This window comes from Algoriphagus machipongonensis (assembly GCF_000166275.1).
GTDB classification, from domain to species: domain Bacteria; phylum Bacteroidota; class Bacteroidia; order Cytophagales; family Cyclobacteriaceae; genus Algoriphagus; species Algoriphagus machipongonensis.
On sequence record NZ_CM001023.1, the window covers coordinates 2999114 to 3056784 of the forward strand.

General features: G+C 38.0%; 50 protein-coding genes (2 of these 50 running past the window's edge). 33 read left to right on the forward strand and 17 right to left on the reverse strand.

All coding sequences use genetic code 11. The features are described 5' to 3' along the window. On the reverse strand, window positions 1-77 hold the beginning of the coding sequence (gene accC, locus ALPR1_RS12520) for an acetyl-CoA carboxylase biotin carboxylase subunit (protein WP_008201165.1). 1417 nt of this gene lie to the left of the window's left edge; the window shows 77 of its 1494 coding nt (coding positions 1-77); its start codon is at window positions 75-77; the stop codon falls past the left edge of the window. A gap of 192 nt (window positions 78-269) precedes the next feature. Between accC and ALPR1_RS12525 the strand changes: the two genes are divergently transcribed. Beyond that, window positions 270-1520 carry an aminotransferase class I/II-fold pyridoxal phosphate-dependent enzyme gene (locus tag ALPR1_RS12525; RefSeq protein ID WP_040302809.1) on the forward strand — a complete coding sequence of 417 codons (1251 nt, stop codon included), beginning with the start codon at window positions 270-272 and terminating at the stop codon, window positions 1518-1520. A 103-nt stretch (window positions 1521-1623) separates the two neighbouring features. Next, window positions 1624-1800 (forward strand): histone H1, encoded by a 177-nt coding sequence (locus ALPR1_RS12530; RefSeq protein WP_008201167.1) that lies wholly within the window; start codon window positions 1624-1626, stop codon window positions 1798-1800. Between the two features lie 66 nt (window positions 1801-1866). Here ALPR1_RS12530 and ALPR1_RS12535 read toward each other — a convergent pair whose 3' ends face one another. Then, on the reverse strand, window positions 1867-3705 hold the full coding sequence (locus ALPR1_RS12535) for a M1 family metallopeptidase (RefSeq protein WP_008201168.1): 1839 nt from the start codon (window positions 3703-3705) through the stop codon (window positions 1867-1869). Window positions 3706-3883: 178 nt separating this feature from the next. Between ALPR1_RS12535 and ALPR1_RS12540 the strand changes: the two genes are divergently transcribed. Further along, a complete protein-coding gene (locus ALPR1_RS12540; RefSeq protein WP_008201170.1) occupies window positions 3884-7018 on the forward strand; it encodes a WD40/YVTN/BNR-like repeat-containing protein in 3135 nt (1044 codons plus the stop codon). A gap of 110 nt (window positions 7019-7128) precedes the next feature. On the opposite strand, the gene ALPR1_RS12545 is transcribed toward ALPR1_RS12540, so the two are convergent. From ALPR1_RS12545 to ALPR1_RS12570, 6 genes are all read right to left on the reverse strand, one after another. Then, a complete protein-coding gene (locus ALPR1_RS12545; protein WP_008201171.1) occupies window positions 7129-7971 on the reverse strand; it encodes a hypothetical protein in 843 nt (280 codons plus the stop codon). Window positions 7972-8204: 233 nt separating this feature from the next. After that, the gene (rfbB, locus tag ALPR1_RS12550; protein ID WP_008201172.1) at window positions 8205-9260 is read right to left on the reverse strand and encodes a dTDP-glucose 4,6-dehydratase; all 1056 of its coding nucleotides are present in this window, start codon (window positions 9258-9260) and stop codon (window positions 8205-8207) included. Window positions 9261-9270: 10 nt separating this feature from the next. Beyond that, a complete protein-coding gene (locus ALPR1_RS12555) occupies window positions 9271-10323 on the reverse strand; it encodes an NAD-dependent epimerase (protein WP_008201173.1) in 1053 nt (350 codons plus the stop codon). A gap of 39 nt (window positions 10324-10362) precedes the next feature. Then, window positions 10363-11529 carry a glycosyltransferase family 4 protein gene (locus tag ALPR1_RS12560; RefSeq protein WP_008201174.1) on the reverse strand — a complete coding sequence of 389 codons (1167 nt, stop codon included), beginning with the start codon at window positions 11527-11529 and terminating at the stop codon, window positions 10363-10365. Between the two features lie 89 nt (window positions 11530-11618). Beyond that, window positions 11619-11819: a helix-turn-helix transcriptional regulator gene (locus tag ALPR1_RS12565; protein WP_008201175.1), complete on the reverse strand. Its 201-nt coding sequence runs from the start codon at window positions 11817-11819 to the stop codon at window positions 11619-11621. A 105-nt stretch (window positions 11820-11924) separates the two neighbouring features. Further along, the gene (locus ALPR1_RS12570; RefSeq protein ID WP_008201176.1) at window positions 11925-12341 is read right to left on the reverse strand and encodes a hypothetical protein; all 417 of its coding nucleotides are present in this window, start codon (window positions 12339-12341) and stop codon (window positions 11925-11927) included. A 181-nt stretch (window positions 12342-12522) separates the two neighbouring features. Between ALPR1_RS12570 and proC the strand changes: the two genes are divergently transcribed. Next, window positions 12523-13326, forward strand: a complete 804-nt coding sequence (gene proC, locus ALPR1_RS12575; protein ID WP_008201178.1) for a pyrroline-5-carboxylate reductase — start codon at window positions 12523-12525, stop codon at window positions 13324-13326. A gap of 287 nt (window positions 13327-13613) precedes the next feature. Here the strand turns inward: proC and ALPR1_RS12580 are convergent, their stop codons facing one another. Genes ALPR1_RS12580 through alaS form a run of 3 tightly spaced genes read right to left on the reverse strand, consistent with a single transcriptional unit; the run spans window position 13614 to window position 18836 of the window. Then, window positions 13614-14723 carry a TlpA disulfide reductase family protein gene (locus ALPR1_RS12580; protein ID WP_008201179.1) on the reverse strand — a complete coding sequence of 370 codons (1110 nt, stop codon included), beginning with the start codon at window positions 14721-14723 and terminating at the stop codon, window positions 13614-13616. A gap of 3 nt (window positions 14724-14726) precedes the next feature. Beyond that, entirely contained in the window at window positions 14727-16190 is a 1464-nt protein-coding gene (gene gatB, locus ALPR1_RS12585; protein WP_008201182.1) for an Asp-tRNA(Asn)/Glu-tRNA(Gln) amidotransferase subunit GatB, read from the reverse strand. A gap of 21 nt (window positions 16191-16211) precedes the next feature. Continuing rightward, window positions 16212-18836 carry an alanine--tRNA ligase gene (gene alaS / locus ALPR1_RS12590; RefSeq protein WP_008201183.1) on the reverse strand — a complete coding sequence of 875 codons (2625 nt, stop codon included), beginning with the start codon at window positions 18834-18836 and terminating at the stop codon, window positions 16212-16214. A gap of 327 nt (window positions 18837-19163) precedes the next feature. Between alaS and ALPR1_RS12595 the strand changes: the two genes are divergently transcribed. From ALPR1_RS12595 to ALPR1_RS12620, 6 genes are read left to right on the forward strand one after another with little or no spacing between them, the layout of a single operon-like run. Continuing rightward, a complete protein-coding gene (locus tag ALPR1_RS12595; RefSeq protein WP_008201184.1) occupies window positions 19164-20270 on the forward strand; it encodes an alanine racemase in 1107 nt (368 codons plus the stop codon). Window positions 20271-20294: 24 nt separating this feature from the next. Continuing rightward, a complete protein-coding gene (locus ALPR1_RS12600) occupies window positions 20295-20786 on the forward strand; it encodes an SRPBCC family protein (RefSeq protein ID WP_008201185.1) in 492 nt (163 codons plus the stop codon). Window positions 20787-20805: 19 nt separating this feature from the next. Continuing rightward, window positions 20806-21195, forward strand: coding sequence for a SpoIIAA family protein (locus ALPR1_RS12605; RefSeq protein WP_008201186.1), 390 nt, complete (start codon window positions 20806-20808; stop codon window positions 21193-21195). 16 nt (window positions 21196-21211) lie between these two features. Continuing rightward, window positions 21212-21793, forward strand: a complete 582-nt coding sequence (locus ALPR1_RS12610; RefSeq protein WP_008201187.1) for an alpha-ketoglutarate-dependent dioxygenase AlkB — start codon at window positions 21212-21214, stop codon at window positions 21791-21793. A gap of 39 nt (window positions 21794-21832) precedes the next feature. Continuing rightward, on the forward strand, window positions 21833-22483 hold the full coding sequence (locus tag ALPR1_RS12615) for a DUF2306 domain-containing protein (protein WP_237701536.1): 651 nt from the start codon (window positions 21833-21835) through the stop codon (window positions 22481-22483). Between the two features lie 60 nt (window positions 22484-22543). After that, the gene (locus ALPR1_RS12620; RefSeq protein ID WP_008201189.1) at window positions 22544-23497 is read left to right on the forward strand and encodes a magnesium transporter CorA family protein; all 954 of its coding nucleotides are present in this window, start codon (window positions 22544-22546) and stop codon (window positions 23495-23497) included. A 91-nt stretch (window positions 23498-23588) separates the two neighbouring features. On the opposite strand, the gene ALPR1_RS12625 is transcribed toward ALPR1_RS12620, so the two are convergent. Continuing rightward, entirely contained in the window at window positions 23589-24176 is a 588-nt protein-coding gene (locus ALPR1_RS12625) for a T9SS type A sorting domain-containing protein (protein ID WP_008201190.1), read from the reverse strand. A gap of 569 nt (window positions 24177-24745) precedes the next feature. On the opposite strand from ALPR1_RS12625, the gene ALPR1_RS12630 reads away from it, so the two are divergent. From ALPR1_RS12630 to ALPR1_RS12660, 7 genes are all read left to right on the forward strand, one after another. Beyond that, a complete protein-coding gene (locus tag ALPR1_RS12630) occupies window positions 24746-25942 on the forward strand; it encodes an esterase (protein ID WP_008201191.1) in 1197 nt (398 codons plus the stop codon). 64 nt (window positions 25943-26006) lie between these two features. After that, a complete protein-coding gene (locus ALPR1_RS12635; RefSeq protein WP_008201193.1) occupies window positions 26007-26870 on the forward strand; it encodes an alpha/beta hydrolase in 864 nt (287 codons plus the stop codon). Window positions 26871-26902: 32 nt separating this feature from the next. Continuing rightward, on the forward strand, window positions 26903-28063 hold the full coding sequence (locus ALPR1_RS12640) for an esterase (protein ID WP_008201194.1): 1161 nt from the start codon (window positions 26903-26905) through the stop codon (window positions 28061-28063). A gap of 354 nt (window positions 28064-28417) precedes the next feature. Further along, window positions 28418-29299, forward strand: a complete 882-nt coding sequence (locus ALPR1_RS12645) for an MBL fold metallo-hydrolase (RefSeq protein ID WP_008201196.1) — start codon at window positions 28418-28420, stop codon at window positions 29297-29299. A gap of 346 nt (window positions 29300-29645) precedes the next feature. After that, a complete protein-coding gene (locus tag ALPR1_RS12650) occupies window positions 29646-29891 on the forward strand; it encodes a hypothetical protein (protein ID WP_161599231.1) in 246 nt (81 codons plus the stop codon). A 176-nt stretch (window positions 29892-30067) separates the two neighbouring features. Further along, a complete protein-coding gene (locus tag ALPR1_RS12655) occupies window positions 30068-30541 on the forward strand; it encodes a DinB family protein (protein ID WP_008201200.1) in 474 nt (157 codons plus the stop codon). Window positions 30542-30634: 93 nt separating this feature from the next. Further along, window positions 30635-32569, forward strand: coding sequence for an NAD(P)-binding protein (locus ALPR1_RS12660; RefSeq protein ID WP_008201202.1), 1935 nt, complete (start codon window positions 30635-30637; stop codon window positions 32567-32569). 54 nt (window positions 32570-32623) lie between these two features. Here ALPR1_RS12660 and ALPR1_RS12665 read toward each other — a convergent pair whose 3' ends face one another. Beyond that, window positions 32624-34699: a S9 family peptidase gene (locus tag ALPR1_RS12665; RefSeq protein WP_008201203.1), complete on the reverse strand. Its 2076-nt coding sequence runs from the start codon at window positions 34697-34699 to the stop codon at window positions 32624-32626. Window positions 34700-34955: 256 nt separating this feature from the next. Here ALPR1_RS12665 and ALPR1_RS12670 point away from each other — a divergent pair, with 256 nt between their 5' ends. The 6 genes from ALPR1_RS12670 (at window position 34956) to ALPR1_RS12695 (ending at window position 41588) form a co-directional block, all read left to right on the forward strand. Beyond that, entirely contained in the window at window positions 34956-36191 is a 1236-nt protein-coding gene (locus ALPR1_RS12670) for a DUF418 domain-containing protein (protein ID WP_008201205.1), read from the forward strand. Window positions 36192-36375: 184 nt separating this feature from the next. Further along, window positions 36376-36588 (forward strand): hypothetical protein, encoded by a 213-nt coding sequence (locus tag ALPR1_RS12675; RefSeq protein ID WP_008201207.1) that lies wholly within the window; start codon window positions 36376-36378, stop codon window positions 36586-36588. Then, window positions 36585-37982 carry a sodium:solute symporter family protein gene (locus ALPR1_RS12680; protein ID WP_008201210.1) on the forward strand — a complete coding sequence of 466 codons (1398 nt, stop codon included), beginning with the start codon at window positions 36585-36587 and terminating at the stop codon, window positions 37980-37982. The genes ALPR1_RS12675 and ALPR1_RS12680 overlap by 4 nt, the downstream gene beginning before the upstream one ends. 3 nt (window positions 37983-37985) lie before the next feature. Then, entirely contained in the window at window positions 37986-39368 is a 1383-nt protein-coding gene (locus tag ALPR1_RS12685; RefSeq protein ID WP_008201213.1) for a glycoside hydrolase family 88 protein, read from the forward strand. Next, window positions 39365-40810 carry an oxidoreductase gene (locus ALPR1_RS12690; protein ID WP_008201216.1) on the forward strand — a complete coding sequence of 482 codons (1446 nt, stop codon included), beginning with the start codon at window positions 39365-39367 and terminating at the stop codon, window positions 40808-40810. Before ALPR1_RS12685 ends, ALPR1_RS12690 begins: the two co-directional genes overlap by 4 nt. Window positions 40811-40817: 7 nt before the next feature. Next, window positions 40818-41588, forward strand: coding sequence for a 3-ketoacyl-ACP reductase (locus tag ALPR1_RS12695; RefSeq protein WP_008201217.1), 771 nt, complete (start codon window positions 40818-40820; stop codon window positions 41586-41588). A 7-nt stretch (window positions 41589-41595) separates the two neighbouring features. On the opposite strand, the gene ALPR1_RS12700 is transcribed toward ALPR1_RS12695, so the two are convergent. From ALPR1_RS12700 to ALPR1_RS12715, 4 genes are all read right to left on the reverse strand, one after another. After that, window positions 41596-44376, reverse strand: coding sequence for a carboxypeptidase-like regulatory domain-containing protein (locus ALPR1_RS12700; RefSeq protein ID WP_008201220.1), 2781 nt, complete (start codon window positions 44374-44376; stop codon window positions 41596-41598). A 90-nt stretch (window positions 44377-44466) separates the two neighbouring features. Beyond that, a complete protein-coding gene (locus ALPR1_RS12705; protein ID WP_008201221.1) occupies window positions 44467-45855 on the reverse strand; it encodes an arginine decarboxylase in 1389 nt (462 codons plus the stop codon). 127 nt (window positions 45856-45982) lie between these two features. After that, window positions 45983-46417, reverse strand: a complete 435-nt coding sequence (locus tag ALPR1_RS12710; RefSeq protein WP_008201223.1) for a hypothetical protein — start codon at window positions 46415-46417, stop codon at window positions 45983-45985. Between the two features lie 129 nt (window positions 46418-46546). Then, window positions 46547-47698: a methionine aminotransferase gene (locus ALPR1_RS12715; protein WP_008201224.1), complete on the reverse strand. Its 1152-nt coding sequence runs from the start codon at window positions 47696-47698 to the stop codon at window positions 46547-46549. Window positions 47699-47882: 184 nt separating this feature from the next. Here ALPR1_RS12715 and ALPR1_RS12720 point away from each other — a divergent pair, with 184 nt between their 5' ends. The 10 genes from ALPR1_RS12720 to hisB form a co-directional block, all read left to right on the forward strand. Then, complete coding sequence (locus ALPR1_RS12720) at window positions 47883-48833, forward strand: arginase (RefSeq protein WP_008201225.1); 951 nt, start codon at window positions 47883-47885, stop codon at window positions 48831-48833. Between the two features lie 74 nt (window positions 48834-48907). Continuing rightward, window positions 48908-50698 carry an arginine--tRNA ligase gene (gene argS / locus ALPR1_RS12725; RefSeq protein ID WP_008201226.1) on the forward strand — a complete coding sequence of 597 codons (1791 nt, stop codon included), beginning with the start codon at window positions 48908-48910 and terminating at the stop codon, window positions 50696-50698. Between the two features lie 2 nt (window positions 50699-50700). Beyond that, window positions 50701-51294: a glutathione peroxidase gene (locus tag ALPR1_RS12730; protein WP_008201227.1), complete on the forward strand. Its 594-nt coding sequence runs from the start codon at window positions 50701-50703 to the stop codon at window positions 51292-51294. Between the two features lie 12 nt (window positions 51295-51306). Further along, on the forward strand, window positions 51307-52218 hold the full coding sequence (locus tag ALPR1_RS12735) for a 1,4-dihydroxy-2-naphthoate polyprenyltransferase (RefSeq protein ID WP_008201228.1): 912 nt from the start codon (window positions 51307-51309) through the stop codon (window positions 52216-52218). 69 nt (window positions 52219-52287) lie between these two features. Continuing rightward, window positions 52288-53139, forward strand: a complete 852-nt coding sequence (locus tag ALPR1_RS12740) for a universal stress protein (protein ID WP_008201229.1) — start codon at window positions 52288-52290, stop codon at window positions 53137-53139. 55 nt (window positions 53140-53194) lie between these two features. Continuing rightward, window positions 53195-53548 (forward strand): translation initiation factor, encoded by a 354-nt coding sequence (locus ALPR1_RS12745; RefSeq protein ID WP_008201230.1) that lies wholly within the window; start codon window positions 53195-53197, stop codon window positions 53546-53548. A 395-nt stretch (window positions 53549-53943) separates the two neighbouring features. Then, window positions 53944-54804, forward strand: a complete 861-nt coding sequence (gene hisG / locus ALPR1_RS12750; protein ID WP_008201231.1) for an ATP phosphoribosyltransferase — start codon at window positions 53944-53946, stop codon at window positions 54802-54804. A 34-nt stretch (window positions 54805-54838) separates the two neighbouring features. After that, window positions 54839-56134, forward strand: coding sequence for a histidinol dehydrogenase (hisD, locus tag ALPR1_RS12755; RefSeq protein ID WP_008201232.1), 1296 nt, complete (start codon window positions 54839-54841; stop codon window positions 56132-56134). Continuing rightward, complete coding sequence (gene hisC, locus ALPR1_RS12760; protein ID WP_008201233.1) at window positions 56131-57192, forward strand: histidinol-phosphate transaminase; 1062 nt, start codon at window positions 56131-56133, stop codon at window positions 57190-57192. Before hisD ends, hisC begins: the two co-directional genes overlap by 4 nt. A gap of 18 nt (window positions 57193-57210) precedes the next feature. Next, window positions 57211-57671, forward strand: the start of a protein-coding gene (gene hisB / locus ALPR1_RS12765; RefSeq protein ID WP_008201234.1) for a bifunctional histidinol-phosphatase/imidazoleglycerol-phosphate dehydratase HisB. The gene runs 637 nt beyond the window's last position; the window shows 461 of its 1098 coding nt (coding positions 1-461); its start codon is at window positions 57211-57213; its stop codon lies off the right edge, out of view.

A 57671-nucleotide genomic window follows, 5' to 3' on the forward strand; every position in this document is an offset into this window, starting at 1 on the left:
ATTTCACGAGCTGTCCTCATGATTCTCAGGCTAATTTCACCACGGTTTGCAATTAAAAGTTTTTTAATCTTGGCCATACTTTCCAATTTTTCAGATTGATATTTGGGTTCACAGCTAATAAAGGAAAATTATCCGAGTATTGGCAGGAATATGCTTAAACGAAATTCGTTTTTTGTTAAGACGGTATTAAAGTTTTATTTTTGACGGATTTTTGAAGAAAAAATCACAATAGCTTAATCGATAGAGAACACACCTAAAATAAAATCGCTTTGGATCTATTTGCAAAATTAAAAACGAATATGGGCCCTTTGGGCAAACATTCACAGTTTTCGGATGGGTACTATATGTTTCCTAAGCTTGAGGGAGAAATTGCTCCACGCATGAAGTTTCAGGGAAAAGAGGTACTTACTTGGAGTCTGAACAATTATTTAGGTCTTGCCAACCACCCGGAGGTAAGAAAAACTGATGCCGAAGCGGCAGCAAAGTGGGGAGCGGCCTACCCTATGGGAGCGAGAATGATGTCAGGACAAACTAGCCTGCATGAGAAGTTGGAAAGTGAGCTTGCGAAATTTGTAGGAAAAGAGAAGTCATACCTTCTTAACTACGGCTACCAAGGAATCATGTCTGTAATAGACGCTCTTTTGGACAGAAAAGATGTTGTAGTATATGATTCTGAGTGTCACGCTTGTATTATCGATGCTTTGAGAATGCATATGGGTAAAAGATATGTTTTTCCTCATAATGACATTGAAAACTGTGAAAAACAACTAGAAAGAGCTACAAAATTAGCACAAGAAACTGGTGGCGGTATCTTGGTTATTACCGAAGGTGTATTCGGAATGACTGGAGACCAAGGGAAGCTGGATGAAATCTGTGCACTTAAGGAAAAGTTTGAATTTAGATTGTTGGTAGATGATGCTCATGGCTTTGGTACGCTCGGTAAAACTGGTGCTGGAACCCATGAAGAGCAAGGAGTCATCAATGAGGTGGACCTTTATTTCTCCACTTTCGCAAAATCTATGGCATCGATTGGAGCTTTCATTGCTGGTGATGAAAAAGTAATCCATTACTTGAGATTCAACATGAGATCTCAGATTTTCGCAAAATCTCTTCCTATGATTCTTGTTGAAGGTGCTTTAAAAAGACTTGAGCTTCTTCAAACCCAACCTGAATTGAAAGATAATTTATGGAAAGTGGTCAACGCGCTTCGTGACGGTCTACATAGAGAAGGATTTAGCACTGGTCAGTCTAATTCACCAGTGACTCCTGTAGTCTTAAACGGAACTGTCGGAGAAGCTGCTGCTCTTTCTCATGACCTTAGAGAAAACTTTGGAATCTTCTGTTCTGTAGTGATTTACCCTGTTGTACCTAAAGGAATGATTATCCTTAGATTGATTCCTACAGCAGTTCATAGTTTAGAAGATGTAGAGGAAACCATCAATGCTTTTGCTACTGTTAAGGAAAAGTTGTCAGGTGGGATTTACAAAAATTCTGAGCTTGCAATTTCTTTCGGAGAATAAAAAAAATCTCAAAAAAAACGCCCTCCTGATTGAATTAGCAAGTATTTAGGCTATATTGAAACAATATAAACTTATCATCAACCTATAAAAAATCACTTTTACTATGAGCAGATTTAGTGAAGTTAAAGATCTTGTATCTGGCTTAGAGGCAGATTTCGAAAAATTCTACGAAAAAGAAAACCAAGCTGCTGGCACCAGAGTTAGAAAAGGAATGCAAGATTTAAAAAATCTAGCACAGGACATTCGAAAAGAAGTCCAAGACATGAAAAACGCTGGATAAGGCAAGAAATAAAAAAGGGTGATCAAATGATCACCCTTTTTTATTTGATTTTAATTTAAGTGGAGATCAAAACTCCACTTTATTGTTACCCTGCTGGACATCCGCTAATCGCTTACTTGGATCTATCTCCACAGACTTTATTTCACTTTTCTTTCTATTGATTCTAATTGTCTTTGTGATATTAGTCCAAGGCCAATCTTCAGTGATAATCCTTGTAGGTGCATCTGCTTCAGGAGCTTTTTCACCTCTCATAATCGCCAAAGGAAGGTAAATCATTTCTTGAGTCCCATCCTTATAAGTAACAACCACATCCAAAGGCATAGGCATCAAACCTATTCTCTCTAAAACAATATCTGTTTCATCTCCTTGAGGATTTACATCTTTAATCCCGTAATCAATGGTTTTGGTAGTATAAACAAAGTATTCTTTATACCAATCTAACTCTAAACCACTTTCCTTTTCCATTACGCGAATAACATCATTGGCATTGGGATGTCTAAACTTCCAAGTGTTCCAGTAGCGAAGCAATCCTCTATCTCTTGCTTCAGCTCCAATGATATAGCCCATTTGCTCCATAAATACGGCTCCTTTGCTATAAGCTGCAGAACTGTAGGCAGAATTAGTATGATAATGATCTGAGTGTGTACTCATTGGCTCCTCTTTTCCGGATTTCACCAATCGGTAATATCCAGCATATGAACCTCTTAATGGAGCTTCAGCCTCCTTATAAATACTTGACATTGTCAATGCAGATGCATAAGAAGTAAAGCCTTCATCCATCCAAGGGTACAGTGCCTCATTTGTTCCTATTACGCCTTGATACCAGCTATGAGCTAACTCATGAGCCATCACTCCTACCAAACCTCTCAAGCTTCTTCCTCCAGTAACCAAAGTAGACATTGGGTATTCCATTCCTCCGTCTCCTCCCTGGATAACCGAAAATTGCTTGTAAGGATATTGACCAAAATGCTCGGACATAAATTTGATCGCCGCAGGAGTATATTCTTTCAGCTTTTCCCAGTTCTCGGTGGTTTCCTCTGAAGGAATGAACAAGTGGTGAACAGTGATTCCATTATCCATTTCCACTTTTTCATGTCTGTATTTCGGATCCGCAGCCCACATAAAATCGTGAACCTTTGGAGCTTTAAAATGCCAAGTCAGAGTCTCACCCGAAGCCTGTGGAACTTTAACTCCCTCATCTTCATATCCATGACCGATTTCATTGGCATTTTGTAGGTATCCAGTACCTCCTAAAGTATAAGTCTTGTCAATTGTGATTTTCACATCAAAATCTCCCCAAATACCATAAAATTCACGACCAATGTATGGATTAGAATGCCATCCCTGCTCGTCATAGTTAGCCATCTTTGGATACCACTGCGACATAGAATATCTAACTCCTTCTGCGCTGTCTCTTCCAGATCGTCTAATCTGAATTGGAACTTGTCCCATGAAAGACATTTTGAATTCCACTTCAGAGTTTGGTAAAATAGGTTCTGGAAGAGTTACTTCCAAAATCGTCTCTACTTCCTCAAAATCAACTTTTTTGCCATTCATAGTCAATTCGTTGACATGGAGGTAACCTATTTCATTTGGCTTCAACTCATTGATTCTTGAGCCAACTCGACGATCTGGATCAGAAATAGACCTAGATCTTTCATCCATCATACTTCCTGGCTGAAATGCATTGAAATACAAATGGTAGAAAACTTTGTAAAGTGTGTCGGGTGAATTATTAATATACTTCAGTACTTGGGTTCCAGAGTACTGATTGGAAGCTACATTCATTTCTACTTCCATTTTGTAATCAACAGCTTGCTGAAATCTGCCTGTTTGGCCAAATGCGGTGCTGGTCATCACAAAAAGAAAAAGCCCCAAAACAGGCTTATTCAAGATGTTAAGCATAAGATTTTAATTTTTACTGCAAATAAAATCAAATTGCGTACCAGCCCCAAACCACCGGTAAAATATTGGGCTAATGTTTTTCCTAATTCAGATCGGACTAAACCGATACTATAATTATTAATGAATGTTATTAGGCTTTTTGCTTTATTTAATAAGATTATAAACCAAACCTTAAAACATGAGAAACATTTACATTTTAACTATGGCCATCTTGCTGAGCTTTTCTGTAAGCGCACAAGAGGTGGACATGGATTTATTTGAGTCAATGAAAGCCAGAAGTATTGGCCCAGCCGCGATGAGTGGAAGGATTACTTCTATTGACGCTATAGATGACAATCCCTCTGTAATCTATGCGGGCGCTGCATCAGGTGGCTTATGGAAAAGCACTTCTGGGGGCATTACCTGGAAACCGATTTTTGACGGTGAGAAAGTACATTCTATCGGATCAATCTCCATTTATCAGAAAAACCCCAATATCATTTGGGTAGGTACCGGTGAAGGAAACCCAAGAAATTCCCTAAGCCTAGGGGGCGGAGTTTACCGTTCCATGGATGCTGGTGAAACCTGGGAATTGATGGGATTGGAAAAAACAAAAGCCATTCACAGGATTATTGTTCACCCTGATGATCCTAATACTGTTTATGTAGGAGCTATTGGTTCTCCTTGGGGAGAGCAAGAAGAAAGAGGTCTTTATAGAACCACAGATGGTGGTAAAACATGGGATAAAATCCTTTATGTAGACACCAAAACAGGTGTTGGTGAAATGATTATGGATCCAAATAATCCTAATAAGATTTTTGTCAATATGTGGCAACACAGAAGGTATCCATATTTCTTTGAATCAGGCGGGCCTTCTTCTGGTCTCTATGTCACGCTAGATGGAGGAGATAATTGGAAAAAACTTGATGAAACTAATGGATTACCCAAAGGTGATTTAGGTAGAATGGGTTTAGCAATTTCGGCTGCAAATAGCAGCAAGATTTACGCTCTTATAGAATCTTCTAAAAATGGGCTTTATGCTTCTGAAGATGGTGGCGAGAATTTTAAATTGATCAATACAGACGGATCTATTGGAGACAGGCCTTTCTATTATTTTGATATTCATGCTGACCCAAAAAATGAAAACAGGTTATACACGCTTTATTCCAGAGTAGGAATTACAGAAGATGGGGGGAAATCATTTACTCAGTTACTTCCTTACCAAGGAGTACATCCTGACCATCACGCTTGGTACATCAACCCAAACAATCCAAAAATACTTATGGATGGGAATGATGGAGGACTTAACATTTCTCGCGATGGAGGTAAAACTTGGTTTTTTGCAGACAACCTTCCAGTAGGCCAATTTTACCATGTCAACGTGGACAATGAATTACCTTATAACATTTATGGGGGAATGCAGGATAACGGTTCTTGGACAGGTCCAGCTTACGTTTGGAGAAGAGATGGAATAAGAAACAGTTATTGGCAAGAAGTTTCCTTTGGAGACGGCTTTGATGTGGTTCCCCACCCTGCCAACTCAAGATATGGCTACACCATGTCCCAAGCAGGAAACGTTTCAAGATTTGATAAAGAAACGGGGCACAATAAGACAGTTAGACCTACTCATCCTGATAAAGATGTATTCTTACGTTTCAACTGGAATGCAGCCATAGCACAGGACCCACATGATGAAAACACGGTTTACTACGGTTCGCAGTTTGTTCATAAATCAACTGATAGTGGAGAAACTTGGGAAGTTATCTCTCCTGATCTTACTACCAATGACAGCACCAAACAAAGACAACAAGAAACCGGTGGATTGACCTATGATATTACCGGAGCAGAAAATCATACAACTATTCTTGCAATTGCCCCTAGCCCTGTTGATCCTAATGTTATTTGGGTAGGAACAGATGATGGAAATGTGCAGGTTACAAAAGATGGTGGTGCGACCTGGACCAATGTAGTCAGCAAATTAGATGGACTTCCAAAAGCATCCTGGATTCCTCAAATTCAAGCATCCACTTACGATGCAGATGAAGCTTGGATTGTAGCTAATAACTATAGAAACAATGATTTCGAAGCTTATGCATTCCATACTTCTAATGGTGGTGAAAGCTTCACCAGAATTGCTGATGACAGCAAGGTATCTGGGTATACGCTATCGATAAAGCAGGATCCAGTGGAACCCAATCTTGTTTTCTTGGGAACAGAATTAGGATTATATGTAAGTTTCGATAAAGCTAAAACATGGAATAAGTGGGAGCATGGATACCCTGAGGCAGTTTCTACTTATGATATGACCATTCAGGAAAGGGAAGCCGATTTGGTAATAGGTACTTTTGGTAGAGCTTTCTACGTTTTGGATGATATTAGACCATTAAGAATATTTGCCGCAGAAAACGGGGAATCACCTGAAGCCAAAATTACTGCTGTTCCTTCTCCAGATGCATATCAGGCAGAAATTCAACAGCCTTTAGGAGAAAGATTCCCCGCAGATGGAATCTTCGCAGGTGAGAACAGAGAAAATGGGGGTAGACTCAGCTTCATTATCAATGACGATAAAGAAGAAAAATTAGATACAGTGACCGTCTCTATTTTCAATGAATCAGGTGAGCAAATAAGAACATTAAAAACAGTTCCTAAAAAAGGTGTTAATCGCATTGTTTGGAATCTAGACAGAAAGGCCTCAGTAGAAAATCCTGGTAGATTTAGAGGCCGAGGCGGTAACAGATCTGGTTTTTATGAGCCTTCGGGTGGAGACGCTCTACCTGGTAAATACAAAGTTGTTTTCGCTTACGGTGAAGAAAAATCAGAATCAAGTATAATTGTTTATTCTGACCCTAGAATCAATGTAAGCATGGCAGATTTGAAAGCAAAAGATGATTTCCTTAAAAAAATGGAAGTCCTTTCTAGTGAAGTCTCAGAATCGTCTAACAGATTAAATGAAGCCCAAAAGGTGATTGACAAAGTATTGACTTTGACAAAAGACGTAGATACTGAGGAAGCCAAGGAGCTTGCTAAAGCAGCCAAAGACATCAAGAAAAAATTGGATACTACAAGAGAAGCATATAGTGGCCCAACCCGAGAGGGACAGGGAATCATTAGAAACCTCTACCCAACTACGATGACGATGGTATCAGCTCCAGGACGCTATGTAAGGTCTTCTTACGCTGCTCCAGGAGAAACAGAGGAAAGACTGTACCAACAAGGTGTGGAAGCTGCGGCTGAAGCTAAAACCATTGTAGACGAGTTTATGAATGGCGACTGGAAAGCATTCGAGGAAAAAGTAAAAAGCACCGAAATTGACTTGTTCGAAAACATAAAATGATCTGGTTAAAAGTGCATTAATTAGAAAGCCAACCTTGGAAGGTTGGCTTTCTTTTTTACGAACATCCTATAACAGAATGAATCAAATTTAGAATTACTCACATCCTTGGTTTAGTTAGGAACTCGATAAGTCATATTTGCAGAAATTTCTCCCGAGGCCTCAGCTACTTCTCCAGCTGTCCCAATCAAAATAATCCCTCTAAAACCCCAGTCGCTATTCTTTTTCCCCAAGGCTTCATCTAGCATATATTCTAATAATGCCAGAACATCAAAATAAACTTTCACGCCTACACCTACGCCATCATCCCCTTCCAAATCAAAAGAAAACATCGCTCCTTTTAAAGCTTTGGGACCATGTGTCCAAATTCCTAAAAACACACCAACTTCTGCACCTTCTTCTGCACCAAAAGAAATACCAGTTTGAGAGGAGATTCTGACATCATCATCACCAGAAAATTTATAGCCTAAACTTACAATTTGGCTTTCTCCAATGATGCCACTGACTTCCTCAGTTATCCCAACACTTACCGAATCAAATTCATCAATCACATCTTTGATCAATTTACCAATTGGTTTTAAATAGGTGTCTTTGAGATATTTGTAATCATCCGAACTTTGGCTTTCTGCTTCATCAATCAAAGTATGTAAGGAAGACTTAATTTTATCAAGATCATTTCCCAACGTTGTTAAATCGCTTTTCACAGTAGATGCAATGGCCTCAATTTTCAGGGCATCCTTATTACTATCGAAATAAGACTTTGCCTTGGAAAACAAATCTGCTTCAGATTTTTCTGCTTCAGCAAGAATCTTTTTAACTTCTTCTTCAAAGGATTCCCAATCTTTTTCTAGATCCTTAAGGACTGATTTCATGTCCTTTTTTAATTCATCCTCGACACTTTCAAAATCTTTCTTTACAGTGTCAGCTACATTTTTTAAATCATCTAAAAAACTCATAATAAAAATTGTTTAGGTTAATAAAAATTTATCAACCTAAGTTAAAACAATATTTCAACTATTTGATTTTCAGTTCTTTAAACTAATTTTTAATTAAAACATTAGAATAAAAATTGACTTAAAAATGAAACTATACCTAGATAAAAAATAATTAAAACTACCTAATTACTAATTAATAGAAATAAAAAAAAGTCTGATAATTTATACCAGACTTCACATATTCTTAAGGCTAGTTACCTGCTTCCATATAAATCAGAGTAATAATCCTGATAAGCTCCAGAAGTTACATGATCTAACCATTCTTGATTATTCAAATACCAATCAATGGTAAGCTCAATCCCTTCTTCAAATTGAAGACTTGGCTCCCAGCCTAACTCATCTTTAATTTTACTGGCATCGATAGCATATCTCATATCATGCCCTGCTCGATCTGTCACAAAGGTGATCAACTTCTCAGAAGTACCTTTTTCTCTCCCCAGCTTTTCATCCATCTTTTGGCACAATAACCGCACGATATCAATGTTCTTCCATTCATTAAAGCCTCCAATATTATAAGTGTCTCCTGCTTTTCCTGAATGAAAGACCGTATCAATTGCTCTGGCATGATCTTTCACAAATAACCAATCCCTAATATTTTCTCCTTTCCCATATACAGGAAGTGCTTTATTGTTTTTGATATTGTGAATACATAATGGAATCAATTTCTCAGGAAAGTGATTGGGACCGTAATTATTCGAGCAATTTGAGATCACAGTTCGCATTTTATATGTATTGGCATAAGCCCTTACAAAATGATCCGAGGAAGCTTTTGATGCTGAGTATGGAGACTGAGGATCATAAGATGTAGACTCCAAAAAGAAACCTCCATCTTCTAGAGAGCCATAAACCTCATCAGTAGAGACATGATAAAATAAATGCTTATCTAGTTCTTTACCCCAGGCTTTTTTAGCTGAGTTTAGCAAATTTACGGTTCCAAAAACATTCGTTTTTACAAAAGCTAAAGGATCCGAAATAGATCGATCTACATGTGATTCCGCTGCCAAATGTATCACATCTGTGATTCCATAATTAGAAAAAATCTCATCTAGAGTTTCGGCATCTTGAATGTCTGCCTTTAAGAAATGATAATTGCTAGCTCCTTCAATCTCTTTAAGATTCTCCAGATTACCGGCATAGGTAAGCGCATCCAGATTAAAAATCTGATAATCTGGATATTTTTCCACAAAAAGTTTCACCACATGGCTACCGATAAACCCGGCTCCACCTGTGATCAATATTGATTTTTTCATGTCTAACGGATTACTTTTTATAGTATTCTTGATACCATTCTGTAAAGGCTCGTACACCATCTTCTACGGAAGTTTCTGGCTTATAACCTGTATCTCTAATCAAATCGGATACTTCAGCATGGGAAGCTGGAACGTCTCCTGGTTGTAGAGGCAGTAGATTCATTTTCGCTTTTTTACCCAAACCCTTTTCTATTGCATGGATGTAATCCATCAATAATACTGGGGCAGAATTTCCAATATTATATACTTTATATGGAGCTACTCCACTTCCTGGATCAGGATTTTGTGGGTCAAAATCAGCATTTGGTTGTGCAGGTCTATCTGCTACGCGGATCACACCTTCTACAATATCATCTATATAAGTAAAGTCCCTTTTCATGTTTCCATAATTAAAAACCTGAATGGGCTCATCTTTCATAATTGCCTCAGTAAATAAAAACAAGGCCATATCAGGCCTACCCCAAGGACCATAAGCAGTGAAAAATCTGAGTCCTGTTGTGGGGATTTCAAACAAATGGCTATAGGTATGAGCCATTAATTCATTCGATTTCTTTGAAGCAGCATACAAGCTGATGGGATGATCAACCGAATCAGAAGTGGAAAATGGCATTTTCTCATTTGATCCATAAACCGAACTTGAGGATGCATAAACTAAATGTTTGACAGGATAGAAACGACAAGCCTCTAAAATGTTCAAGAAAGCAATAATATTACTCTGAATATATGCTTCTGGATGAGTAAGGGAATGTCTTACTCCCGCTTGAGCCGCTAGATGAATTACTACGTCAAACTTCTCGGTTTTAAACAACTCCAGTAATTCATCCTTTTCTGTCAAATCCTCCTTTACAAAGCGGTAGGAAGGATAAGATTGGGATTGAACCAATTTATTTAAACCTATATCTTCCCTGGCGATTCCCATAGTAGCCAGCCTAGCATATTTTAAGTCTATGTCGTAATAATCATTGATTACATCAAGTCCTACTACTTCATCTCCCCTTTCCAACAAAGATTTTGCAACGTGAAAACCAATAAATCCAGCTGTTCCGGTAACCAGAAATTTCATATGATATGGTATAAAATGTAATGAAGTCCTAAATATAAATTATTCTGCTGGACTGACCTCCTTTAAAAGCGTTTGGTATCTTTCAAAAATTTGCTGATGAACGAAAGTTCTATTGTAGTTTTTGGTGACTTCCTCAAATAGTGCCAAAGCCATTTGCGCCATCTTATCCCGTTTAACATAAGCAAACTCCATGGCTTCCTTTAAAACTGCAGCGTCTTTTACAGGGAAAATCAATCCTGTTTTTTGTTGAGTTATCAAATCCACATTCCCAATAATATCCGAACAAATGACAGGCAATTGCATGGCTCCTGCTTCTAATAACACATTAGGAAAACCTTCTCTATGCGATGGGTGTACTAGAACATCTGCCAAAGCCATGTAATGAGCCACATGATCTGACCAATCAATTTGAACAATCCTAGGGTGATCATTGATTGTCTGTATCGTCTCTGGTGAAAGAGGGTTTAATTCCTGCTCAAAGCTACCTAGCAAAACAAGCTTTGACTTGTTGACTATTTTAGAGTTTGTAAATGCGGATACTAATTCATCAATTCCTTTGTCTTTGACCAATCTACCCACAGACAAAATCACAAAATCGTCTTCTCCAGGTAAAATCCTCATAGTCGCAGCCACAAGGTGATTCTCCTTAAGAGAGTTCCTATTAAACTTGGATAAATCTACCCCATTTGAGGAACCGTTACCGATGATGTGTAATTTATCCTCGGAACTTAGGTTCTCCTCTATCACAAACTTTTTAAGACCATTGGAATTCGGCCAAACTTCTGTTGCATATTGGTAGGTATATCTTTCCACTTTTTCTAAAAGACCTTTTTTCCCTCCTTCAGCGGCCATGTAAGGAATTCCTGCAAGCGTATGAATTCTAACCTTTACTCCGGCAAGTTTTGCCGCAATCATCCCTAAAATTCCTGCTTTTGGGGTATGTGTATGTACAATATCAGGTTCCTCTTTTTTGAATAGCTGATACAATTGCCAAAGACACTTAAGGTCTTGAATCGGAGTAATTTGCCTTGTAAAATGGATAGCTTCATGCTTTACGCCTTCTGCTTTAATTATTTGGGGGATTTCTCTCCCCTCTGCACTCACCATCATGACTTCCATACCCTTTTCTTTCATAAACTTCATTTGCCCAGCCAGCAATAGTTTAAGTGAAATAGGGACTGTGGTGATTCTTATTATTTTAGGCATGAAAAAGATTTGGATTGGCGCAAAGGTAAGATTTTAAAGCTTTTTATGCCCCAAAAACTGCAAATGGTATTCCAAAGAATCTGAATTTCTCAATCCTTTTCCTCCAATTCAAAAATTTCCTCTAAACTGACATTAAAAACTCTGGAAATTTTTAGTGCCAACACCGTGGACGGCACATACTTCCCCGCCTCGATACTATTGATCGTTTGCCTTGACACATTGACCTTTTCAGCTAAATCTTGTTGCGTTAGGTTATTTTTGGCACGTTCTACTTTAATCGTGTTTTTCATGCGATATAAAGTGAATTTCTATACTCTTGAAAATTGACCCATTGAAACCTTTGGATCATACTGTCAACATGGGATAGCATTTTAAACATCATCGTTTCTTTTATATCAATCTTTTGAGGACATATATTTCTGGTATTGGAATGCAGCATAGATGTATGCATTTAATAAAAATAAGACCAAATAGGCGGTGAACATCTCACTTGTGATTCGATCAAAGCGGATATAGTTTATAATCATAATTGCTCCTAATCCCCAGATTACCCAATAGGTTCCTGTTTGGAATGCCTGAAGTCTAAAACTTTTGATCATTTCATCCTCTTCCTTTTCTTTCGAGAGGTTCAAAATCCCAAATCCAATAGCCCAAAAGCCATAAATTATTTGAGACGAATCATCAGGTGAAATACCCACTTTGAGAAACGCCATTCCTATTACTAAAAGAACAGGAAGTGGAAATATAAAGTACGCCACTTTCTTCCAGCCTGACGGCAACAATGGTACATGTAAAATTGATTTCTTTTCCATAAGTAAAGTTATTTTTACCAAATGTAAAACAAACTTTACTTTTTATCAAATTTGTTTTCCAATTTATGTTTCAGATAGAGTTAGGAATGGGGATTTTTTGATTGAAAATTCTATGTTTCAGTAAAAAACAAGGCTTTTATTTACCTTTAAGCATTCTTTACACTCATTTATTTGTAACTACATGCTATCCACTCAAAAAATTGCAATTATAGGCTGTGGTAATCTAGGCTCCTCTATCGCCAATGGGCTTTTAGAAAAAGAGAGCTTTGATGCTAAAAACTTGACGCTAACTAAAAGGAATACAATCAGTTTATCTGATTTCGAGGCAAGGGGCGCTCATGTTCATAGCGATAATGTCATGGCCGCAAAATATGCTGACATCATACTTTTAGGAGTAAAACCATATAATGTAGCTCCCCTATTGAAGGAAATCAAACCAGTTCTGGATCCAAAGAAACAGGTGATCATCTCACTTGCCACTGGGATAAGTTTGGCTGAAATGTATGAGGTATTGGATTCCAAAACTGTGACATTTAGAGCGATGCCAAACATAGCAGCAGACATTCAGGAATCGATTACCTGCGTTTGTCAGCAAGGAGCAAGCTTAAAGCAAATCGAAATCATCAAGCAACTCTTCGATTCAATTGGGATTACTATTGATATTGATGAAAAGCTCATGGAAGCAGCAACAGTACTCGGAGCTTGTGGAATTGCCTATGTACTCAGGTTTATGCGAGCCATGATTCAAGGAGGTATTCAGATTGGTTTCGATTCTAAGACGGCTAGTAGAATTGTTAACCAAACTGTCAAAGGTGCCGCAGAGTTGATGATTCAGCAAAACACGCATCCAGAAGAGGCCATCGATAAAGTGACAACTCCAAAAGGATGTACGATCGTAGGACTAAATGAAATGGAACATCAAGGATTTAGTTCTGCTATGGTTAGAGGTGTGATTGCCAGTTTTGAAAAAATTGAAAAAAAATAAGGTGTTTTCTGAAGGAAATTAAATTATCAAGGAATAGTTAAGTATTATCCATTTAAAGTCATATTTGTTCAAAAAAGAATAATTTATTTTTTGTTTTTCTTTTGAATGTTTTTACTAGTTTTGTCTTGGGTGATAAACAACTTTTGCTATTCCTTTTTAAATGACACGATTTTTCAAGGAAGGACTGTTTGGTAATTTTTCCCTCCTTCCTTTATTTCCTAACATTAAATGAAAAAGCCTTTTGACATGCATGTCAAAAGGCTTTTTCTTTATGGTCTTATCTGTCTTTACTCGAAAATCTCTTTCAACTTACTTTCTAGACTTGGTCCTCTCAAATCTTTACCAATGATTTTTCCTTCTGGATCTATTAAATAGGTTGCTGGGATCGCGTTGATCTGATAGGTTGTAGCAGCTTCAGAATTAAAATACTTTAAATCTGATACTTGCGTCCAAGTCAGTTGATCTTCAAAAATCGCATCAATCCAGGCTTCTCTCGTTCTGTCAAGAGAAACACCAAATACTTCAAAACCTTGGTCTTTGTACTCATTGTATAACCGAACCACATTAGGGTTTTCTTCACGACAAGGCTTACACCATCCCGCCCAGAAATCAATCATCACGTACTTTCCTCTGAAGTCTGATAGTTTAACAGTTTGTCCTTCCGGGTTTGGCAACTCTATCTCAGGTGCTACTTGCCCCATGGACAATGGTCTCATCTCATCTAGCTGCTGCTTTAATTGGATGATCATTTTTGTTTCAGGGTATTTTTGGTCTAACTCAGCTACCAGACTATCAATAAACTGAAACTCATTTTTTGAGTTCAAAAGTCCCACTGCAGCCAGGGAAGCAAAACTATCCCCCATACTATTAATGGCCTCTTTTACTTTCTTTGCTTGATTATCTTCTAAAAGCAATGCGTCTGATTGGATTTTCTTGATTTGATCAGAATCATTATTACTCATTGCCTCATAATACGCCTCATTAAGCGCATTGACATCTTCTTGATAGCTGGTAATCAACACATCAATTTTCTGCATTTCCTGGCTATCCTTGGAACCTTCCAAAACCAAACTTTCTGGATCAGAAAAATCATAGTTGATATTTACGTCATCGTTTAACAACGCCAGTCTTACAGAACGTTGCCCAAATAAATTCAACTCATAAAAGGTCGGTACATCGATCTCCAAAGAATAATCAAAATTACCATTTGCATCCAACTGAACTGTATCCACAACCACGGGTCTGCTTTCAGTAAATTTCGACAAAACCACATGCCCTTCTGGGGCATTTTCTATTTTCCCGGAAACACTGACTTTTCCATCATTTTCAGATTCTCCACTACAAGAAAGTAATGCGAGGAATGTGAAAAGAACTAGACTATTTAATGTATATCTCATGTTTTATTTAGCTTCTAATAATTCTGTCAATAGCTTGGAGGCAACTTTGGGATCAGCTTTTCCTTGGGATTTTTTCATCACCTGCCCCATAAACATCCCAATAAGGCCTTTCTTACCCGACCTATATTCCGCTACCTTTCCTTTATTCTCTTCTAAAACTGCTTCTATGATCGGTTTGATAGATGATTCATTGCTTTCCTGAATCAAATTCAATCGCTGTGCAATTTCTAATGGGCTCTCCTTCGATGATTTAATCATTTCCGGATACACTTTTTGAGAAGCAATCGTATAGCTAACTTTTCCTTCATCAATAAGTTTGATTAACTCAGCTAAAGATTCCGAGCGAACAGGAAAATCCTTGATGGATAGATTCAGTTCATTGAGACTGGACTTAATTGGCCCCATCACCCAATTGGAAGCCGCTTTGAAGTTCTGAGTTTTACCGCATAGCTCTGAAAACCAAATCGCGGTTTCTTTTGATTCAGTAAGGAAGCTCGCATCGTAGTCGGGCAAGCCATACTCCTCCACAAATTTCTTATGAAAATCTCTTGGCAGCATGGGCATGGAATCAGTGATTGAATTCAACCATTCATCCGAAATAACCACAGGACTCAAATCAGGCTCTGGAAAATAACGATAATCGTTTAAATCTTCCTTTGTACGCATACTTGCCGTAAGCCCAGTGCCTGCATCAAAAGTTCTGGTTTCGGAAATGATTTCTTTCCCTTCTTCCAATAAGCCTATGATACGGTTATGCTCATGCTCAATCGCCCGAAACACATTTCGGAAAGAGTTCATGTTTTTCACCTCAACTTTTTTGCCTAGTTCCTTGGCACCTTTCAGCATCACAGAAATATTGGCATCACAGCGAAGAGATCCTTCTTCCATATTGGCATCGCAAATGTCGAGGTACTTCACGAGTTTTTTTACTTCAACAAGAAAAGCATAAGCCTCTTCGGGACTATGCATGTCTGGTTCAGTAACAATCTCGATTAATGGAGTTCCCGCACGATTGAAGTCTACCAAAGTGTCGCTTTCTCCAGCGAGGTGGATTGACTTACCGGCATCCTCTTCTAAATGTACCCGGTTAAGGATTACTTCCTTTTTGGTTCCATCAGCTAACTGGATTGGAACTGTTCCTCCTACGCAAATAGGACCTTTATCCTGAGTTAATTGAAAGCCCTTTGGAAGGTCTGGGTAAAAGTAATTTTTTCGGGCAAAAACATTATGTCTCGTGATTTCAGAATTACAAGCCAATCCCATCTTCATAGCAAACTCAATCACCTTTTTATTCACCTTTGGTAAGGTGCCGGGATGACCTAGTGTAATCACCGAGATTTGGGTATTTGGCGCTCCTCCGTACTCTGTTGAGTCAGATGCATAAATCTTGCTTTCTGTCATCAACTGAGCATGCACCTCTAGCCCAATAACCAACTGATATTTATTCTTTATTTCCTCGCTAATCATTACAGCGTAAATTCTATTTACTTAAAGGTACAACTCTCTTGCTTTGCTTACTACATTTTCTAGTCCAGCAAGGTTTTTACCACCAGCAGTGGCAAAAAACGGTTGTCCACCTCCCCCACCTTGAATTTCTTTCGCTAGATCACGAACGATCTGACCAGCATTCAGGTTTTTACTTTTCACCAATTCCTCGTCAATAATCACAGCAATCTGTGGCTTACCATCAATATTAGCGGCAAGGATGATAAATGGGTTTTCTACCTCATTCTTCAACTCATAACCAAGCTTTTTCAAGGAATCAGCATTGGGTAAATCCACCTTGGCGATTAAAGTATTTATGCCTTCACCAGCAACAAATTCCTTTAACAACTCTCCTTTTACAGCTCCAGCTTTTTCTTGATAAAGAAGTTCAATCTCTTTTTTCAAGTCGTTTTTCTCTTGAATCAAAGCTTCAATAGACTTCTTAAGGTCTTTTGGATGCTTCAACAACTCTTGAATCTCTTTCACCAAATTTTCTTGACCTCTCAGGTAATCCTCTGCAGCCTTGGCAGTGATCGCTTCGATTCTCCTTACTCCTGAAGCACTTGACCCCTCAGAAGTGATTTTGAAAAGTCCAATTTGACTGGTATAAGGAACGTGTGTACCTCCACATAATTCTACAGAGAAATCTGGGTCGAATGTGATGACGCGTACAAAGTCTCCGTATTTCTCACCAAAAAGAGCCGTGGCCCCCATGCTTTTCGCTTCTTCAATAGGCACATTTCTTTTCTCCACTAGAGGAATATTTTCGCGGATTTTCGTATTTACGATTTCCTCCACTTTTGTAATCTCCTCCTCAGTTAACTTCCCAAAATGTGAAAAATCAAAACGAAGTAAATCTGGAGACACCAAAGATCCTCTTTGCTGAATATGATCTCCTAAGACTTCCTTCAATGCTGACTGAAGTAAATGAGTTGCCGTATGATTATTCATACTCAAAGCTCGTCCTTTGCGATCAACCTCTGCCGAAAACTTTACCTCAGGATTTGATGGTAATTTATCAACCAGATGGATGATCAGGTCATTCTCCTTTTTGGTATCAATAACCCTGATTTTTTCATTGTCAGAAATCAACCAACCTTTATCTCCTACCTGACCTCCACTTTCTGCATAGAATGGTGTTTTGTCTAAAACTACTTGGTATTTCTCTCCCTTTTTCTCTTTGACTACACGGTACTTAATAATGTTAGAGAATGACTCGAGAAAATCATATCCAATAAACTCTACTCCCTCATCTTCATGAACCAAAACCCAATCTCCAGTTTCTGATTCTGAAGCAGCTCTAGAGCGAGTCTTCTGTTTTTCCATTTCTGCCAAAAATCCTTTCTCATCAAGTGAAAGGCCATTTTCTCTGGCAATTAAGGAAGTTAGATCCAATGGGAAACCAAACGTATCATAAAGCTCAAATGCCGTCTTACCAGGTATTACAGTATCGTTTTTCTCTTGAAGCTCAGCTTTAATCTGGTCAAGGATTTTTAAACCGTTTTCTAAAGTTCTAAGGAAAGAAGCCTCTTCCTCATAGATTACCTTAGAAATAAACTCTTGCTGCTGCCTTACTTCTGGAAAAACATCTCCAAAATGCTCTGCTATCAAGCTGGTTAATTCATATAAAAATGGCTCTTGGAAGCCAAAGAAAGTATAGCCGTATCGAACAGCTCTTCGAAGAATTCTCCTAATTACATAGCCTGCCTTATTATTTGATGGCAACTGACCATCTGCGATGGTAAAAGATATAGCGCGAATATGATCTACAATTACACGAAAAGCGATATCTGTTTGCTCATCATTGCCATATACTTTCCCAGACTTCTTAGCAATTGCGTTTAAGAAAGGGGCAAATAAATCAGTATCGTAATTAGAGGATTTCTGCTGAATAGCGCGGACTAATCGTTCAAAGCCCATTCCGGTATCCACATGCTTGGCTGGCAATTCTTTCAAACTTCCATCAGACAATCTATTGTACTGCATAAAAACCAAGTTCCAAATTTCGATCACTTGCTCGTGGTCGTTATTCACAAGGTCTTTTCCGGGAATTTCTGCTAGCTCGGCTTCAGGTCTTAAGTCAATATGAATTTCAGAACAAGGTCCACAAGGCCCAGTGTCTCCCATTTCCCAAAAGTTATCCTTTTTAGACCCCATGATAATTCGGTCTTCTGGAACTATCTTTTTCCAAAAATTATAGGCTTCCGTATCCAAAGAAAGACCATCTCCCTGATCGCCTTCAAATACCGAGACATACAACCTTTCTTTTGGAAGTTTGAAAACAACTGTCAGTAGTTCCCAGGCCCATTCGATGGCTTCTTTTTTGAAGTAATCTCCAAAAGACCAGTTACCCAACATCTCAAACATGGTATGGTGGTAAGTATCAACTCCCACTTCTTCTAAGTCATTATGCTTTCCACTGACTCTAAGACATTTTTGTGAATTGGCAACTCTAGCGAATTTGGGGGTTTCATTTCCCAAAAAGGCGTCTTTAAATTGGTTCATTCCCGCATTTGTAAACATCAAAGTCGGGTCATTCTTTACCACGATCGGTGACGAGGGGACGTATTGGTGTTGCTTGGATTGGAAAAACTCAATAAAGGTGCTCCGTATTTTCTTTGCTTCCATGAATGGTTATGAGGCAATTAGTATCTTGATTTTAGCAAAACTCTGCCAAATTATTGGGTGACAAAATTAATAGATTTGACGGTGTTACCTGCATAGGATCAAAATTTCTTGCTTTCTAATCGCCAGTCTTTAAAAGCTAACCCATATTCTTTTTCGATTTCCTGAGATTTTTCAGAAATCAAAGCATTCTTCATTAACTTTTTAAGTACCATTTCAACTAATATATTTTCAATTCTCGCTCTTCAGACTTACTTTCATAAATCTTTTATTCAAAAAAATCATAAACAGTTTTTAAATAAAACAACCCGAAATTTCCCCAATTCTTCTATGAGCTATTTAGATAAAATCACTTCACCTACCTTACTCCTTGATGAAAAAATATGTCGAGCTAATATTAAAAAGATGGCAGACAAAGCCGCTCGTCATCAAATGAAATTAGTTCCGCACTTTAAAACTGCACAATCAAGAGAAATTGGTTCTTGGGCTAAGGATTATGGTGTGAAAGAAATCACAGTTTCTTCCATTAAAATGGCTGAGTACTTAAGCAGGGATTCTTGGGAGAACATTCACATTGCTTTTCCTTTCAATCCACTGGAAACAGGAAAACTGGATGAAATCGCAGAAAATCAACCAATCTCCGTTCAAATCATTAACACCCAGACTGCCCAAATACTTTCCGATCAATTAAAAAACCCGGTAGGCTTTTTCATAGAAATCGATGCTGGCTATGGAAGAACAGGCGTGGAAGTAACAGACTTTGGATTGATCGAAGCCATCTTATTAATTGCAAAAAAATCAGATAAGCTCAATTTCAAAGGGTTCTATTTACATCCTGGACATACCTATTATATGTCAGATATTCCTGCCATCTATGAGGAGTCAAGGAATGCTTTGAGCATGTTAAAACATAAATACAGCACTGAGTACCCTGAATTAGTAACCCGTGTTGGTGACACTCCGGGCTGTGCAGTGATGGAAGATTTTGGGGATATCGATGAAATGGGACCGGGTAATTTCGTGTTTTATGATTTAATGCAAGCCGAACTAGGTGGTTGCTATAAAACGGATATTGCTGTTTGCCTTGCTGTCCCCGTAGTTGATATCAAAAAGGAAAGAAATGAAATTTTGGTGCACGGCGGAGGAGTTCATCTAGCCAAAGACGTCCTTATTGACGAGGATGGAAACAAGAATTTTGGAGAAGTCGTATTCCTGAATGAAGAAGGCTGGGTAATTCCAGAGGAAAGATCTCATTTAAAAAGTATTTCTCAAGAACATGGATTAGTCAAAGCTTCTGATGAATTATTGGCAAAGGTAAAGGTTGGCGATCTATTGGGTATCCTACCCGTTCACTCATGCATGACTGCAGATGCAATGAGAGAATATATGACCTTGGACGGTAATTTTGTGGACCATGCTGAGGGGATTAGCCAATAATTTTATTTAAAAAACAATAGTACTATGTACAAACAGCTCCTGATAACCCGTTATTTCCCGCAATCAATCAACACTGTTTATGAGGCATTTACTTCTGCCGAGAGCTTACAAAAATGGTGGGGGCCTGCTGGTTTTGAAATGGAAACCAAAAAATTTGAATTTCATCCTTCAGGAATTTTTCATTTTGTCCTAAGAAGCGATGCTTTTGATATGTGGGCAAAATGGATCTTTCAAACTATTGATGAACCTCATAAACTAAGTGTCATCAATAGCTTCTCAAATGAATCAGGAGAGACTGTCAAGGCTCCCGAAATCCCATTTGGCGAGGAATGGCCACTGGAAATGATTTTAGATTTAGAGTTTTTTGAAGAAGACGGTAAAACTAGAATAGATTTGGTCTCTTTTCCTCATAATGCTTCGGATGCCTCAAAAGCCGTTTTTTCAAAAAGTATTGATCAAATGGAAGAAGGTTTCAAAGGAACTTTTGACCAGTTAGAGGTGTACTTAAATAAGTAATCACTTAACTGCTAAAGCCATGGTAGAGCAATTGAAAACTTATCCAAAAGGTGTGTTAGCCATTGAAATTATTGATGGATTCACAGAAACTGATGAAAAAATCCTTCAAAAATTATTTGAAAGTAAAAAAGAACAAGGGTTTGATCCAATCAACATATTGATCAAACTTGATGAGCTTAAAATTTCCAAATCCTCTATCAAAACCTTCTTTGAGGACATTATTTATACTTTGAGAAATTATAAGCTTATGGGACACATTGCCATTGTAGCTCATTCCAAAATTCTCAAAGCATTGGTTCCAATTGATAATTTATTCTTTGAAAGAGCATCGAAAGGAAGAGAAGAACGCTATTTCGATATTTCTAAACTCGATGATGCCTTTGAATTTGTGACGAAAAATGCGAATTAATAATTTTTAACTTAAAATGGATTTAGGCTTGTCCTGTGAGGCATCATACTCCCCTGAATTTATTACTCAAGGAGAAGCTAATTCTCTTTTTGACCATCTGACAGAAACACTTGACTTCACTAACCACACCTTTAAATTAGGTACAGGAGAAGTCGTTTCAGTAAATTTTGGAAAGCATATGTTTATGGACCAGAGTTTATTTGATGAAGACAAACTTCCTGCTCAGGTATGGGGAAAAACCTCTGTTTGGTCTGATCAAGTTCGGCTGATAAAAGAAAAAGTAGAATTATTTACCGGACATCAATTTCAAGTATGTGTATGTATTTACTATCCAGATGGTACCTCAGGTGTGGGTTTTCACTCTGATTTTGTCGCATTTGGAGACACCAATTATATCCCTTCTTTAAGTCTTGGTGAAGAACGAGAGTTTGTGCTTAGAAATAAACTGAATGGCAAAGAAACAAGTATAGAATTAGCAAATGGAAGCTTAGTAACGATGGGAAATAAATGTCAAGAATTGTATGAGCATGCCCTTCCCGAGAATCCAAAATATAAAAATGCTAGAATCAATCTGACTTTTAGAAAATACGGTAATTGAAAAGATAGAAAGGAAGATTTAAATTCAATTTAGATATCTTTGGATTTAATCCTAACGCTTCATTTGTCAATGCCATTCTTACAAAAATCCTCTTGGCTACTCTTTGCTTTCTTAAGCATTGCTATAGGTATTTACCCAATTCTCTATTTTGTTTTCGGCAGACAGTTTGGTGTTTTAAATGCCCATGACCCAGAACAATTAACCAACCTTTTCTGGAATATTGCTTTTTACACACACATTACTTTGGGAGGACTGGCATTAGCCGTTGGATGGGTTCAATTCAATCAAAAATTAAGAGATCGAAATAGAAAACTCCATAAGCGGATTGGGATGATTTATGTCACCGCTGTGTTCTTTTCAGGTTTAGCTGGCGTGTATGTGGCGATATATACTTTAGGAGGAATCATCGCAAGTATGGGCTTTGCTTTATTGGGCATAACTTGGCTGATAACGACTTTAATGGGCTGGAAAACAGCCAAAGCCAAGGATTTTGTAAGCCATGAAAACTGGATGATTTATAGTTATGCTGCCTGTTTTGCTGCTGTAACCTTAAGGATTTATTTACCTTTTTTAGAAAATATTATGGGAGGATTTATTCCAGCGTATCAAATTGTCGCTTGGTTATGTTGGGTACCCAATATGGCAGTGGCTTTTTGGCTCGTGAGGAAAAACCAGCCTTCATCCCAATAGAAAACTTACGATAGCAAAAGTATTGAAGCGAAAGAAGCATTTTTTTAATACTTTAATACCATGATCGAAATACTACTTAAAAACAAACAGTCTTTTAAAGCCAAAAGCGTCGATGAATTGACTGTTTCTGAGTTGGACTTTCAGGTCATGCAGTTTCTAGATTATAGTCCTAGTGAATTGAATTGGCTTGAGGAAAATTATCAATTAGATTTCACGATCCTGAAACATTATGAGGACATTGAAATCAGTTCCCATTTTCTGGAAAATGAAAATCAGGCGGCATTTCACTTCTCCATTCCCTATTTCACCAATGACAAAAAAATGATAGAGGAGCCTCTATTTATCATTATTTCAGGAGCTGGGCTTTTCCTCTTCTCAAGCTCCAACCTTGACCGCTATATAAACGAGACCTACCCAAGTAAAATCAACTCTTTAAGAAGACTCTCGAATCTGAAAGGCATTTTCAAATTTCAGTTTGAATTCATCTCCGATCATTTCGCTGATATCACCGAGTATTTGAGCAGAAAAATAAAAGCTCTTGCCAACGAAATCTTAATTGAAAAGGAGTTTACGAGTAATGTGATGGATGTGATTACTCAATATAATTTCAACAACCTTTTGATCAAGGAGGCAATGATTGAAACCAGAAGAGTCTTAAGGCTTTACTTGAAAAGTGACTGGGAGGAAAAAGAGGAACTAAAAGAGGATATTAAAAATGAATTAAACGATTTAGCTGCTATTTCTGATTACATCCAATTCAATTTTGATAGGCTAGACGACTTAAAGGAAAATGTTTCCAACAAGATTGATTTAGAACAAAATCATATTTTCAAAATGCTTACGGTGGTTACCGTTTGTATCTCCTTACCTACTTTCATAGCAGGTGTTTACGGGATGAATTTTGTCAACATGCCTGAGTTGAAAACCGAATTTGGATACCCTATAGTCTTGATCGCGATGATTTGCTCAGCCATTTTACCATTTCTTTATTTCAAAAAGAAAAAATGGTTGTAATCCCTTTTTCGTTTAAATATCCATGTAAGTTTTTAGACACAAAAAAAGCCCCAATCCGAAGTTCAGGGCCCTACAATAAGTTGGTTTAGGTTTAGAAGAACAAAGTCTTCACTCTTCCTTTAACGTCTGTTACTTCCATATAGATATCATCAGTATCTACACCTTTGAAGGTAAAGTTTTTAGTAAACCCTTCTTCTTGATTAATCTGCTCTTCGTAGATCATTTTTCCAGATTCAGAATTAAATACTTTTACTTCAACTCCAGGCTCAAGTAAACCGACTACAGCCAATCTAACTGATTGATTATCCAAAACGCTGCCATAAGCCATCAAAGGAAGATCATCTGATGCAATTGGTGCTTTTTCAGTTTCCACTGTATAAGTTACTTCCTCATCATCAGAAACAATTTTCACTAAATACTCTCCAGTAGGAAGGTTTTCCAAGTCATAAGGAACCATCAAATTTTCATTTTTGACAATTACTTTTCTGCTGCTAAGACTTTTTCCGTCTTTAGAAAGAATAGAAATTTTTGCAGATCCCAACCCCTCTTTTAGAGTTACGTTGACTTTTTGATATTTAGAATTAACTGTAGAAAGTTCTTTTAAATCTTCGCTTGCGTTTGCTGCGATTGCGCTAAAAGATAAGGCGCCTGCTAATGCTAATGTGAATAAGGATTTCATAATATTCGTTGGTTTAATGTTGTGCTTATCCTTATTGCGAAGCTCGTACCAGAATCAGAATTCCATAGAATTGAATCAAAACAAAAATTCGATATCGTTAACTTTTTGATAATTTTTTAAAATTAAATTCTGAAAAAATGACGATTAATTAATCAAACCTGTATAAAAAATGGGCATATCCTTGTTCGAGTGTAATGAAACCGAACAGTTTAAGCTGGTTTTATCTATTCCTAAGGTTACATAAACTTGCTTTTGTTAAGGAAAATTAATTTCAATAAAATCTTAATTCCCGGAATGCATTGGCCTTTGCCAAAAATTAACTGTTCGCTTCTGTACAGTTTTCGTTCGATAGCATCCAAATAACAGAAATTTAGACCCTATATATTTTCTAGCTTCCATGTATTCTTGACAATACAATTCTGAAAATCGGAAAAAATAGAATTGATGACTCTTGGGAACTAACCCCAAAAAATAAAATTTAATTCATTCATACTTTTTTAAAAATTAATAGATAAATTCGTAATTGTCATTTTGACACAATAGAAACTTATTCCCAAAAAACTTATCGAATGAAACTTAAACTTATACCTGCTATGCTTATCCTAATGCTTTTTGGATTTCATGCATCGGCACAAGAGGCATTATTTAATGCTCAACAAATAATATCACCAGAAATACACGAGAATAGCACTGTCACTTTCAGAATGTATGCACCAAACGCAAGTTCTGTAGAAGTCACAGGAGATTTCCTTCCAACTGAAAAAATAGAAACTCCAATGGGAGAAATGGATGGACCCGGAAAAGCGAAACTAAGCAAGGATGATAAAGGAATCTGGTCTCTAACTACAGAAAGTTTGAGCCCGGAACTTTATAGCTATTCATTTATTATAGATGGACTAAGAGCTACCGATCCCAATAATCCATTTTTAATTAGAGATGTTGCTTCTGTCACCAATGTCTTTTTAGTCGGTGAAGGCCAAGCAGCTCTTTATCGAGTAAATGATATACCTCATGGTACTGTTGCCAGAAGATGGTATGATTCTCCAGGCTTGGACATGGACCGTAGAATTACGATCTACACTCCTCCAGGATATGAAAAATCAAATGAAAAATTCCCTGTTCTTTATTTATTACATGGTGCTGGAGGAGACGAAGAAGCTTGGATAGCTTTGGGAAGAACGGCTCAGATCATGGATAATATGATTGCACAAGGAAAAGTAAAACCAATGATTGTGGTCATGCCAAATGGCAATGTAATCCAAGACGCTGCTCCAGGTGAAGGAAATGATGGCATGTACAAACCTCAATTTATGGTTCCAAAGACGATGGATGGAACCTATGAAGCAAACTTTATGGATATCATAAAATTTGTAGAGAGCAACTATCAGGTGAAAGCAGATAAAGCTCACAGAGCGATCGCAGGATTATCAATGGGTGGATTTCATACGCTACATATTTCGAGATATTATCCTAATACTTTTGATTACATGGGTCTATTTTCAGCAGCGATTATGCCGAGAGAAGACGCAACAGGAAAAGTCTACTCCGATTTTGATGAAACCCTACAAAACCAAATGGACAACGGATACAAACTGTATTGGATTGCCATCGGTAAAACTGACTTTCTCTATGATGCTAACAAAGAGTTCAGAGCGAAACTTGATGGAATGGGTATGCCCTATGAATATGTCGAATCAGAAGGTGGACATATTTGGAGAAACTGGAGAGTCTATTTGACACAGTTTGCACCACTACTATTCAAATAATACAAATGGCCTATGGAACAATTATTCCATAGGCCATTTTTTTTAACCCCCTTTTTCCCAATTCATGAAAAAGTTAAGCGCAGTCTTTCTAGTAAGTATTTTAGCTTTTCAATTATATGCACAAGCTCAAAGCGCCGGGAAAATTGAATTTTCTTCAATGCCTAGTGAGATATTAGGTGTAGACCGTGAGTTTGCCGTATATCTACCCAAAAGCTACCAAAACAATCCTGATAAAAAATATCCAGTTCTATACCTTCTTCATGGAGGAGGTGATACCCATACAGCATGGCCGGAAAAAGGAGGCTTGGAAGCTGCCGCAAATCAGATCATTGATTCAAAGGAATCTGCTGAAATGATCATTGTTTGTCCAGAAGCAGGAAAAATCCATATGAATTATTTCAATGATTCAGAATGGCGATATGAAGACTATTTCTTTGAAGAGCTGATTCCGTATATTGAATCTAATTACAGAGCTATCCCAGACAAAAATCACCGTGCAGTTGCAGGTCTTTCCATGGGAGGCGGAGGAACTTTAGTATATGCTCAGCATCATCCAGAAATGTTTGCCGCAGCCTTTGCTATGAGTGGCTATTTATATAGAATGAATTTGTCATTCTTAGACCCTAATGACCCAGAGACCGAAAAACGACAGCAAATTGTTGAAAGAAACAATGCCGTAAAACTTCTACAAGGAGCTTCGGAGGAAAAAGTAAAGCAGTTGAAAACGGTAGATTGGTTTATAGACTGTGGTGATGATGACTTTACCTTCACTCCTAATATGGAATTTATCGCCGCATTAAAAGAGCAGGGTATCCCCTATCAACTGAGAGTAAGAGATGGAGGACATACCTGGGAATACTGGCATTCCTCACTTTACATAGCACTCCCACATATAAGCGATGTTTTCAGAGAATTGACACAAAAATAAAATCTCATATAAAAATCAATAAATCCAAAATCATGAAACTCAAACACCTAAAATCTATGATACTCGCCTACCTTCTGGTAGGAGGATCTTATGTTTCTAATGCGCAAGAAATATCTGCAATGCAAGCGCCCAAAGTGGTCTCACCAGAAGTTGGTAAAGACAATTCGGTTACTTTTCGTGTCTTTTCTCCAGATGCTAATAAAGTTGAAGTCAACGGTAGCTGGATGGGCTTTGGAGACAGATTACCTTTGGCAAAAGGCGAAAACGGGATTTGGTCAGTGAGTGTCGATCCTTTGGAGTCTTCCATGTATCATTATAACTTCTTCATCGACGGTGTTTCGGCTATTGATCCTACCAACCCAGAGGCGTTGAGAGATGGAACACGCTATGCGAGCTTACTAATCGTTCCGGGTGATGGAGCTAAGGTATTCCAACTCAATGAAACACCTCACGGAGATGTTTCTAAGGTTTGGTATCAATCTCCTTCCTTGGAAAGTTATAGAAGGATGTACGTTTATACGCCTCCAGGATATGAAACTAGTACTCAAGATTATCCAGTGCTCTATCTATTACATGGCGCAGGAGGAGATGAAGATGCTTGGACTGCTTTAGGTCGAGCCAATTATATCTTAGATAACCTGATCGCGGAAGGAAAAGCAAAACCAATGCTGATTGTTATGACCAACGGAAATGCTTGGCAAACAAGTACCCTGAGAAATAAGCCAGGAATCGGCGCAATCACACGTGAAACCTATGGTCAATTTCAAGGTAAATTTGAAAAAAGCCTCGTTGAAGATGTTGTCCCATATATAGAGAAAAACTATCGCGTAATCAAAAGTAAGGACGGTCGTGCTCTTGCAGGTTTATCTATGGGCGGGGCTCATACGATTACAGCGAGTATAGAGTATCCTGGCACTTTTGGATATATCGGAGTATTCAGTAGTGGCATATTTGATGCAAATGCAGATATGGCTGAGATGGAAATGAAATTTGCTGCTTTAAAATCAAGTAATGTTCAAAAATACTGGGTTGGCTGTGGAGTGGATGATTTTGTCATGGAATCCAACAAACGCCTACTTTCAGTATTAGAGAAAGTAGATTTTGAGCATGAATACTATGAAAGTGAAGGTGGCCATACATGGGCAAATTGGAGAGATTACTTGAGCATTTTTGCTCCTATGCTTTTCAAATAGGCTTTTTCGATAATATTATTCTCAATAACTTAAATTATCAATCAGTAAGAAGTCGAAGTCCAAAGTTTAAAAACTTCTGGATTTCGACTTTTTTTATTGTGAATCCAATCAGGTTTTGAATTAAAAACTCCTCCTTTTTCATAAGTAATGATAGACACTGCACCAGATTTCATTAAGATCTATAAAAAATAAACCGGCTAGTCATAACAAGTTTGATTTGAATGTGTTGACCTTGAAATGAATGCCTAAAACTGTATTAGATTTCATTTTGTATTTTAATAGAAACAATGCGATTAAATTTATAAAGTCACGATGCTTAAGGCATCCTGAAAATCTAAAAGAAACCCAACTCATATGAAAAAATTAACCTTTCTTACTTTGGCTTTTCTCCTCTGCCATCAACTTTCTTTTGCCCAGTCAGGAATGGAAAATGTGACTATCACTTCTGAACAATTAGCACCCAATATTTATGTACTTTTTGGTTCAGGCGGAAATATAGGTTTGGCAGTAGGCGAAGAATATGCTTACATGATTGATGATCAATTCGGTCAGCTTTCAGAAAAAATATTAACTACTGTTAGAGAAATTACTGATAAACCCCTCAAATATGTTGTCAATACACATTGGCACGGTGATCATGTCGGCGGCAATGAAAACATGGCCAATGCGGGAGCCACTATCGTAGCGAATGATGCGGTAAGAAGAAGAATGAGCCAACCCAAGCCTGGAGAAGCAACCCCTACTACAGCATACAAAGCTCTACCTGAAATTACTTTTTCAGATGAAATGACTATTCATTTAGACCCCAACAACACCATGATGATCTTTCATATGGAAAATGCACATACAGATGGAGATTCTTTCATTTATTTTCCTGAAAGTAATGTGATCCACTTAGCTGATAATTTTCCGAATGGTGGATATCCTTTTATAGACATCAACTCAAATGGTGATATAGAAGGTTTGATTACCAACCTCAATAGAGCTTTATTTTTAGTAAACGATCAAACCAAAATTATTCCTGGTCATGGAAAAATAGCGGACAGGGAAACACTAAAAGCTTATAGAGATATGGTAGACACCGTACGGGAGCGTGTTAAAAGCGCCAAATCCCAAGGTAAAAGTCTAGATGAAATTCAGAAAATGGGACTATCTAAGGAATGGGATGAGGATTTTGGTAAAGGTTTTATCAATCCAGAAAGATTTATCGAATCTGTATTTAAAACAGTAGATTAATCCCATTTTTAAAATTAAAAAGCGAGGTTTAAAGCCTCGCTTTTTTTGCCATTTCCTCACGATCCAGAAAGGACCCTCAATTTCTAAGTGGGATTTTAGATTTTCCTTCAGGTGTTAAATCACTTTAATCATTTGATATCTTGGTATTTAAAAAGAGCTAAAAATGGCTTTAATTTAAATTAACCTTGTAAAATCAATAACTAATGTTAACTTATATCGTATAAAAAGTGAATCTCTTTAAAATACTACTATGAAACTATTTTATATCACTGGTGTAATTTTTACTCTCCCTATCTTCAGCGGCTTTTCACAAGAGTTCAATAAAAAATTTCATTTGGGAAAACCAATGAATGAGTATAATATAAAGAATATCAACCCTTTTCAGGATCAAAGTCCTTACGCACAATTTAAATCATTTCAGGAGCTAAATAAAGGCGTCATTCCTCTGGATCGGGAAATCAAATTTTTTAAAGCCCCTGTTCTTAAACCTAGAGAAATGCCCATAGCAAGACTAGAATCTAATGATCCTATGCCAATAAAACATTTTGATTCTGCTATGGAATATACCTTACTGATTAAACCTTCAAAATAAGGCAGGTACTAATTTCCTTTTTTGATCATCCGTAAAGTAGATCCTACTTTACTTGAATGATTTCATTTCATTTATAATTAAGGCTAAACCATTTTTTCAATTCTTGGTTATTTCCCTGATGAATATCAGACAAATTCATTCTGATTTTGTATTTTAATGTCAAACCAGAATAACCTATGGAAGAAGCCAACCGAATTAAAAGCCTCTTTGCCAAACAATTCGATGGTAAGCCTTGGTTAGGAGTCAATTTCACCGAAAAATTGCAGGAAGTGACACCCGAAATGGCTGCTTATAAAATCACTCCGGATACAAATTCCATTTGGGAGATACTAAACCATATCATTGGCTGGAGAGAAGTGGTTCTACAAGGATTCCCACAGAATGGATATATCACCCCAAGTCATAATTACCTGCACCCCGTAGAAAATACAAGTTATTTAGAATGGGAACATACGCTGGTTAGACTTAAAGATTCTCAGCAAGATTGGACAGAGTTTTTTGAAACATTGGATGAATCGATTTTTGATCAGCCTTTTGGTGATAAACCCTATACCTATTACGAATTGATGTTGGGAATTTTACACCATGACATTTATCACTTAGGTCAGATATCATTATTAATCAAGCTAATACCAAAAAGGCTTAAATAATTTTATTTTCACTTAGCTTAAAAACCTTCCTCCCATCATTTATTAAATTTTTCAAAAAAACAGTTCCTTACTTTTGTTTTTAAACCGGATAGTATGGCGAAGAATAAAATTAGCGAGAAACAACTAGGCTTAAATACCAAAATCAGCAGACGAGACTTTGTAAACTCCACTTTGATGGGAGTTGGAGGATCTTTGTTGAGTGCCGCAGCACCAATTTCTTTGCTACCCGGATGTGGACCAAAAGCAGCACCAGCAATAGAAAAAGATGCATGGACTGGATTTGGTGCCGTAGGTGATTATGCCAATTCTTCTGGTAACACAAAAGCTGTCATGGAAGCAGCACATAAAATCCGAGATGGCTTTTACCAAGAAAAACAGTTGGAAACAAATTCATCAGAAGAGCTTTTTGATGTCATCATTGTGGGTGGTGGAATGAGTGGATTGGGAGCAGCTCATCATTTCAAAAAGAACGCTGACTCCTCTCAAAAATGCCTTTTGTTAGAGAACCATCCCATTTACGGAGGTGAAGCCAAAAGAAACGAATTTCTAGTAAATGGGCAATTGCTGATGGGACCTCAGGGTTCCAATGACTTTGGAGTCCCTGCCAAAGGATCAGGAAATTTGACTGACCAACTTTTTGAGGAATTGAAAATCCCAAGAACGTTTGAATTCCAAGATTGGTCATCAGACCTTACTCCTCTGAATTTCGGTTTGGATAACTATGCCCATATGACCGGAGTAGCTGAATCCAAAGTGGATATCGGTTACTTTTTCAAAAATGGGGAGGGTATCGAAAAGCCCACTTGGTTCAATAACATTTGGCGAGATGACTTAGCAAATGCTCCCTATTCTGAAAACCTGAAACAAGAATTACTTAAATGGCGGTATTTCACTCCTGAAAATAAAGGATTGGAGTTTAGCAAGATGCTAGACAGCATGACTTATAAAGAATACCTAGAAAATGAATTGAAGTTTTCTTCCAGAGTCACCGAGTACATTGATCCTGTGATCGGATTGATTAATGGCGCAGGATCTGATGCGATTTCTGCTTTTGCAGCCTCTCAAATTGGCATGCCTGCTACAGGAAGGTCAAGAGGAAAGGATGCCTCACTCCCACTTTCATTTCCTGGTGGCAACACTACCTTTTCAAGATTCATGGTCAAAGATCTCATTCCAGGTTCGATTGGAGGCAAACATACTTTTGAAGATATCACCAATCAAAAAGTAAACTTCTCCTCTCTTGATCAAGAAGGAAACCCAATAAAGTTAAGGATGAACGCGACTGTGATTTCGGTTCAGCATGAAGGAGATCCAGAAACTGCAGAAAGGGTAAAAGTGATCTATGAAAAAGGAGGTAAACTCTTTGAAGTGAAAGCAAAATCAGTCATCATGGCTTCCGGTGGTTGGGTAAATAAACATATCATCAAAGATTTAACACCAGAAATCCAACAAGCATATTCGGAATTCACCTATGCACCAGCCCTTATTGCCAATGTCGCCTTAACCAACTGGCGATTTATGTACAAGTTGGGAATTACGGCTGCACAATGGTTTGGGGATGGCTTTGGCTTTTCTTGTAATATCCGTAAGACCATGAATATCGGTTCTTATGCCCCACCTTTACACCCAGACAAACCAGCTGTTTTAACATTTTATTTTGGAGCCCATACTCCCGGTTTACCTCTAGCTCAGCAAAATATTCAAGCGAGAATGAAAGTGTTTGGTACTTCCTTCTTTGACTATGAAAAGCAATTGAGAACTCAACTATTAGAACAATTTGGAGCCTCTGGGTTTGACCCAGAAAAAGACATTGCAGGAATTACTTTGAACAGGTGGGGACATGCCAGAATTACCCAAGGGCCTGGATTCTATTTTGGTAAAGACGGAAAAGAATCTCCCAGAGAGGCTGTTCAGAAAGGTTATGGGAGAATTATTTTTGGACATTCTGAATTGAATGGGCATCAAAACTGGATTGGTGGAGTAACCCAAGGTTACGAAGCCTCAGAAAAAGCATTGGCTTTGACATAAAAAAAGCACCTGCAGAAATATCCACAGGTGCTTTTAAGCTCAATTATAATTTTTTTATCTAACCTTCTCCTTGTAATCAGTCACCAGGTGTTCGATGAAAAACTCCATCATTCTATCCCTGTTCAAAGCCGTATGACCTCCATCAGGAGCTATTTGAACTTCAATACTCTTTCCAGCATTTTGGAAAGCTTTGATTAGCTGAAGTGTATTGGATGGGTGTACATTATTATCTGCTGTCCCATAAAAAAGCAATAATTCACCTTCAAGCTGATCAGCCATTTCCATTAAGCTAAATCTATTGTAGCCTTCCAAATTGGTCTCCAAAGTACCCATGAAACGCTCTGTATAGATATTATCATAATTTCTCCAATCTGTCACAGAAGAGTTTGCTACAGCTGCATGAATCAACTCTGGAAATCTCAATAGCATGGTAGCAGCGGTTGTTCCTCCATAAGAAGTCCCATAAACGCCTACTCTATCTTTGTCAAAGTAAGGTCTGTCATGTAAAGCTTTAATTCCTTCAGCAAAGTCATCCATTTCAACCAATCCAAGATTTCCATACAATTGGTCAAGTAGTTTTTTACCTCGACCACGTACGTTTCTACCGTCGATGTTTAACACCAAGAAACCATATTCCGTCAATGGATCTGGATAAGCGAAATTTTCTCTAAATGCATTTGTTGCTGGCCCTCCGTAATTACTTAAAATCACTGGATATTTCTTAGATGGATCAAAATCTGAAGGGAAATGAATCATTCCATGCAATTCAGTTACCCCATCTGCAGAGGTAAATGTGTATACTTCAACCTTTTTTAAGCCTAACTCCTCAAACTTACTCATATCACTTTCAGCAAGTTCAGCTACAACTTTACCCTTCGAATTCACCAAATTGGTAAAAGGAGCAACATCATGTTTTTGAGCAACATCCACAAAATATTTTCCATCAGGAGAAATAGCAACCGAATGGTTGAAGGCTGGATCTGTCAATTGAGTATCCTTAGTTCCATCTATTTCCACACGGTGTAATTGCATGAGCATGTGATTTTCACCGGATCTAGCCATGTAATACAATAATCCTTCTTCTTCGTCTACTCGGACGATATTTGAGACCTCAAAAGGATGAGAAGTAATAGCATTTACCAAGGTCCCATCAAAATTGTATAGGTAATAATTATTAAATCCTGATCTTTCAGATGCCCAGATAAAATGCTCTCCATCTTCCAACACTTCCATTTCTGGAGAGTTTACCACAAAACTAGGAAGCCATTCTTCATGAATAATTGTTCTACTTTTACCTGTCTCTGGGTTAGCAGCTCTTAGTTCCAAGGTATTCTGTAATCTATTGGTACTGTGATACAATAACTCCTTGCCATCAGGAGTCCAAGAAACCCCATAAATATAGGTTCCTAAATCTCCATCGTTAAAGGCCTTGCCATCGCGAATATCCAACTCGGTAATTTCTTTGGTTTCTAAATCATAAACCATCAAATCAACAGGAAGATTAGGTTCTCCCACTTTTGGGTAAGCTTCCACTTCCAAAGAGTCATAAAGTGAGAGTTGATCCAAAAGCACATAATACTTTTTGACATCCTTCTCTACAAATCTGTAAAACGCCACTTTTTTGCTATCTGGAGACCACCACATTGCTGTGATTTGTCCAAGTTCCTCTCCATAAACCCAAGTTGCAATACCATATTTTACTTGGTTTTCTTCATTCCCGTCGGTTGTAATTGGCACCACATTACTTCCATCAGGATTGCTGATATACATATTGCGGTCTTGAGTGAAGGCTTTTAGTTTACCATCTGGGGACTCAGCAGAAGCAAATTGTCTACCTCTCGCTGGGCGGTTATATCTTCTTCTTTCTGGTCTAGATGCCTCACCTATCTCTTCTGTGGTTTTCTTTTTGACATCATACCTATAAATTTTGCCACTTTGAACGTACTCAAAACTATCTCCATCTTCGCTCCAATTGGCAGAAATTGCTCCGGATTTCACAGAGGAATAGATCTGTGGAGCCATATTTCTATACTGTTCATAACCAGGCATCGCTTTCAGCTTATCCTGTGCTTGTGTCATCGTAAAAGTAGCTAATGAGGCAGCTACCATAAGAATGAACTTATACTTCATAATAATTTGGGTTAAATAATATCCAGCTGCGATAATACTATTTTTTAGCTTAAAAATGGAGGTTTTATTGACCTGTGGAGCTATGGGTAAGTTTAAATCAGATTTAGCTTATCCTGTGGTCTGTGAGCTTTGAACCGATCCTTGACCCCAAATGACTCCAATTGTATTCAAGGTTTTAATTGAGGGTATTCATATTTTTTTATACCATTTTAAGTTCCTAATCTTGGCACACTAAAACACCTCACTTTGTCTTAGAATGCCCCAGCCAATTTCCCAAAGCAATAGAATTGAGTTACTAGATATTTTTCGTGGTTTTGCAGTTTTCGGAATCTTTGTAGTCAATATAGAAATCATGAATTGTGCCTTCCCTAATCAGGAAGTGTTTAGCCAGCAATGGGAATCAGGTTGGAGCACATTTATATTTCGGGTGATGCAGCTGTTCTTTTATAGCAAGTTCTTTCCCGTTTTTTCCTTTTTGTTTGGACTTGGCATCAGTATGCAGGCTATCAAAATGAAGGAAAGTGGCACTGCTTCCATCACATTTTTTATAAGAAGAATGTTCTTTCTTTTTCTCCTTGGCCTAGTTCATATCATTTTCCTCTGGAACGGAGATGTGATTCATCTTTATGCGATTCTTGGACTATTTATTCTAATCATTTTACCCTTATCGAAACGCATGCTATTAGTTCTAGTAGCATTAGTTTTACTTTTCCCATTTTACGATCAGATTGCAAGTTTCCTTTTCGAAAAAATTCAATTTTCTCCCGAATACTTTTTAGCTAATTACTCTTCCAATGAGATTACAGAAATCCTAAGAAATGGTCCCTATCTCAAGTCTATTGAATTTAGGATTGATGAATACTTTGCAAATATCCCACTGTTATTCTTTTACCTGGCACCGATAGCTTTTGCTATGTTTTTGCTAGGCGTTTTTTTTGGAAAGAACCAATATCATAAGGATTTAAAGTCCCTTGTTAAATTGATTAAGAAACCAGTGATTATCACAATGGTTATCAGTAATTTATACAGAGTTATTTTTATCTTTCTTTTACCAGATTGGGGGATCTATAGAAACGAATTTCTTAGACCTGTATTTTTTAAGTTGATGTATTTATCAGACCTAGCTTTTGGTCTGTTTTACTTATGGTTAATTGCTTATATATGGCATTATACGCCATGGAAAAAATGGCTTGAACCTTTGAAATATCCAGGGAGGATGGCATTAACTAATTACATTTTCCAAAGTGTTTTTGGCTTGATTATTTTTTCCTCACTTGGCTTCGGATTATATGAAAAGCTTAGCCCAATGGCCAGTTTTATCATTGCAATTATTGTCTTTTTGATTCAAGTGATTTATAGTAAAATTTGGCTTTCCTATTTTATTTATGGCCCTTTGGAATGGGCATGGAGATGTTTTACCTATTTAAAAATCTTTCCAATTAGGTTAACCAAACAGCAACTCTCTAAGGATCAGAAACACGAATCAAAATGATTTCCTAATCAGGAATCATAAATTTACTATTGGCAGCAAACGATTTCGTTAATTCTTGCGGTGATTCACTCAATTGCCCTATTGATCAGGCTAGCTATTAAAAGTATAATTGCTATTTTAAGCCAAATTTGGTCATTGATTTTGGCCATTGTTCTTTTTACCAAATAACTTCAAACCCATTAACATGAAATTCAAACTTTGGAACCTATTGGTTCTGTTGGTCGTCATTTTGACCGCAGTAACTTATTTATTTCTATTCCAAGAAAACCAAGAAGACCCCAAAATTGGAGCAGTACCCTACATTTTTTGGACAGGATTTATCGTCACAGTGGTCATTGTATTTGCCACATTCTTAGGTTCAAAGTTTTTTCCATTTGAAGACCCCAAAAAATCATGATAGGATGGCTATTATTCTTCTTTGGGATCTTTCTGGCAATGCTGGGATACGCATCTTATCGATCTTATAGAAAAGACAGAACTTCAGACGACTTTATCTTTGCAGGCTCCAATATTGGGACCATTTTAGGTTTTCTAACCTTCTCTGCAGCACTTTTCAGTGCATTTACCTTTATGGGAATGCCGGATTTCTTCCGAACTCATGGAGTTGGAGCCTGGATCTTCCTTGCCCTTTCCGATGCCTTAATGGTATTCTTCCTGATTTGGTTTGGTTATGCACTACGAAAAAGAGCGAGTATTCAGGGGTACAAAGGTGTGGCAGGCTTAGTGAAAGTTTGCTATGGAAATTCATTCGCTGGCTATTTGGTATTTACCAGTGCCTTTCTTTTTCTTATTCCTTACGTAGCAATTCAGATTCGGGGAATTTCCATCTTCTTAGATGCCGCTTTCCCGGGGATGCTCCCCTATTGGTCATGGTCAGCTTTGCTGGTTTTTATCATGCTGATCTATTCTGAGATCGGTGGATTGAAAGCCATTGTTTATAGTGATGCTATTCAAGGCGTGATTATGCTCGCAGTCATTTGGATCATCGGTTTAACCTGCCTAAAAATGGCAGGAGGATTGGAAGATGGTATCGCAAAAGTGGCAGAAGCTAATCAGGATTTACTTTCACTGCCGGGTCCAAAAGGACTTTTTAGTAGTCCATTCTTAATTGCATCTGCGATTGCTATTATTTTAATTCCGGTATCGCAACCTCAATTTACCACTCGATTGGTAGTCATGAAAAGCTTAAAGTCAGTCCATAGAATGGCTTATGCCGTTGGGATCTTCGCTATTCTAGTGATTTTACCCACTGCTTTTATTGGCCTATATGGAGCGATCCAATACCCTGATGCAAGCACTGCTGATTTCTTGAGTCAGGCCTTACTCAATGATCAGGCAGTACCTGTGGCTGCTTTAGCAGTGGTTGGGTTATTTGCAGCCTGTTTATCTACTACTAACGCTCAAATCTTTGCTCTAGGAACAGAGTTGAGAAGTCTTCTTGGTGGAAGTGATAAATCAAACATGCGGGTTACCAAAATCTCAATAATGGTATTTTCAATGATCGTTTTGGTTTTCTCTACTTACATGAGTGATCAATTGGTTTTGTTGGCGCGAGTTAGTTTTGCAGGAACTTCGATGATTGCCCCTGTAGTACTTGGAGCAGTTATTTTCTCAAAACCACCAAAAAGCCTAATCCCATTATCTGCCATCGCATTGGTCACATTCATCTTATCTATCGTGGGGGTCATCCCTGATAAGATCAGTGGTCTTCCACTGGATTTCATCATGTATATCATACTTTTTGTTTGTACAGCAGTCATCATGCTTACACACCCAAAATCAAATAAATAATTTATGAAGCTTGATTCTAACATCACTATTGAAGAGCTAAAAACCCCATTAGAACGTTTCTGGGCTCTTTCGGGAGAAAAAATAGAAGAAATTGAAAAATCCTTTGATCCGGCAAATGGAGCTCCGGTATTCACTGAAAAAGGAAAGTACGTCACCCGAGGTTGGACAGAGTGGACACAAGGCTTCCAATATGGTTCTGCTTTACTACAATTTGATACCACTGGAGATGAAAAATTTCTAAAAATAGGTAGAGAAAACACCTTAAATAAAATGGCTCCACATCTGACTCACACGGGTGTTCACGATCATGGATTCAATAATGTAAGCACTTATGGCAACTTACTCAGGCTGATGAAAGAGGGTAAGATTGAAAACAATGAGTGGGAAAAGAATTTCTATGAATTGGCTTTAAAAGCGAGTGGAGCTGTTCAAGCCATGCGCTGGACCAACATTCAGGGCGGAGGCTATATTTACTCTTTCAACGGTCCTCATTCCTTATTCGTAGACACCATTCGTTCCTGTCGAGCCCTAGTTGTTTCACATGCTTTAGGACATGTTTTACAGGGAGAAAATGACAAGCGAATTTCCTTAATTCAGCGTGCTATACAACATATTTTAAGCACAGTCAGGTATTCTATTTATTATGGAAAAGGTAGAGACACTTATGATATTTCCGGTAGAACAGCCCATGAAATCATCTTCAACACGAATGATGGAAATTATCGGTGCCCAAATTCACAACAAGGGTATACAGGTTTTAGCACTTGGACTCGAGGACTTGCTTGGGCCATATGTGGCTTAGGGGAAACTCTGGAAATATTGGATCAAATTGATGAAAGCGATTATGCGATTTTGGTTTCCAAAAAAGCATTGATCGAAGAGCTAATTACTGCAGCAAAAGCAACGGCAGAGTTTTATATTGCCAATACCCCTACCGATGGAATCCCTTACTGGGATACAGGTGCACCCGGTTTGGTGAATATGGGAGATTATCTAAATCGGGAATCAGACCCTTTTAATGCTTTTGAACCTGTAGATAGCTCTGCAGCCTGTATTGCAGCGCAAGGCCTTTTGAGAATCAGTAATTTCCTAAAGGATAAAGAACCAGAAAATGCTGAGAAATATAATAAAGCAGGGATACTAGTTGCAAAGTCGCTATTCTCTGAACCCTATATTTCTACCGATAAAACACATCAGGGATTGATTCTTCATAGTATTTACCATCAACCTAATGGGTGGGACTACCGACCGGAATCAACGAAAGCTCCCTACGGAGAATCTTCCATGTGGGGAGATTACCATGCCAGAGAACTGGCACTATTACTTCAAAGATCCTTGAACAAGGAATCTTATTATAGCTTTTTCAATTGTATCAAAACCCTATGAGCAGCGGAAAATATAAACCAGAATATCCGAGAGTAGCTAAATTAAAAACTGCGGAAGACCTGAGGGCATATTTAAAAGAAGAAAATATCCCCATGGATTTTGATGAGTCTCTTGATTCAGGAAAAGATTCAGCTTTTGCCAAGTCTTACAAGACTCGAGTAGGAAACGAAATTGGAAATTCATTCTGTATCCTTCCCATGGAAGGTTGGGACGGAACAACCGATGGAAAACCTTCCGATTTAACCAAAAGGAGATGGAAGAACTTTGCCATCAGTGGAGCCAAATTACTATGGGGTTGTGAAGCTGTAGCTGTTCGACATGAAGGTAGAGCAAATCCTAACCAATTGCTGATGAATGAGGCCAACCTATCGGAATTTGAAGGGCTTTATCAGATGGTGGAAAAAGAACACCGTGAAGCTTTTGGCAATACCAACGATTTATTAACAGGCCTTCAGTTGACGCATTCGGGTAGGTTTTGTAAACCCAACAGCAAGACAAAAATGGAGCCTAAGATCCTTTATTCTCACCCTGTGTTGAATAAGAAATTTGGACTGGCAGAAGACTACCCTATCATGAGCGATTCAGAGATATCTGAACTGATTGATGATTATGTGATTGCTTCAGTACGAGCTCAAAAGGCGGGATTCAAGTTTGTAGACATCAAGCATTGCCACGGATATTTAGGACATGAATTCCTAAGTGCCTACGATAGAGAAGGTAAATTCGGGAAATCCATTGAAAACAGAACTCGGTTTCTTAGAGAAATAGTGGCCGGAATTCGTTCTGAAGCCCCTGGCTTAGAGATAGGTGTCAGGATGAGTATTTTTGATTGGTCTCCATTTCAAGAAGGGCCAGATGGAAAAGGCATCCCATCCATGGAGGGGAATTATAAATATGCCTTTGGAGGTGATTCTTCTGGAACTCATGAAAATATGGAAGAGTCCTTTGAGTTTCTTGAGGAGCTTAAAAGTTTGGATATAGAATTACTGTGTACCACTGCAGGAAGCCCCTATTATAACCCTCACATTCAACGACCCGCTCTATTCCCACCATCTGATGGTTATAACCCTCCAGAAGAACCACTTCATGGGGTAGCAAGGCAAATTCAGGCAACAGCAAAGATTAAAAAAGCTTTCCCCGAGTTTTATGTGGTTGGATCCGCCTACTCCTACCTTCAGGAGTGGCTACCAAATGTAGGCCAACATGTCCTGAAAAGTGGTATGGCTGACTCGATCGGATTGGGAAGGATGGTATTGAGTTATCCAGATCTACCTGCAGATGTTTTGGCTGGCAATGGAATGAAAAGACCAAAGATTTGTAGAACGTTTTCAGATTGCACCACCGCACCTAGAAATGGAATCATATCGGGATGCTATCCCTTAGATCCTTTTTACAAGAAAATGGAAGAACACGATCAATTAAAAGCAGCTAAAAACAAATAATAAATACATGAAACCAGTAGCATTAATCACAGGAGGATCGAGAGGAATCGGCTTTGGCATAGCCAAAAAACTGGCAGAAATAGGTTATAATTTAGGAATCAATGGAGTTCGGCCTGAAGAGAATGCCAAAGATCATATAGATGAATTGAAAGCTATCGGAGCAGAGGTTATCTACCTTCAGGGAAATATTGCTGAGAAAACTGACCGAGATTCAATCATTCAAGGTTTGAAAGATCAATTTGGAAAAATAGATGTATTGGTCAACAATGCCGGAGTGGCTCCAAGAGTTCGATGTGATGTGTTGGAAGTGACAGAAGATGATTACGATCACCTGATGGACATCAACGAAAAAGGGACATTTTTCATTACCCAAGCCATCGCCCAATGGATGTTGGATTTAAAGGCAGCGAATCCCGCGGCTCAGATTTCCATTATCAATATTACCTCAGTTTCGGCAGAATTAGCTTCTCCAAAAAGAGCAGCCTATTGCATGTCAAAGGCCAGTTTGTCTATGCTATCAAAAACAATGGCGGTAAGATTGGCTCCACATGGAATTCCAGTATATGAAATCCGCCCTGGCTTCATCGATACAGATATGATAGAAAAAGTCCGGGAAACTTATTTGAATTTAGTTCAAGAAGGAGCTACTCTAGAGCCTCGAATAGGCAAGCCAGAGGATATTGGGAAAGTGGTAGCCAGCTTAGTCAGTGGTGAGCTCCCCTACAGTACGGGGCAAGTGATCAATGTTGATGGAGGTTTAACCATTGGAAGAATGTAAAAGGGATTTAGTCCCTTTTTTCATTTAAATCAATTCGGAAAAGCTTGGTAAACGGATAACCCTGATCAGTCATTCCTTCGATCAACAAATCGTATTCTTGAATTCCATCAACTGGCGCAAAAGAGAAAGTAAACAATCCTTTATCGGTTTTTGCTTTTGGATTCCAGAAGACTGTAGGCTTTTGAGCCGAACCCTGTGATTCTAAAACTTTTTGGAAGTCCAATTCTTTAGAAAACCCGCGAACCTTAAACTGCTGAAAACCAGTTGAATTAAACTGACTTTCCGACTGATCATCAAATCTCCCACCTTTTTTGGTATTAAACATGATTACTCCAGCAAATCCTGCCAAACCAAAAATATGGGTATTAGTGGTGTAAATTGAAATTGATTCGACTTCGTTAGTCATATATCTATTTACAACCTCCTGAGCACTTTCTCCTGCCAAATAGAAATACCGTTGTCCATCAATGATCAACAATGGCTCCCCAACATTGAGACCATAATTGTAATTGCCAAGCTTTCCATTCCCAAATTGCATCCCTATTACAGACCACAAAGGTTGGCCAGCCCAATTGTCTAAATCTTCAGAAGTCACTTTCCTATCAGGCTCCCCATACCCGTAATTATTGTCCTCCAAACGCACTAAAACTTTATCCTCTTTTACAAATTCCTCCAATTCAATATAAGATCCTGAAAAATCATAGCGAGTCAATTGACCAGTGGATTTTTTAGTTTGGTACTCATATTTCGGGAATGAACCCCTAAATGTCGGAACCGAATTGTCAATTAAACTAACCGCTCCATATGGTCTGTTTTTTTCATCCATCGCAGCAATCGAAATTGTTACAGAATCTGTAAAATTTAAACCTGTGGCTCGGAAATATCCTGAAGAATCGGTCTCCACAATTCCATAATCTTCCAAATCTCCCTGCACAATCGTAATAGGATTGATATAAGGAAACCGCTTTTTAGTACGTTCAAAACTGCCCTGAATCGTAATGCCATATTCGATTGGAAATTCTTCTATTAATTCAAAATCTGATTTTGCTTTGTCATCCAACCATTCCAATCCTGACTCTAAGGATTTCCTTTGGCTAAAAAACCCTACCAACGTGGGGTCGGTAATTGAAATCGTAAAATCAGTTTCAACATATTCGTCTGTTTGATCCAAGAAACTTAATTCGATTTCTACCACTTTCCTCCCTGAATCCAATTTTTGATTATGACTTAAATTGATGGTCAAATCATCAAAAAACTCTTGCTCATTTAATTCTTGACTGACCAAAACCTGATCCTTTTCCAAAATCGGCAAAGGAACCAAGGTCATATCCCGATCAGGAAAATTTCGCATCCAATTTGTGTAAGACCGGATGATATAATCAGCTGGCTTCAAAGTATCTGATAAAACAAAGCCACCGGAAACTGCTCCTTCAGAAATGTAATAGGACTCTCTCTGGACAATTTCATACGAAGGGTTTAAAACCTCCATATAGAGCACTCTACTCAAAGAATCCTGCATCAACGTATTGTGATAAAGCATTTTAGCATGAAACCAAATAGGTTCTCCAGGGTAGTAATAAGATTTATTGGTGGTAATCCATGGCTTTTCTCGAAGGTTGTTGAATTTGGCTAATTCAGATTCTACACTATCCACTTCCGCTAAATTGGACTCGAAATTTTCTGCAGGCTTAAAATCATAGGGCAAAAACCTTCCTAGCCTCTGTCTTCCCATGTAGCCCGAAAGTTCCACTTGGGTGGGGTCAATAACGATTCCATTTCTGTCTACATCAAAGTAGCCTCTGGGTGCTGTGATCCAACTGATAGGATGGTAATAATCCGAATAGTATTCGTTTCTCCAGGATTTCTTCTGATAATGAATCTCGTAGTCGTCAGGAAATATCACTCTGAAATTTCCGTTTCGTAGAGGAATCCTCCGAATGGAATCCTGGGAGACAAAATCTACTGACTTCCCTAGTTCTTCCTGTAATACATTTGTCCTCAGTTCATTAAAAAAATGCTGATTTTTCCTATAGATAATAAAGCCTTCTTTCTCCACCTCTCTCACCAAAAGGGATCTGAAAAAGTGTCTTGAAGAACCCAAATAAGAACTTTCCTTTAAATCATCCTTTGACTTTTGAATCAGGGAATCCTTAGAGTTGATTTCTTTAAAATAAGCCAGTCCATAATAAAGTGACTTGCCTTTATAAAATCTATAATCCTGTAAATAATACTCGATTTCAAACCCCAAAGCTTTATTTTCAACAATCAGAGGTTGATCGGCTGTGGCATGTATGTAATTTGGGCTCCTTTTGACTTTCACTAGCTCGAAATCCAAAACCCAAGGATTCTGGATTTCCATTTCCTTGAAAATCGGATCATCCGGAACAGCCAAAAACACCCGTTTGAATCGTTCCAAATGTCTTTCCCATTTCTTGTCTCGTTTGCTCCGGGTTTCTACCTCTGTCAAAACATTTTCCAAAGGTTCCAATTCAAAATTAGCTTCAATCAAGTTTTTCCCTCTGGTTTCCAACTTTTGAGTGCTGGTACGAAAACCAACGAATGAGGCCACTAACTCTAAGGAAGACGGTAAATCTGATAGGATCAGGAACTCCCCTTTTTCATTGGTAGTGGAACCTATCGTCGTATTATTGATAAATACATTGGTGAACTGAAGTGGCTCTTTGGTTTTGGAATTGATAACCTTCCCACGAATCGTTTGACCAAAAGTCTGTAATTCTATCAGAAACAAAAAAATTAAAACAACAACCTGTAAAGGCTTAAAAATCATGGGTATTTTGGGTTTAAACTAAAACCAATATACCAAATCAGAATTAATTATTTCGTAAAAAAAACCGCCCTTTTGGGGCGGTTTTAAGTATTAATATCCTAATGTCTTCAACATACTTTCTTCTGTCTGATCTTCCCTGAATAATCGATGTACAACTTTTCCATCCTCATCTCGGTCGATCAGCACATGTTTAGGTGCTGGAATCAGGCAATGCTGAATTCCTCCATAGCCTCCCAACGATTCCTGATAGGCTCCCGTGTGGAAAAATCCAAGATATTGCTTCTTTCCGTTATCCGGCTTTGGAAGGTAAATATTGAATTGATGCGCTTCTGAATTATAGTAATCCATGCTATCACAAGTCAAGCCTCCCAGGTTGATATTATGGTAAGTTTCATCCCAATTATTAATAGCTAGCATGATGTATTTCTGATTCAAACCCCAACTATCCGGCAATTGGGTAATGAATGAGCCATCAATCATATACCAAAGCTCTTTATCATTCTGAAGCTTTTCATCCAAGACTGAATACAATACTGCACCACTCTCTCCTACTGTAAAGGATCCAAATTCTGTAAAGATATTCGGCTCGGTGGTATTGTTTTTGGCACACATCCATTTAATATTCTTGACAATCTGATCTGCCATATATTGGTAGTCATAATCAAAGAAGACATTGGTCTTGATTGGCCAGCCTCCCCCGATATCCATGGTATCAAGCGTAGGAGCAACTTTCTTCAGATCCACATATTTTTGAATGAATCGAGTCAATTCTGACCAATAATATGCTGTATCCTTGATTCCAGAGTTGATGAAGAAATGAAGCATTTTCAAGCTTACCAAAGGATGGTCCTTGATTTTTTCTTCGTAAAGCTTGATGATATCATTGTATCTCACACCTAATCTGGAAGTATAAAAACCAAATTTAGGTTCTTCATCTGCGGCGATTCTAATCCCCACTTGAAATGGTACTTTGACATGCTCAAGATAATAATCGATTTCGCTTAGATTATCGAGAATAGGCACACAGTTTACAAAACCATCATTGAGCAATTCAGCGATATACTGCTTGTACAAGTCTCGCTTGAAACCATTACAGATGATAAAAGTATTCTTAGTGATTTTTCCTTTTGCGTATAAGCTTCTCACCAAAGGAATATCAAAGGTGGAAGAAGTTTCGATATGGATATCGTTCTTCAAAGCCTCATCTAGGACAAAGCTAAAATGGGAGGATTTAGTGCAATAGCAATAGGTATATTTTCCTTGATAATCGTGGGCTTGGATTGCATTATTGAAATAGGTCTTCGCCTTTTGAATATTTTCTGAAATCTTTGGCAGATAAGTGAGCTTAAGTGGGGTACCATATTCCTCTATGATCTCCATCATATTCACACCATTAAAAAATAATTCATTGTTTTCAACGTGAAATTCTTTGGTAGGAAAATCAAAAGTTTGTTGAATAAGATCAATGTATCTGTTCATTTTAAACTTGGTTATGTGTGGTATTATGGATACAAAAATTGTTCTTTCTCTGATGATATCAAATGAAAAAAGGACAAATCCAAGTGGAAATGCCCTAATCACCTTATAAAGAAAACTTTTAGCTCAGTTAATCAACTAATAATGAGCGATGTAAAAGGCTCTGTTCTGATCTAAATCTCAATTGATTTTCTATCACCTCTTTAAGTACCCCTTTAAATTTCACTTCTTTTTGCAACAAAAGAACCACTTGGGTAAAAAACCGGTCTACTTCCTCTTGATCAACAACTTGGTAGGTGAAGAAAATTGATTTTTCTTGAATTGAATATCTTAATTCCAAAGAGTTAGGTTTGCCCAAACCTATCAAGCCTCTAAATAATGGGAATAGTTTTTCGCCTCCACTTTCCAATTGAAACATGCCTTGCATTATCTCACCAGAATTATTACAAAAGAATTTCACCAAATCATTCTGGCTAATTACTTCTTGAAAAATCTTAGAATAGTTCTTTTCAGTAGAAACTACTTCATTATTCAAAGATGAAAACTGATAAGATAAAGCGCTCATTTTTTCTGAGTTTATGTATATGATGCTTCAAATTTAAAATCAATATCTCACTTTTCCTATATTCCCTATTCTTTTTATAGGGTATTAATCAGAAAAAAGTTTTAACTGATTGTTTTTCAGTATTTTAATTTAAAATAAATTTGAAGAATTAAGCTTATCTAAGGCTTCCAGTAATTCAGAATCAGACTTAGCAAAACAAAAACGTAAAATCTTATGATCTTCTTTTTGATTAAAAAACACTGAAATCGGAATACATGCCACCCCTACTTCTTTACACATCTTAACAGACAGTTCATAATCTGAAATTGATGAAAGATGTTTATATGAGACCAGTTGGAAAAAACTTCCCTGAGATGGAGTAAACTTAAAATCAGTTTCTGAAAGTCCAGAACAAAACAAGTCCCTTTTCTTTTGGTAAAACCCTGGCAGGTCTAGATACTTTCTTTCATCTTTCAAGTATTCAGCCAAAGCAAATTGTAAAGGTGTAGCAGTGCTGAAAGTTACGAACTGATGAACTTTCCTGAACTCAATAGAAAGTGGCTTTGGAGCGAGGCAATATCCAATCTTCCAACCCGTAACATGAAAGGTCTTCCCAAATGAGCCGCAAATAAATGTTCGTTCTTTTAAAACTGGGTGGCACATCAAAGAAAGGTGCTTTCTTCCATCAAAAATAATGTGTTCATAGACTTCATCACTGATGATGAAAATATTCTTATCCCGAACTAAGCCTGCTAGGGTATCTAAATCTTGCTTTGTCCAAACATAACCACTTGGATTATGGGGATTATTGACCATTATCACCCGAGTTTTTTCAGTTATGGCATCCTTCACTCGATCCCAATCCACTGAAAATTCAGGTATATTGAGGGGAACAAATACAGCAACCCCTCCTGAAAGCTTAACAGCCGGGGCATAGGAATCATAGGCTGGCTCTAGCAAAATCACCTCATCACCAGGTTGAACCACTGCCGAGACTGCTGAAAAAAGCGCATCTGTTGCTCCAGAAACTATGGTTACTTCAGATTCAGAGTTATAGTCTACCTGATATAAACTCTTGGTTTTCTCGCTTAAAATTTCTCTCAATTCAGGAATCCCTGTCATGGGAGCGTATTGATTCTTTCCTTCCTTCATAAAGCGCGTAACCAAATCCACCAAGTAAGGGTCACAATCAAACCCTGGAAATCCCTGCGAGAGGTTAATAGCCTTTGATTCATTGGCCAATTGAGACATGACGGTGAATATGGTTGTTCCTACATCAGGAAGTTTCGAAGGCAGGTTCATAAAAGAGTTTTAATTTTTTTAGGAGATACAATATCGGAAATCTTAATCTTTCTAATTGAGGCCCCATAAAATGAAATGCATATCATTTTAAATAAAAGCATCCTGTTTAATCAAGACGATTTTCAAGCAAAATTGCTAGTTTTGCAGACCTCAAAAGACCCAATATAACTAAAACAAAACTTGCATGAGAGATATAAGATTAGTGGAAGTCAGGTCTGAAATTGCTGCTGGCACTCGTGGTGCGAGCCTAGGCATTGATGCACTCAAAGTGGCAAGCTTGGATAAGAAGTCAGATTTCTTCACTCAATTTGACCCGATCAATGTTCCTGATGCAAATAATTACCTCTGGAAAGGAAACAAGTTTCCACATGCTAAATACATCGATGGTGTCTACCAGGTTTTGAAAAATGTCTATAGCACTATTGAGTCTCTAAGGATGGAGAAAAAGTTTCCAATTGTCCTTGCAGGTGATCATAGTACCGCTGCAGGAACAATAATGGGTATTAAAGCCGCAGATCCAAAAAAGAGATTAGGGGTAATTTGGATTGATGCACATGCGGATTTACACACGCCTTTTACCACTCCTTCGGGGAATATGCATGGGATGCCGCTAGCCATGTGTGGAAGAACTGATAATATCGATTGTCAGGTAAATTCCCCAGATGAGGATACATTGATTTATTGGGAAAAAATCAAAAACATTGGAGGAGAATTCCCAAAAATTGACCTACAAGACATCGTATTTATTACGGTAAGGGATACGGAAGAACCTGAAAATCACTTGATGAAAGAATATGGCATCAGAAATTTCAGCACGAAAGAGGTGAGAGAAAAAGGAGTCAAGGCGATCGCTACCCAAGCTTTGGAGCAATTGAAAGATTGTGATCAGGTTTACATCTCTTTTGATGTAGATAGTTTGGATAGCTCGATTTCAGTTGGCACCGGAACACCTGTTGCCGATGGATTAACAGTAGAGGAAGCAATTCAGCTTAATGCCGAATTAATCAAGGATAAGCGTGTTTGCTGCTGGGAAATCGTAGAAGTAAATCCAACTTTGGATTCTGAAAACCTCATGGCAGAAAATGCTTTTGAAGTATTGGAAGTAACTACAAAATCTCTGGTTGATAACTTTTAACCCGAATAACGCCCCAACTATTAATTAAAACCAAAGCAATAGAATTTGCCATTCAACCTGCTTTTTATATCAATATGAATATACAAGAATCAATTATTTCAGGGATACAACTGGCTTTCCAGAACATCTACAATCACGAGGTGCCTCTAGCAAATTTAAGTCTGGCTCCTACCAGGAAAGAATTTGAAGGGACTTATACCTTTGTTGTTTTCCCATATTTGAAAGTTACTCAGTCAACTCCAGAAAATACTGCAAATCAAATCGGGGAATATCTAAAAGCAAATGTCCCCGAAGTTGCTGGGTTCAATGTGGTGAAAGGTTTCCTTAATTTAGAGTTAAATGAGCTTATTTGGCTGGATGTTTTTCAAGGCTTATATGCTGACGAAAGTCTGGGGCAATTACCTAGTAACGGGCAGAAGGTTATGGTGGAGTATTCTTCACCCAATACCAACAAGCCACTACACTTAGGGCATTTAAGAAATAATTTTCTTGGTTATTCTGTTGCAGAAATTCTGAAAGCCAATGGATATGAGGTAATTAAAGCTAACCTGGTCAATGATCGTGGAATTCACATCTGTAAATCTATGGTGGCTTACCAGAAATTTGGAAATGGAGAAACTCCTGAATCTTCCGGATTAAAAGGTGATCACCTGGCAGGTAAATACTATGTAATCTTTGACAAAGAATACAAAAAAGAAATTGTTGCCTTAAAGGAAAAAGGATATTCAGAGGAAGAGGCAAAGAAAAATGCTCCCCTACTCCTTGAAGCCCAGGAAATGCTTCGTAAATGGGAAGCAAAAGATGAAGAAGTAATCAGTCTCTGGAAGCAAATGAATGCTTGGGTATACGCTGGGTTTGATAAAACTTATCAGACGATGGGAGTTGATTTTGATAAGTACTACTATGAATCAGACACTTATTTACTTGGTAAAGACATTGTAGAGGAAGGGCTAAAAAATGAGGTGTTTTTCAAAAAAGAAAATGGCTCAGTTTGGGTAGACCTCTCAGGAGAAGGCTTGGATGAAAAGCTGGTTCTACGCTCAGATGGAACTTCGGTTTATATCACCCAAGATATGGGGACAGCCGATTTGAAATATGATGATTTCAAAATTGACAAATCCGTTTATGTAGTGGGTAATGAACAAGATTATCACTTTGATGTCTTGTTTAAGATCATGCAAAAACTGGGACGCCCTTATGGTAATGGACTTTATCACCTTTCTTACGGAATGGTCGATTTGCCTTCTGGAAAAATGAAGTCCCGTGAAGGTACAGTGGTAGATGCCGATGATCTCATGCAAGAAATGGTTGATACGGCTGCTAAGCACACTGAGGAACTCGGTAAAATTGATGGCTTTAATAAAGAACAAGCTGCGGAGCTTTACGAAATCTTAGGGTTGGGCGCACTAAAATATTTCCTTTTGAAGGTCGATCCTAAAAAACGTATGTTGTTTAACCCACAAGAGTCTATTGAATTTCAAGGAAACACGGGACCTTTTATCCAATATTCTCATGCTCGAATCAAATCCATTCTACGAAAAGCAGATCAAATTGGGGTAGAATATCAAAAACCTGATCTTTCTGGAATCACCAAATTGGAGGAGTCAGAATCTAGTCTTATTTTCATGTTAGGAGATTTTAAGAAAAAAATCAAACTGGCAGGTGATGATTTAGCACCTTCCATTATTGCTCAATACCTATTTGATTTAGCAAAAGAATATAATCGGTTTTATGCTGATCTCCCTATATTCCATGAAAGCGATAATGCGATCCAGGCATTACGCGTGGCTTTATCCGCTTTAACCGCTAAAACAATCAATAAAGGGATGAGTTTACTAGGAATACAGGTACCCGAAAGAATGTAATTATGAAAAATCTAATTTTTGCCCTTTGTATCACCATGCTTTTTTCATGTCAGAGAACTGGCCAGAATCAGCAAATTGTCCAAGCCGGACTCATCACGCTTCCCTCTTTTGAAAAAGCTCCCTCCTTTTATGATTTTAAATTAAAGGACCTGGATGGAAATGAAGTAGACTTTAGCGAGTATAAAGGAAAAAAGATTTTGGTTGTCAATGTAGCTTCCAAATGTGGTTACACTCCTCAATATGAAGCACTTCAGGAATTGAATGAGAAATATGGCGAGAAAGTCCAGGTTTTAGGTTTTCCTGCAAATAATTTTGGAGGTCAAGAGCCTGGTTCCAATGAGGAAATCAAGTCATTTTGTTCTGAAAACTATGGAGTTACATTCCCAGTTTTTGAAAAAATCTCTGTTAAAGGCTTTGACAAGCACCCATTGTATAGATGGTTGACTGACAAAGATCAAAATGGCTGGAACAATCAGGAGCCTACTTGGAATTTCTGCAAATACTTAATTAATGAAAAAGGTGAACTAGTGAAGTTTTACCCTTCCGATGTCACCCCAATGAGTGAGGAAATCTTAACGGCAATTGGCGCTTCCTAAGAATTCAAAAAAGTGAAAAAAGAAATTGAAACAAAAAAAGAAGCCTGGCTGCATGCGGTCAGGCTTCGTACTTTACCCCTGGCATTAGCCAGTATTTTTGCAGGATCTTTTCTTGCCATTTCTACGGAAGTTTTTAGATGGGAAATCATGGTTAGCGCAGCCTTAACCACCATCTTCCTGCAAATTCTCTCTAACCTAGCCAATGACTATGGAGATACCGTCAATGGCGCAGATCACCATGAAAGACAAGGGCCTATTAGGGCTGTACAATCAGGCCTGATCAGCTTGAAAGAAATGAAATACGGCATGTATATTTTCGGAGGTCTTTCATTGATATCAGGTTTAATTCTTTTGTTTTTAGCTGTTCAAAGCTGGACCTTGTTTTTTGTCTTTCTAGGACTCGGTATAGCCTCCATTTGGGCAGCAGTATCCTACACTTCCGGAGACAACCCTTATGGCTATTTAGGTCTTGGAGACATTTCTGTATTTATCTTTTTTGGCTTATTAGGCGTGATAGGAACTTATTTTCTTCACAGTATAGATTTTGACAGCAGCGTTTTATGGATCGGCTTATCTCTTGGCTTTTTTAGTACCACCGTTCTCAATATCAATAATATTCGAGACATAGAATCTGATCAGAAAGCAGGAAAAAAGTCCATCCCTGTTAGAATAGGGAAAATTGCCGCATTAAAATACAATTGGTTTTTAATAATCGCTGGAAACTTATGCCTTCTCATTTTCTGCTTTTTAACTAGAGAATGGGGAGCTTGTCTTGCATTGCTTATGTTGCCTGTGATGGTGAAAGTAGGAATCAATGTTTCCAAAGGAAAAACTTCAGATGAAATTGATCCCAACTTAAAAAGGATGGCGATTTCTACTTTCCTTTGGGTTATTCTTTTTGGAATAGGCTTACTTTTTTTATAAAAAGGAGCAATAAGCCTTTAGAGGTTCTAATTTTTAACTAATTTGTAGAAAACAATACTCCTATCTAAAATGATCAAAATACTTGTTCCCTACGATTTCTCAGAGCAGGCCATCAATGCCCTCAATTTCACTTCTGGACTAGCGAATAAAATTGAAAACGTCCATATAGAAGTCCTTCATGTAATGGAGGTTCCCTATGTTTCCAACCTTGGAACCATGGGAGGTGGAGAAGTAATTCCAGAAATGGAAAATCAGGTTTTTTTCTTAGAGTTAATGGAAAAGAGAAAAAAACAAATCGCGGATTTGAAGGAAGAGCATAAGGATAAAAAGTACAGTTTTGAGGCAAAAATACAGCTTGGAAATGCTTTTAAAACCATTTCTGCATTGATCGTTGACGAAGAGCCAGACCTAGTAATCATGGGCTCTAAAGGTTCTTCAGGTGTAGAGGAAGTTCTTATAGGAAGTAATACAGAGAAAGTGGTAAGAACTGCCAAATGCCCTGTTATCACCGTGAAGTCTGCGATAGATCCCTCTACATTCAAGAAAATTGTTTTCGCCAGTGATTTTAAAGATGATCATGAAGAAATGGCGAGAAGAATAAAAAATCTTATTACACTATTTGATGCTGAGATTTATTTCGTGATTGTCAATACTCCAGCTGATTTTGAAACGACTAGAGAATCTATCCAAAGGATCAACATGTTCGCTCGAAAGTATGGTTTTGAGGGAGCAAAAGCTGAAATTTATAATTCCTTATCTGAAGAAACTGGTATCATTGAATTTGCTGAAGACATAGACGCAGATATGATAGCGATGGCCACACATGGTCGTACTGGTTTCTTACATTTGATAACTGGCAGCATCGCTGAAGATGTAGTAAATCATGCCAAACGACCTGTTTGGACTTTGAAAGTAAAATAATTAGCCACAATAAAGAATATAGCCTGTCCATATGGGCGGGCTTTTTCATGAACTTATGGGAAAGAGAAATAACGATTGGAAAAAGAGAGACGGGGTAGTATACTCTACCAGTGATAATTTTGAATACCAGGAAGGTGATAATGAGGAAATGGAAACACTTTCACCTACTCAACAAAACCTGAAAGTGATGCTAGACAAAAAAGCAAGAGCTGGAAAAAAGGTGACTTTGGTTGAGGGGTTTGTAGGTTCAGAAGATGACTTAAAAGAATTAGGAAAGACACTAAAGAGCAAATGTGGTGTCGGAGGATCTGCAAAAAATGGTGAAATTCTAATCCAGGGGGATCATAGAGATAAAGTGGTTCAAGTGCTTCAAGCCGCAGGTTACAAAGCTAAACGGTCAGGAGGTTAAGACTGAACAATTGTCGATTAGTAAGTGATTGAGAAATTCAATCAGTGAATGAAACACTACTGATTCAGATTAGAATTTTCATTGTTATACGAAAAAACGCAAATTCTTTGGTCTTGTCGGCTAGTTTCAAATCAACTTTCTTCTAAATCTATTTCTCAAAAAACGAATTGACATTTGCTTTCTTTCTTTCCCTTCCTATATTTGCCCACTGTAATGGACAACAACAATAGAAATATTGATTTTTTCGAATCAACACAGACAAACAATGTGTTGCATCACTTCCATCATTCCTCCTGAGGAATAATTTTTACATACCCGGCAAAGCCGATGACAGGGATTCCGCTTTTTGCCAAAAAAAATTTACAATCTTTTATTTCTTAGCATAACTTGCCAACATGGAAACAATAATCCGTATTGCCGTACAAAAAAGTGGCCGTTTATCTGATGACTCTCTTGCCTTAATCAAGGAATGTGGCATCAAATTCTATAATGGAACTGGAAAATTAAAATCCACTTCCACTAATTTCCCAATCGAATTTCTTTTTCTAAGGGATGATGATATCCCTGGTTATGTTGCTGATGGTGTCGCTGACTTAGGAATTGTCGGTGAAAATGAATTGGTAGAAAAAGACAAAGAAGTCAACACGCTCAAAAAATTAGGGTTCTCGAAATGCCGACTTTCTTTAGCTATTCCAAAGGGACAGGACTATCCTGGAATTGATTTCTTTCAAGGGAAAAACATTGCTACCTCCTACCCTAAAATTCTGGGTGATTTCTTAAGTGCTAAAAATATTAATGCAGATATCCATGAGATCAGTGGATCTGTGGAAATCGCTCCAAGCATTGGGCTTGCTGAAGGTATCTGTGATATTGTCAGCTCAGGGTCTACTCTGATGATGAATGGCTTAAAAGAGGTAGAAGAGATCTTCAAGTCAGAAGCAGTGTTGATAGCAAACAAAGAGCTATCGAATGCTAAAAAAGAAGTTGTCGAAAAGCTGTTGTTCCGGATGAATGCCGTTCAAACAGGAAAGTCAAGCAAATACGTTCTGATGAATGTCCCAAATGCTTCCATCGACAAAATCATTAAATTAATTCCGGGGATGAGAAGCCCAACAATACTACCATTGGCACAGGAAGGCTGGTCTTCTGTTCATTCTGTACTTAATGAAGACACATTTTGGGAACATATAGAAGAACTCCGCGCCGCAGGTGCAGAAGGGATTTTAGTAGTTCCAATTGAGAAAATGATTCTTTAAAGCCTAAAAGTAATTCTCCAAGAAATCTGTTTTTATGAAAATCCTTAAAAACCCAGCGCCTGAGACTTGGTCTAAAAAACTCGCTAGACCTGTTCAAAAGTCCAAGCAAATCAATAAAATCGTCAAACCAATTTTAAGAAAAGTTAGACGAAATGGAGATAAATCCCTTTTGAAATTTGCATTGGAATATGATCATGTCCAGCTGGAGGAATTATTGGTTTCAGAAGCTGAAATCAATGCTTCAAAAGCCAAGCTATCTCCAGAGTTGATTGATGCTATCCAAGTAGCCAAGAAAAATATTGAGCGATTTCATAAAGCTCAGGTAAGTGAGGAATTAGTAGAGGAAGTTATGCCAGGCGTCATTTGTAGACGTAAAAGCATGCCTATTCAAAAAGTGGGTTTGTACATTCCCGGCGGCACTGCCCCCCTCTTTAGTACGGTATTGATGTTGGGAATCCCAGCGGTAATTGCAGGGTGTAAAGAGATAGTTCTTTGCTCTCCCCCTGATCGGGATGGAAATATCCACCCAGCGATTTTATTTACAGCCAACTTAGTCGGTATTACCAAAATCGTAAAAGCAGGTGGAGCTCAAGCCATTGCAGCTATGACTTTTGGCACTGAAACAGTCCCAAAAGTGGATAAAATATTTGGTCCGGGAAACCAGTATGTAACTGCAGCCAAGCAACTTGCCACCGGTTTTGGAGTGGCCATAGATATGCCTGCTGGACCATCCGAAGTTTTGGTTTATGTGGATGACACTGCTAATCCTGCCTTCGTTGCGGCTGATTTACTTTCACAAGCAGAACACGGGGTAGATAGCCAAGTAGTTTTGGTCTGTAAATCAAAAAAATTCGCCAAACAGGTTTTATCAGAGATTGAGGAGCAAGTGGAAGAATTGCCAAGAAAAGACATTGCACTCAAGGCACTTAAAAACTCTGTTGCAGTTGTAATGGAAGATCAGGAACAAGCCATCGCTTTGATCAATGACTATGCTCCAGAACATTTGATAATTGCACTGGAGAATGAAGATGAAGTAGTCAATGAAATCGTAAATGCAGGCTCTGTTTTTATTGGTGATTTCACTCCAGAATCTGCTGGAGATTATGCCTCTGGAACTAATCACACCTTACCAACTTATGGATATGCAAGGAGCTACAGTGGAGTTTCTCTGGATAGCTTTATCAAAAAGATTACTTATCAAAAAATAACTGCAAAGGGAATACAATCCCTAGGCCCAACGATTGAGGTGATGGCAGCAAATGAGTTGTTGGACGCACATAAAAACGCAGTAAGCATTAGGCTTAACTATTTGAAAAACAATAAGAAATGAGCTTTAACCTAAATAAATTACTTAGACCTCATATACTTACAATTGCTCCTTATACTTCTGCTAGAGATGAGTATACAGGAAAGATAGGTGTTTTTCTAGATGCTAATGAAAACCCATATGGATCAGTTACTGATGGAAATCACAACCGGTATCCCGATCCCTACCAAATAGATTTAAAATCAAAGTTGTCTGAAATCAAGGGAATTGCCCCTGATCAGATTTTCTTGGGTAATGGATCTGACGAAGCCATAGACTTGCTATTCCGTGCTCTTTGTAACCCAGGAAAAGATAATGTGATTTTACTCCCTCCTACCTATGGAATGTATGAGGTAAGTGCGGCTATTAATGATGTAGAAACCCGGAAAGTTGCTCTCACGGAAGATTTTCAGCTTCAACCAAAAAAAATACTAGAAAAGGTTGATGGTAATACGAAGATTATTTTCGTTTGCTCACCAAATAACCCTAGTGGTAACAAGGTGAAAAGAGAGGACATACTGTTTCTAATCAAAAATTTCACGGGTGTTGTAGTGGTTGATGAAGCATATATTGACTTCAGTGACGAGCCGAGTTTCATTACTGAATTGGACGAAAATCCAAATCTACTGGTGATGCAGACATTCTCCAAAGCTTGGGGTTTAGCTTCTTTGCGATTAGGAATGGCTTTTGCCTCGAAGGAAATCATTTCGATTTTAAATAAAATCAAACCTCCCTATAACATTTCAGGATTGACTCAGGAAACTGTTTTGGAGGCATTGGGAAATCTGGAGAAAGTAAACAGAATGATTACTGATATCTTGGAAGAAAGGGATTACCTGGAAGACAAGCTGATACAATTCCCTTTCGTCCAAAAAATATTCCCATCTCAGGCAAACTTCCTTTTAGTAAAGATGCCTCATGCAACTCAAATCTATAATGAATTGATTGAAAGAAAGGTTATTGTTAGAAATAGAGCAAAAGTCTTGTTATGTGAAGATTGCTTGCGGATTTCTGTTGGAACGCGTGAAGAAAACATTGCTTTTTTGGACGCATTAGAAAAGGTATCCTCAAAAATTATTTAAACCTATTATTCAGAATTGATGAAAAAGAAAGTACTGTTTATAGACCGAGATGGGACCATCATCAAAGAACCGCCCACCGATTTTCAAGTTGATAGTTTAGAAAAGCTTGAGTTCTTACCGAAGGCCATTTCCAACCTAAGAAAATTAGCTGAAGAGACTGATTTTGAACTAGTAATGGTTACAAATCAAGATGGTTTAGGTACAGATTCTTTCCCTGAAAACACATTTTGGCCTGCACAGTTTAAGATGCTTAAGACATTGGAACAGGAGAATATTTTCTTCAAAGCCATTCATGTCGACAAAACCTTTGAGCATGAAAATGCACCTACCCGAAAGCCGAATACAGGACTTTTGACCTCTTATTTCTCTGAGGAATATGATTTGGCGAATAGCTTCGTCATTGGAGATCGCGCTACGGATGTTCAACTTGCCAAAAATCTAGGTTCCAAATCTATTTTTATTGGAGAGAATCATGAATC

Coding starts and splice junctions, on each gene's coding strand:
- ALPR1_RS12705 (WP_008201221.1), bottom strand. CDS start 45,855: ATGAACAGATACATTGATCTTATTCAACAAACTTTTGATTTTCCTACC.
- ALPR1_RS12695 (WP_008201217.1), top strand. CDS start 40,818: ATGAAACCAGTAGCATTAATCACAGGAGGATCGAGAGGAATCGGCTTT.
- hisG (WP_008201231.1), top strand. CDS start 53,944: ATGGAAACAATAATCCGTATTGCCGTACAAAAAAGTGGCCGTTTATCT.
- ALPR1_RS12730 (WP_008201227.1), top strand. CDS start 50,701: ATGAAAAATCTAATTTTTGCCCTTTGTATCACCATGCTTTTTTCATGT.
- ALPR1_RS12670 (WP_008201205.1), top strand. CDS start 34,956: ATGCCCCAGCCAATTTCCCAAAGCAATAGAATTGAGTTACTAGATATT.
- gatB (WP_008201182.1), bottom strand. CDS start 16,190: ATGATTAGCGAGGAAATAAAGAATAAATATCAGTTGGTTATTGGGCTA.
- ALPR1_RS12650 (WP_161599231.1), top strand. CDS start 29,646: ATGAATGAGTATAATATAAAGAATATCAACCCTTTTCAGGATCAAAGT.
- ALPR1_RS12565 (WP_008201175.1), bottom strand. CDS start 11,819: ATGAAAAACACGATTAAAGTAGAACGTGCCAAAAATAACCTAACGCAA.
- hisC (WP_008201233.1), top strand. CDS start 56,131: ATGAGCTTTAACCTAAATAAATTACTTAGACCTCATATACTTACAATT.
- ALPR1_RS12580 (WP_008201179.1), bottom strand. CDS start 14,723: ATGAGATATACATTAAATAGTCTAGTTCTTTTCACATTCCTCGCATTA.
- argS (WP_008201226.1), top strand. CDS start 48,908: ATGAATATACAAGAATCAATTATTTCAGGGATACAACTGGCTTTCCAG.
- ALPR1_RS12535 (WP_008201168.1), bottom strand. CDS start 3,705: ATGCTTAACATCTTGAATAAGCCTGTTTTGGGGCTTTTTCTTTTTGTG.
- ALPR1_RS12710 (WP_008201223.1), bottom strand. CDS start 46,417: ATGAGCGCTTTATCTTATCAGTTTTCATCTTTGAATAATGAAGTAGTT.
- ALPR1_RS12560 (WP_008201174.1), bottom strand. CDS start 11,529: ATGCCTAAAATAATAAGAATCACCACAGTCCCTATTTCACTTAAACTA.
- ALPR1_RS12700 (WP_008201220.1), bottom strand. CDS start 44,376: ATGATTTTTAAGCCTTTACAGGTTGTTGTTTTAATTTTTTTGTTTCTG.
- ALPR1_RS12690 (WP_008201216.1), top strand. CDS start 39,365: ATGAGCAGCGGAAAATATAAACCAGAATATCCGAGAGTAGCTAAATTA.
- ALPR1_RS12595 (WP_008201184.1), top strand. CDS start 19,164: ATGAGCTATTTAGATAAAATCACTTCACCTACCTTACTCCTTGATGAA.
- ALPR1_RS12635 (WP_008201193.1), top strand. CDS start 26,007: ATGAAAAAGTTAAGCGCAGTCTTTCTAGTAAGTATTTTAGCTTTTCAA.
- ALPR1_RS12555 (WP_008201173.1), bottom strand. CDS start 10,323: ATGAAATTTCTGGTTACCGGAACAGCTGGATTTATTGGTTTTCACGTT.
- ALPR1_RS12570 (WP_008201176.1), bottom strand. CDS start 12,341: ATGGAAAAGAAATCAATTTTACATGTACCATTGTTGCCGTCAGGCTGG.
- ALPR1_RS12630 (WP_008201191.1), top strand. CDS start 24,746: ATGAAACTTAAACTTATACCTGCTATGCTTATCCTAATGCTTTTTGGA.
- ALPR1_RS12720 (WP_008201225.1), top strand. CDS start 47,883: ATGAGAGATATAAGATTAGTGGAAGTCAGGTCTGAAATTGCTGCTGGC.
- ALPR1_RS12665 (WP_008201203.1), bottom strand. CDS start 34,699: ATGAAGTATAAGTTCATTCTTATGGTAGCTGCCTCATTAGCTACTTTT.
- ALPR1_RS12715 (WP_008201224.1), bottom strand. CDS start 47,698: ATGAACCTGCCTTCGAAACTTCCTGATGTAGGAACAACCATATTCACC.
- ALPR1_RS12640 (WP_008201194.1), top strand. CDS start 26,903: ATGAAACTCAAACACCTAAAATCTATGATACTCGCCTACCTTCTGGTA.
- ALPR1_RS12540 (WP_008201170.1), top strand. CDS start 3,884: ATGAGAAACATTTACATTTTAACTATGGCCATCTTGCTGAGCTTTTCT.
- ALPR1_RS12530 (WP_008201167.1), top strand. CDS start 1,624: ATGAGCAGATTTAGTGAAGTTAAAGATCTTGTATCTGGCTTAGAGGCA.
- ALPR1_RS12680 (WP_008201210.1), top strand. CDS start 36,585: ATGATAGGATGGCTATTATTCTTCTTTGGGATCTTTCTGGCAATGCTG.
- ALPR1_RS12600 (WP_008201185.1), top strand. CDS start 20,295: ATGTACAAACAGCTCCTGATAACCCGTTATTTCCCGCAATCAATCAAC.
- ALPR1_RS12655 (WP_008201200.1), top strand. CDS start 30,068: ATGGAAGAAGCCAACCGAATTAAAAGCCTCTTTGCCAAACAATTCGAT.
- rfbB (WP_008201172.1), bottom strand. CDS start 9,260: ATGAAAAAATCAATATTGATCACAGGTGGAGCCGGGTTTATCGGTAGC.
- ALPR1_RS12625 (WP_008201190.1), bottom strand. CDS start 24,176: ATGAAATCCTTATTCACATTAGCATTAGCAGGCGCCTTATCTTTTAGC.
- ALPR1_RS12620 (WP_008201189.1), top strand. CDS start 22,544: ATGATCGAAATACTACTTAAAAACAAACAGTCTTTTAAAGCCAAAAGC.
- proC (WP_008201178.1), top strand. CDS start 12,523: ATGCTATCCACTCAAAAAATTGCAATTATAGGCTGTGGTAATCTAGGC.
- ALPR1_RS12740 (WP_008201229.1), top strand. CDS start 52,288: ATGATCAAAATACTTGTTCCCTACGATTTCTCAGAGCAGGCCATCAAT.
- ALPR1_RS12545 (WP_008201171.1), bottom strand. CDS start 7,971: ATGAGTTTTTTAGATGATTTAAAAAATGTAGCTGACACTGTAAAGAAA.
- ALPR1_RS12675 (WP_008201207.1), top strand. CDS start 36,376: ATGAAATTCAAACTTTGGAACCTATTGGTTCTGTTGGTCGTCATTTTG.
- ALPR1_RS12645 (WP_008201196.1), top strand. CDS start 28,418: ATGAAAAAATTAACCTTTCTTACTTTGGCTTTTCTCCTCTGCCATCAA.
- ALPR1_RS12610 (WP_008201187.1), top strand. CDS start 21,212: ATGGATTTAGGCTTGTCCTGTGAGGCATCATACTCCCCTGAATTTATT.
- ALPR1_RS12660 (WP_008201202.1), top strand. CDS start 30,635: ATGGCGAAGAATAAAATTAGCGAGAAACAACTAGGCTTAAATACCAAA.
- alaS (WP_008201183.1), bottom strand. CDS start 18,836: ATGGAAGCAAAGAAAATACGGAGCACCTTTATTGAGTTTTTCCAATCC.
- hisD (WP_008201232.1), top strand. CDS start 54,839: ATGAAAATCCTTAAAAACCCAGCGCCTGAGACTTGGTCTAAAAAACTC.
- ALPR1_RS12685 (WP_008201213.1), top strand. CDS start 37,986: ATGAAGCTTGATTCTAACATCACTATTGAAGAGCTAAAAACCCCATTA.
- ALPR1_RS12605 (WP_008201186.1), top strand. CDS start 20,806: ATGGTAGAGCAATTGAAAACTTATCCAAAAGGTGTGTTAGCCATTGAA.
- ALPR1_RS12745 (WP_008201230.1), top strand. CDS start 53,195: ATGGGAAAGAGAAATAACGATTGGAAAAAGAGAGACGGGGTAGTATAC.